Source organism: Streptomyces sp. CA-135486, from assembly GCF_050936555.1.
Lineage (GTDB): Bacteria > Actinomycetota > Actinomycetes > Streptomycetales > Streptomycetaceae > Streptomyces.
The window spans coordinates 3,303,753-3,361,423 of record NZ_JBNJMM010000001.1 but is presented as its reverse complement, the minus strand read 5'-3'; the positions used below and the strand labels follow the sequence as shown (position 1 = coordinate 3,361,423).

Below are 57,671 nucleotides of genomic sequence, written 5' to 3'. Positions count from 1 at the left end.
GAATCGCTGAGCCAGTACCGCCGCGCGGCGGAGGACCTCGCGACCGCGGGGACGGACGGCGAGACCTTCCGCCGCCGGACGCAGGGACTGCGGCTGGGGGTGGTGGTGGACGGCGAGTCGATGTGGCTGTACGACGCGGAGCACGAGCGCTGGGTGTACTGCGACGGGTCACGGCTGAGCACCTACGCGGCGGGGTCGGCCCCGGATGCTGCTCCACGCCCGGACGCTGCTCCGGGCGCCGCGGCGGCGGACGCTGCTCCAGGCCCGGGCGCGGCGGAGCCGACGCAGATCGTCGACCCTGCCCGGGCCGCCACACCCGAACCGGACCGACCGGCCGGTGACGGATGATGGACCGTGGTTCGCGCGATTCGGCCCTTCCTGTCGGGAGGCCGTCCGACGTGCTCGGCAAGCAGATCGCGAGCTATCTCGTCGAGAGCGAGATCGGCCGCGGCGGCATGGCCGTCGTCTACCGCGCCAGAGACCTACGGCTCGACCGCACCGTCGCCCTCAAACTCCTCGCCCCCGAGCTCGCCCGCAACGACACCTTCCGGCAGCGCTTTGCCCACGAGTCGCGCGTCGCCGCGGCCATCGACCACCCGCACATCGTGCCCGTCTTCGAGGCCGGTGAGACCGAAGGCATCCTGTACATCGCCATGCGCTACGTCTCCGGGCAGGATCTGCGCGCCCTGCTCGACCACAAGGGCCCGCTGTCGGTGCACGCGGCGGCCCGGATCGCGGGGCAGGTCGCGTCCGCGCTGGACGCCGCCCATGACCACGACCTCGTGCACCGGGACGTCAAACCCGGCAACATCCTCGTCGCGGCGGGCACGGACAGCGACCACCCCGAGCACGTGTATCTCACCGACTTCGGGCTGACCAAGAAGTCGCTGTCGCTGACCGGGTTCACCACGGTCGGCCAGTTCGTCGGGACCCTCGACTATGTGGCCCCGGAGCAGATCTCGGGCCGTCCGGTGGACGGCAGGTGTGATGTCTACAGCCTCGCCTGCGTCGTCTACGAGTGCATGGCCGGGGCCCCGCCCTTCCAACGCGACGACGACATGGCGCTGTTGTGGGCGCACCAGTACGATCCTCCCCCGCCGCTGACCGGTCACCGCCCCGAGCTGCCGTCCGCGGTCGACGACGTACTGGCGAAAGCGCTCGCCAAGTCGCCCGACGACCGGTTCGACAGCTGCCTGGAGTTCGTGACCGCGCTGCGGGTCGCGGGTACGGCCCAGGAGGCGGGCGGTCGTCCGGCGACGCGGCTGGACGTGCACGCGGCCAAGGCGCCCTGGGATCCCGGGCCGCCGCCCCAGCCGCCCCACTGGGCGAAGCCGGTCTTCCGAGGCCTCGGCCAAGGAGAGTGAGCGGGGGTCAGACCTCGCCCCGGCGGCGCACCCGCCGGGCGAGCAGGCGGCCGAGCAGACCGGCGACCACACCCCACAGCACCGCCAGGCCGAGCGCCGTCCACATGTGCGGCCAGAGCGTCACCTGTCCGGCGAGGCTGCCGCCGAGGTCCCCGATGCCCAGCAGGGACAGGCTGTAGTGGGCGGAGACCCGGGCGACGAGACAGATCGTCAGGACGGTGAGGGTGAGCGCCACCGCCATGTGCATGGCGTGCTGCCAGGGCCGCGTCCGGGCGGGCGAGCGCGCGGCCATCACGAACGCGGCGCCGAGCAGCAGCACAGCCGCGACGGCCACGAGCCACCAGGCCCGCCCGTCGCGCTCGGCGAGCGTGCTCACATTGAGGGTGGAGTTCTCGGGGGTACGCAGCACCGAGTCCAGCAGCTCCGGCATGGGCAGCCCGAAGGGGCCGTTCACCCGGCCCTCCCAGGAGGCGCCGAGACCGAGCGTGAAGGCGAGCCAGACGAGGTTCGGCAGTCCGAGCAGGATCACGGCGAAGGTCTCGGCCGCATGCCCGCGGGTCGCCGCGACGACCAGTCCGATGACGAGGCCCACGACGACGTACGCGAGAAGCAGCGCGACCATGGCGAACGCGGCCGGGCGGACCGGCTCCTGGAAGCGCACCAGGCGGGCCGGGAGCGGAGCCTTGCGCGATACGAGCAGGGCAAGGATCAGCAGGCCCGCCAGCCACACCAGGCCGAGGACGAGGGTGAGCGGCAGATCGGCACGGAACCCGACCTTGGGGGACGAGTCCAGCAGATCGCCGATGTCGGAGATCGTTCCCTCGCCCAGCGGGATGGTGAAGGTGTGGCGGGCCAGGACCGACAGGCCGATGAGAGCCAGAGCCCACAGGACGGCCAACCGGGCGGCCCAGCCGAGGAGTTCGCGGGTTCCGGCGACGGCCCGGTGCCGCAGCGGACGGACAAAGCCGGTGGCGATGACGAGGGCTCCGGCCAGGGTGACGGAGAGGGGCAGCACATCGAGGTCCGCGTTCGTCTGGGCGATGAACCCCGCGTCTCCGGAGAGTTCGACCGAGCCGCCCACCGCGACGACGACGACGGCCGCGACGACGTTCGGGAACGCGCCGTCGGGGAGGTCGGCCGCGCCTGCCGCCCACAGGCCGAGCGCGGCCGTGACGGCGAGGGCGACGAGCCCGGCGAGTACGGCGACGAGGGCGTTGCCCCAGCCGGGTGCGGTGCGCGTCGCGACGTCCCGGTCGCTGATCTGCTGCTGGCTCACGCTGCCACGCTAAGCAGGGGTCGGGAGCTCCGCCCGCTGGGAGGTCCGACCGCGTCGGCTTGCGGGCCGTACGGGTGTGGAGCACACAATAGGCACTGTATGCGTGAAAGCGGGCTTTTCTGACTTTTGGCCGGCCTTCACTCCCATACCTGTGCCGAGTTTCCCGCGCTGCATGACTCCTACGCTGGAAAGAAGTGCCGCCCGTGAGTGCCGAACCGCCGCCGAACGGCCGCCCCACAGGACCCCCCTCAGGCCCCCTCTCCGGCCCGTCGCAGCCGGGGGCTACGCCGCCGCCCCCCACGTCGCCCGGAACTCCGACGGGTCCACCGTCCGTACCACCCGGCGGCGCGGGACCGGGCGGCCCGGGGAAGGGTCCTGGCCAGGAGCCGGGCGGCCCCTGGTGGCGTTCCGTCCCCAGAATCGCGGCGATCGCCATCACGGTGGCCGCCGCGGTGGTGCTGATCGTCGTCTTCACCCGTCCGGGGGGCGGCGGCACGGCTGCGGCCGGCGAGATCGTCAGAGATCCCGTCAATTCGGCCGGCGAGCATCCCTTCACCCCTCCGTCGACGGACAAGGCCCCCTCCGAGGATCCGCCCGCCCCGCCGGCGAGGAACATGAAGGGTTCGGACGCCGGCGTGTACGGAGGGACGCAGCAGACGGCGAGCTGCAACGTGGAGAAACAGGTCGGCTACCTGGCCGCGGACCCGGCCAAGAACAGCGCCTTCGCCTCGGTCCTGGGCATCGGCCCCGCCCAGGTACCCGGGTACCTACGGGGGCTGACCCCGCTTCGGCTGAACTATGACACGCGGGTCACCAACCACGGCTACGAGAACGGCCGCCCCACGACCTACCAGTCGGTGCTCCAGGCCGGTACGGCCGTGCTCGTCGACAATCACGGCGTCCCGCGCGTGCGCTGCGCCTGCGGCAATCCGCTGACACCGCCGGTCGAGGTGCAGGGCGACGCCCGGCTGACGGGCCCCACGTGGTCCGGATTCAAGCCGACGAAGATCGTGTATGTGCAGCCGTCCATCACGGTGATCAACGTCTTCATCGTCTACGACCCGCACCGCGACGACTGGTTCGAGCGCAAGCACGGTGACCACGACGGCCGCCACGACAAGAAGATCCCGCCGCCGCCCGTGACCCGGCCGCCCTCGTCCCCGTCGCCGGACACGTCCTCGCCGCCGACCTCGCCGGGTGAGACGTCGCAGTCGCCCTGCCCGCCGCAGGAGGAGGGCCCCTGCCCGCCGAGTTCGCCGCCGTCCCCCGAGACCGAGACTCCGTCGTCGGAGTCCACGACATCGGGCCCCCCGCCCCGCAACCTCGTCCCTGATTCGTCCTCAGCCTCGACCTCGACATCAGGGTCGACCTCGTCCCCGGCCCCGCCCCCGCCCCAAGCCCCGGAGTCCTCGGTCTCCTCGTCGTAGCGGAGACACCGGTGCCCGGGGTGCGCGCTCCTAGCCGAGTTCGAGCGTGGTGACGCCGTAGGTGCGCTCCGTCCGGGTCGGCGGGACCGGGCCGGTGTACATACGCACGGTGTGAAAGCGCGGTTCGAGGCCGCGGGACGTCGCGAGTCGGCAGGCGGCCCGCTGGGGTTCGGGGACGTCGATGGAGACTTCGTCCCATGGAGCCAGATGGGCGGTGAGGGTGTCGAAGAGCGCTTCGGCGTCCTCGGGAGTGTCGGCGAACAGCGGGCCGATGCGCTGACCGTCGCGGGCGGGCCGGATCACGCCGTAGCCCGTGATGCGTCCGTCGCGCAGCCGGGCGTACGCCATGTGCCCCGCGGCCGACAGCCAACGGGTGACGAACGCCCGCCGGTCGGCGGGGAAGCCCTCCCGGTCGTACGCCGCGATCGCCTCGAGGTGTTCCGCGGTGACGGGCACGACCGAATCCGCGGCAGCGCCCGCCCGCTCGGGGCGTCCGCCGTAGCGGATGGTGTCGTGCGCGGACTTGAACCCGGCGCGCCCGTAGGTGACTTGCTGCGCGGGCACCGCGTCCAGGCCGATCGTGCGCTTGCCCGCGTGCGGGAACGCGGCGCTCCAGGTCGCCAGGCCGAGGCCCTGTCGGCGGTGCTCGGGGTGGACCAGGTAGTAGCCGAGGAAGGCGTACTGATCCGAGTAGTTGACGATGGAGACGGCCGAGACCGTCCGGGTGCCCAGGCGGCCGATGAAGAAGCCCGCGGGGTCGGTGGGGTGGAAGCAGGCCACGTCGCCGCGGCCGGGATTCCACCCTTCCTCGGCGGCCCACTCCGCCACCTGGTGCCATTCCTCCAACGAGGCTCCGGTGACAGTGAGTTCGCCGGGGCCGTGTGGCTGAGGGGCTTCGCCGAGGGGGTTCATGCGTACCGTGTCCCTTCGAGTGGTTTGACGGTTGCTGTCGATCAGATCAGGTCCATGGCGGCGACCTCGTCGGGGCTGCCGTAACTGACCGGCCCCTGGAAGCGCCGGCGGGCGGTGGCGAACCACCACACCGTGGCGATGAGCAGTACCACTCCCAGTGCGATCGGCGCGTAGTTGAACGTGGAGCCGGTGATCGGGGAGACCTGGGGCAGCATGAACAGCACGCTGCTGAGCACGATCCAGGTAACTGCGATCCCGGCGACCAGCTTGCCGTACCGCCCGAGGTTCCAGGGGCCGGGCTCGAAGTCGTTCAGCCGCAGCCGCAGGAAGATGGGTACTCCGTAGGCGAGATAGAGCCCCACGACATTGACGCTCACAATCGCGGTGAAGGAGGTGTGGGACCACCACGCCGGGATCACCAGCACCAGCGAGCAGGCCGCCGCGAGCCATACCGCCTTGACCGGCGTACGCGTGCGCAGCGAGACGGAATGCCACCAACGGGAGCCGGGCATCGCGCCGTCGCGTGAGAACGCGAAGATCTGCCGGGTATTGCTGGTCATGTTGGCCAGACCGCAGAAGAGCATGGCGCCGATCACGATCAGCAGCAGCAGCTTTGCGGTGCCCATGCCAAGCGCATCGATGAGAATCTGCACCGGCGGCGCGGCGGAACTCGCTGTAGCGGCATAATCGCGGATCGCATACACCAGAGCGAGCATGAGGATCAGACCCGTGCCCGCGGAGTACCCGATCGCCCGCATGATGCCCTTGGGCGTGTTGACCGTTGCCTTCACGGTCTCCTCGGACATGTGGAAGCTGCCGTCGAAGCCGGTGAAGGTCCAGCTGGTGACGAGCAGACCCAGCATTGCGGCGTACATGCCGCTGGTGAACCCGGTGTTGTTCACGAAATGGGTCGCGAACGACACCGGCTGATGGTGCGTCGGGACCGCGATCAGTGCGACGACGATGGTCACCATGCCGATCAGCAGCCACCACACGGAGATCCGGTTGAGCGTTGCGACCAGCTGGACCGTGTATGTGTTGGCCAGCCCTTGGACCAGCAGGATCACGGCCGTGATGAGGACGGTGCGCTGAGCCGTCACCTCGTAGTCGGGCCACTGCATGGTGAGGTACGCCTGGATGAAGGTGGCGGCCGCGTAGCCGGTGGCGGCCGTGCCGCCGACCTGGCCGACGAAGTTGAGCCAGCCCGTGTACCAGGACCAGGCGCCCCGGTGCCGCTTGGCCAGCTTGCCCGCGGAGAAGTACAGGGCGCCACTGGTCGGATAGGCGGAGGCGATCTCGCCCATCGCGGCGCCGACGAACAGCACCATGACCGACACGCCGATCCAGCCGAAGATGAGAATCAGCGGGCCGCCGGCGCCCATTCCGAAACCGAAGGCGGAGAAGATTCCGGAGATGATGTTGATGATGGTGAAGGAAATGGCGAAGTTGTCGAATGCGCGGAATCTACGGGTGAGTTTCCGCGGGTAGCCCATGGCATGCAGAGTGGCGTCGTCGTCGAGCGTGACCGGCTCGTCTTGGTGACGGTTTTTCAATCGGGTGAATGACGTGCGCTCGGACACAATCACGTCCTTTCCATTCGGGGGTGGGGAGTTGGGGACGAGAGGACCAATGGAACGCCGGACGGGAAAATTGGGGCAGCTGTTTCAGCAGGACAAGGTCAGGCAGCGTGGGGAATCGGCAGCCCGCATGTGCGTCTCGCTCTGGTCAGTTGCTCCTCGGGAGAACCGAACACGCTCCAGGGCATCCGGGAGGCATACGGCCCCATCGCGGTGAAGACCTCCCGTGCCTCGAATTCGCGCTTGGCCATGTACAACGCGTGAGCCAGATACGACAGGTCGAGCACCGGCGTGAAGCGATAGTCGGCCACCCGGGGAAACCAGTTGTTGTAGCTGCCGGTCGCCGTCGCCAGCCACTGGGGCTGCTCCCAGGTGCGATCCGCCAGCAGGGCCGAGGCGTCGTAGTCCTCGACAAGTGCCACCAGGGGCAGCAGTCGCAGCGGCGATGTGGCCGGCGCCCGGTGGCTCAGAAACGAGGCGACGTCCCATCGCGCGCTGGCCGTACCGCCGTGGCGGGTGAAGAAAAAGGACAGGAACCGGTGGTGTGCCTCGCGGTGCCAGGGGTCGAGCCGGAGGATGTGGGCGAACAGATGCCAGGGACCGGTCGGCGCGGTCAGCAGTCCGGGCGGTGCCGGGTCACGCGGCCGCCGCAGGCGGGACAGCGCCAGTTGGGCCACCCACGGGGTGGGGTCCTTGGGCAGCATCTGGGCCGCGCGCTCGGCAGCCGTCTGCGCTATGCCTACGAGCGTGCCCGCCCGGCGGTCATGGGCGTCAGCCATACGCAGCGCCCGGAGCATCGCCACGCGCGCCCACAGCAGCGCCGCCTCCGCACTGGGCTCCTCGGCGAGCCAGCGCTCGGCCAGATCCGAGTCGGCCGCTTCCGACGCCAGCACCAGTGACCGATGGGCCCGTACTTCGAAATCCTCGCGCGCTTCTTTCAGGACCTCGTGAGCACTCCGGTACCGCCCCGCCTTCACATCGATGCATGCTCTCGCCAACTGGCGGTCGTCGGCTGCCGGATGCCAGACGTAGTGCCCCTCGAACGAGCCAGCGGCCACGATCCCCTCCCCGTTCCGGCAGTTGACACCACCTAGGCGCGCATTCCGGCCAGGCCGAATTCAGCCGGATCCCGTTCATAGATCCACAGGTAGCGACCACACCCTACTCACCATCAAGTCGTATAGAAAACAGTCGCCCGGAACATCCGCCTCCACCTCTTTTACGTTTCAACGGCATTGCAGGCATTCCTACTTGGCATATGCGTTTCTCCGTGCGATCTCCACGCCCATTCCCGGGCAACTCGGCTCGGGCTACGGCGGGCTCGCTCCGACCCCCTCACACTGGACTCGACCCTGAACCACCACGAACAGCAGTCTCCGAGCCCCATTCCGGCCCCGTGCACCGCAGTTGTCTGCGGGCACCGGCCGAGTCGTGCCACCTGTTCTCACTTGCAGGTTTAGGGTTGCCTAACTTAGGGTTTCTACGGTGTCGACCACCGGGCCAGCTTCCACCGCACCCCCCTTGACCAGCGCGCCACTCGCCACGAGCGCGGTGCGGCCCTTCCGGCTGTTCGTGACCTCGGCTGCCGCGCGCGGTCATCGCCCCCGCGGCCGGCGCAGCCTGCCCGGTGCTGCCGACACTGGTCATCGGTCCGGTCGCAGGCCACCGGCGTGACGCTCCCCGAGCAGTGAGCCCAGAGATCGCCGGGCTGAACTCCCGAGGTGGGCCGCCGTCTCAGCGGTCCACCCCCGCTGCGCTCCCCCGTCTGGCCGCGCCACCCGATCCGGAAGGGTCTCCCACCTATGCGGATGTACCTGATCGCCCTCAACCCCACCGACTCGGTCACCGACGGGTTCATCCCCGCCGCCGCCCGCCTCGGACTCGACGTCACGGTGCTGACGGACCAGCCCGAAGCGCACCGGCGGGTCTGTCCGGACGCCGAGATCCTTCAGTGCGACGTACACGACTTCCGCGCCGTGATCGCCCGGGTCTCGGCCCACCGCCGGGCCGATGCCATCTTCACCAACAGCGACCATCTGCAGACCCAGACGGCCCTGGCCGCAGAGTATTTCGGGCTGCCGGGCAAGGACTGGCGGGCCGCGCTGCGCGCCAAGAACAAGGCCGAGATGCGCCGCCGACTCGCGGCGGCAGGCGCCGACACCGTCCGCTGCGCGGAACTCGCCGCCGGTCAGGACCCCTCGGCGCTCGCGGTGGCCGGCCTGTCCTATCCCTGTGTCGTCAAACCGCGGGAGGGCGTGGCCAGCGAGGACGTGATACTCGCCGCGAACGCCGAGGAGCTGGTGGCGCGCGCCAAGGAGATACAGCAGCGCAGGCCGCAGGCCGCGCTGGTTGCCGAGGAGTTCCTCGAAGGCGAACTGTGCACCCTGGAGACCCTGGGCGACGGACGGGTACGGCATGTCCTGGGCGGCTTTCGTACCACCGTGTCCGCGCCCCCGGCCTTCATCGAGGAACGGCTCGACTTCGTCGCCGCCCACCCCGAGCCCGTGGTCGAGCAGGTGCTGGCCCAACTGGACGTGCTCGGCGTCGGGTTCGGCGCCTGCCACACCGAGTTCATGGTGCAGGGGGGCCGGGCGCGTCTCGTCGAGGTGAACTATCGCGTCATCGGCGACCAGTGCGATCTGCTGCTGGCGCAGGTCCTGGACATCCCGCTGTTCGAGCACATTCTGCGTACGCATCTGGGCGAGGCGCTGCCCGCCGGCCTCGGCGCGCGCAGGGACGGGGCGGGCCGGGTGGAGTACGCCCTCGCCGACCGGGCAGGGACGCTCACCGCCGCGCCTTCGTCCATCGACCGGACACAGGACGGCGTACGGCTGTCGTACCGGCCGCTGCGCGCGCTCGGCACGGAGCACCCGCTGTACGCCACCAACCGCGACTATCTCGGCGTGCTGCGGGTCACCGGCACCGACCGGAGCGCGGTCGACCGGGTCGCGGACGGGTTCTTCGCATCCGAGCGCTGGGAGATCTCCTCATGACCGCCGTGACGGGGGCGGCGGGCACAAGACAGGCGACCGACGAGGACACCCAGGAGGCTCAGTTGCTGGTGCGGGTGCTCGGCGCGCTGCTGCGGGAGGACGTCGTCGGTCTGCGTACCCGCAGCACGCTGCTCGATCGGCCGGACGGCCCCTGGCTGCGGTTGCCCGCCGACGAAACGGCCGGAGCCCTGCTGCTGCCGCTGGCCCGGGACGGCTTCCAGAGCGAGTTCACCGCGCGGGCGCCGCTTCTCGTGCGCGAGTGTGACGGTGGTCGGCTGACCACGATCGACGAAGTCCTCACCGCGCTGCGCGTGCTCGCCGATCCGCTCGACCAGGAAGGCTTCGACGCCTTTGCCGTGGAGTGCCGTCAGACGCTGACGACGATGCGTCTGCACGCCCGTACGCGGGACGAGACCGAGGCCAGGCTGACTGCCCGTCATGGTGCCGTCGCCGACTGGACCGGACTCGACGGCGGGCTGGCGTACGACGCGCTCGCGGCCCGGCTGGATCACCCGGTCTATCCGACAGCGCGCAGCCGCTCCGGGCTGAATGAGAGCCAACTGCGTTCCTATGCACCCGAGTTCAGCCAGGAGTTCGCCCTGCGCTGGCTGGCCCTGCCGCGCGAGGCGGTCACGGTGGCGAGCGGCGGAGCGGCCCTGCCCGCCTGCTGGCCCACGCCCGCCGCGCTCGGCCTGCCCCACCTCCACGAGAGTCATCTCGCCCTGCCCGTACATCCGTTGAGCGTCGGCGACCCGCTGCGTGACGCCCTGCGTGAGCGCGGCCTCACGGACGGCGCGGTTCTGTCCGGCCGGGCGCTGCTCGATGTCGTACCGACCCTGTCGATGCGTACGGTGGCGACGACCGCCGATCCCGCGCTGCATCTGAAGCTGCCGCTGACCACCTCCACACTGGGCCTGCGCAACCGGCGCTCGATCAAACCTCCCACGCTCGTCGACGGCGCGGCGGGGCAGCGGCTGCTGGAGACCGTGATCGCCCGTGAACCGCGCTTCGCGCAGACGGTTCTGCAGGCCGACGAGACCGGCTACGCCCACGCCGGGCACGAGCTGCTCGCCGTGCTGTGCCGCCGCTACCCCGCCGGTCTTGACGGCAGCACCGTCGTACCCATGGCCGCTCTGCTGAGCCGGGCGCCCGACGGCCGGCTGGTGATCGACCACCTTGCCGACCGCTTCTACGGGGGCGACCCGCCGGCCCTGCTCGACGCCTGCTTCCGCCTTCTCTTCGACTGGCAGAGCACGCTCTTCGGCTACGGCATCGCGCTGGAGTCCCATCAGCAGAACATCTCGCTGGTGCTGAACGGGGCCGGAGGGGGTGGCCCGCGGCTGCGGCTGCTGTTCAAGGACAACGACGGGCCGCGCGTCAACATCGCGCGGCTGCGGGACACCCTCGGCGACGACGCCCCGGACCCGGCGGACTTCGCCGATCCGCGGATCTTCGGCGAGAGCGACCGGCCGGTGCTTGATCTGTTCGCCACCATCACGGTTCATCTGTGCGCGGGTGCGTACGCCTTCGGTCTTGCGGGGCACGGCCGCGCGCCGCTGTCCCGGCTGACCGGCCTGATCCGCGACCGGCTCGGCGAGGCCGTCGAACGGCTCGGCACCGGAACGGGCGAGCCCGGGGCCGCCCTGCGCGCGCATGTGCTGGACGCTCCGCACCTCCCGGTCAAGGCCATGGTCAGCGCAGGAACTCTGCTGTCCAAGGAGCGTTCGGGCGCGGCCGACATCAACAAGCACTACACGACAGGACCCAACTACCTGCTGCCGACGGCTGGTGGCCGATGACGGGCACCGCGACCGCGCCGGCCTCCGTGTTCGCGGGCCCCGGCCGCCCCGCCGCCGCAACCCCCGCGCCGCGGCGCCTTCGTACTCCCCGTGTCCACCGCACTCGCTGGAGCTCTCGATGCCCCTGCTGACCAACACCCCCGGCACCGCCGCGGAGTTCGCCGGACTGCCCACCGCCGACCGGGCCGTCGCGTACACCCTCCTCAACTGCCTGCTCCGCGAGGTGTCGGGCCCGGAGCGCCAGACGGCGGTGGCCCAGGGCCGTCTGCTGCTCAGGCTGCCGCGCCGCGGGGTGCTGCTGCGCGTCGCCCTGCGCCGTACGTCTCTGCTCGGCACGCACCGTTTCACCGGCCCGGTGACCGAGCAGTCCGGCAGCGGCTGGGTGGAGGTCGACTGGTACCGGCTGGCCGAGTACGTCCACGACGAACTGTCACTGCGGACCGGAGTGGACAACGAAGAGTTCCTGGAACAGATCGCCTCCAGTCACCGGGCGGTCTCATTGGCGCTCGCCGCCCGTGCGGCGCGGGGCCCGGCCGACGCGGTGGACGACTGGCTCGCGGCCTATGTGGCATCCGAGCAGTCCCTGCTCCTCGGACACCGGTTCCACCCGACCCCCAAGGCCCGCGGCGGGGACTCCGCCTCCTGGCACTCGTACGCCCCCGAGGCCGGGGCATCCTTCCCGCTGCTACTGCTCGCCGTGCGCGACGAGCTGATCGCCGAAGAGACGGCCTCACCCGGCGCGGCCGCACCCCTGGACGCGCTGCACACCGAGGTCCCGGACGGCTACCGGCTGCTGCCCGTGCACCCTTGGCAGTACGAGCTGCTGCGCGACCGTCCGGCACTGAAGGAAGCACTCGGCCGCGGCGACATCCTCGTCCTGGGCCACAGCAGGACGTCGTACGCGGCAACCGCCTCGGTCCGCACGCTCTATGCCGACGGCGCCTTCCTGAAGTTCAGCCTGAACGTCCGGATCACCAACTGCCTGCGCAAGAACGCCAGCTACGAACTGTCCGGCGCCGTCGCCCTCACGCGGCTGCTCGAGCCGGTCTTTGCCGACCTGGCCGCGCGCTTCCCCGGCAGCGCGGTGCTGCGCGAGCCCGCCTACCGCAGCCTCGCCCTCCCGGGTCCCGACGGCCGGCCCGACACCGAACTGCTCGAAGGCTTCGGCGTCATCGTCCGCGAGGGTCTTTCCCCGCGGCTGCTGCCCGGTACCACCCCGCTGCTGGCCGCCGCCGTCGCCGACGAGTACCCGCACAGCGCGGCCCACGTCTCCCATCAGGCGGCCGCCGCAAGCCCGCAGGCCGCGCTTCGGTGGTGGGCCGTCTACCTCGACCTGCTTGTGCCGCCGGTGCTCGCCGCCTACTTCGACCACGGCGTCGTACTGGAACCCCATCTCCAGAACGTCCTGGTCTGCGTCGACGGCGACGGCATGCCGGCCCAGTTGCTCTTCCGCGACCTGGAAGGCACCAAGCTCGTCCCCGAGCACCACACCGGGCTGCTGGCCTCGCTGCCCGAGAGTGTCGCCGGGCCGATGACATACGACGCGCAGCGCGGCTGGGACCGGGTCGTGTACTGCCTGCTGGTCAATCACGTGGCCGAGCTGCTCGCCGCGCTCGCCGATCTGCACCCGGGCACCGAGGCAGAGCTGTGGGCACAGGTCCGCCGCACCCTGCAGACCCACGCGGACCGGCACGGCTGCCCACCTCGGCTGGCCGCCCTGCTGGCCGGTGTGCCGCTGCCCGCCAAGGCCAATCTCCTGACCCGCTGGGAGCGCAAGGCCGACCGGGACGCAGGCTATGTCCGGCTGCCGTCGCCCCTCGCCGAAGCCGTCCTGTCCGGCGCGGCCGTCGCCGACCCCACCTGGAGCACATCGATGACCGATCCCGCCCGGAGCACCCGATGACAGCCCCCACCCCCGCGGTCCGCGACCATGTCCTGGCACTGACCGAAGAGGAACTGCCCGCGTATGTCTACGACTTGAAGGCGCTGCGCGACCATGTGGCCGTGGTGCGGGGCGCGCTGCCCGAGCCCGTGGAGCTCTACTACGCGGCCAAGGCGAACCCCGAGCCGGACATCCTGCGGGCGCTGCGCCCCTTCGTCGACGGCTACGAGATCTCCTCGGGCGGCGAACTGGCCCATGTGCACGGGGCCGTGCCCGGCGCGCCACTGGCCTTCGGCGGTCCGGGCAAGACGCCCGCGGAGCTCGCCTCGGCGCTGAACCTGCGGGTGGAACGCTTCCATGTGGAGAGCGTGTACGAACTCCACATGCTGGCGAGCCTCGCGGCCCGGCTCGCCCCGGGGCGGCGTATCGCGGTGCTCCCGCGCTTCAACCTCCCCGTCGACGACGGCTCTCTGGACGGCAGTTCGCTCGCGATGGGCGGTCGGCCGACCCCCTTCGGCATGGATCCCGGCCAGGCCGACGAGGTGGTCCGACTGCTCACCGACGGGACGTATCCACAGCTCGAACTCCGCGGTGTGCACGCCCACTTGGCCAGCGGCCTGGAGGCCGAGCAGCAGCTCGCCGTCGCGGGCTTCCTCCTTCGGTGGGCCACGGCACTCGCCGAGCGCCATGGCTTCTCTCTGTCCGAGCTGACCATCGGCGGCGGCATGGCCGTCGACTACACCGCCCCCGAGAGCCGCTTCGACTGGGCCGCGTACGGCAAAGGTCTGGAGCACCTCTCCGCGGCCAACCCGGGTGTCACGCTGCGCATCGAGCCGGGCCGGGCGCTCACCGCGTACTGCGGCTGGTACGCCACCGAGGTGCTGGATGTGAAGCCGAGCCACGGCGAGGAGTTCGCGGTCGTCCGCGGTGGCACGCATCATCTGCGCACCCCCGCGACGAAGGGCCACGACCAGCCGTGCACGGTGCTTCGGTCAAACGCCCCCTGGCCGCACGACTGGCCGCGGTCGGCAGCGCGGGGGGACCGGGTGACGCTGACCGGTCAGCTGTGCACCCCGAAGGACGTCCTCGCACGTCATGTACCGGCGCCGGGGCTGCGGGCCGGTGACCGGGTGGTGTTCGGCGTCGCCGGGGCCTACGCCTGGAACATCTCGCACCACGACTTCCTGATGCACCCGCGCCCGGGATTCCACTTCCTGCCGGGAACCCGGCCGGAAACCGGGACGACAACGTACCGAGCCTGAGGAGGATCGCGGAAGGACAGAGAGTGGCGCGCACCCCCTTGACAACGATGTCAGCGCGTGGTCCAGTCCCCGTTTATCGGGGTATGCGCAAGGAGGCGGCACGGCGATGGCAATCGGCTCAACATCCCAGGCGATCCGGACCGGTTGGCGCTCCCGGGGCGCGGATGTCGTCGCGCTGGTGGCCTCCCTGCTGGCCCCGGCAGCAGTCCCGGCCGGGGCCGGCAGGGATGCCACCGCGACCCCCGCCCCGCAGGTGTACCCGAAGCCCCGCTCGCTGAAGAACCGCCCCGAAGAGGTGCGCATCCCCTCAGCCGTGACCCTGGTGAGCGGTGTCTCGACCGACGGCTGCGCGCTCGACGCCGTACGGCACGTCCTGCGCGACGCGGGTGTACACACCGTCCGTCAGGTCGACGCCTGCGCCGCCGCGCCCGACGGCCGGCTCATCGTCCATGTGGGCGGGCACAGGGAGAACGCCGCGACCGCGAAGGCGCTCCACTGGCTCGGCGTCCAGGGCGCCGAGACCATGGCGGCGGAAGGCTATGTCCTCGCGGTCGGCAGGGGCCGGGACCGCCGCGACCGGATCGTACTGAGCGGCGTGGACGCCGCCGGGACGTACTACGCCGCGCAGACGCTGCGTCAGCTGGTGCGGGGCCCACGGCTGCGCGGAGTGGTGATCCGCGACTGGCCCGCGCTGCGCCGGCGCGGCGTTGTCGAGGGCTTCTCCGGGCCGCCTTGGTCGCATCGGCAGCGCCTCGCCGATCTCGAGTGGTACGGCCGGCACAAGCTGAACTCCTACCTCTACGCGCCCAAGGACGACCCGTACCTGCGGGCAGAGTGGCGCACGCCCCATCCGGCGGACAAGCTCGTTCGGATCGGTGAGCTGGTGCGGCGGGCCCGGGCGAACCACGTCGACTTGGGCTGCGTCCTCTCCCCCGGCCTCTCGGTCTGCTACTCGAAGCCGTCCGACGCGGCGGCGCTGACCGCCAGGTTCGAGTCGCTGTGGGAGCTGGGCGTACGCGGCTTCGTGGTGGCCTTCGACGACATCGACCACCAGCGGTGGAACTGCGAGGAGGACCGGGCCGCTTTCGGCACCGGCGCGGCGGCCGCCGCCGCGGCCCAGGCGCGTCTGATGAACGCCGTGCAGGAGGCGTTCACCGACGCGCATCCGGAGGCCGAGCCGCTGCAACTGGTCCCGACCGAATACCGGGGCACCGCCGCCACCGACTACACACGCCGCATCGCCCAAGATCTCCACCCCGGGGTCGTGGTCCAGTGGACCGGCACCGACGTGATCGCGCCCAGGATCACCCGGGCCGATGTCGCGGCAGCCCGCGAGGCCTTCGGTCATCCGGTCCTGCTCCGGGACAACTACCCGGTCAACGCCCATGTGCAGGGACGGCTGCTGCTCGGCCCCTTCACCGGCTGCGAGGGCGGCCTCGGCGAGTCGGCGCTCGGCCTGACGGTCAACCCGATGCCGCAGGCCCAGGCGTCCAAGATCTCGCTGTTCGGCGTCGCCGACTACGCGTGGAACGACACCGCGTACGACCCGGAACGGTCCTGGTCGGCGGGGCTCGACGAGCTGGCGGGCGGCGACGCGCGCACGGCCGACGCGCTGCGCGCGTTCGCCCGGGTCCAGCGCTCCTCAAGGAACGATCCGCGCCCCGCTCCTGAACTCGCCGCGCAGATCGATCAGTTCCGGCGCAGCGGCAGGGCTGCGCCGCTCCACCGCGCCCTGCGTGCGACGCGGGACGCACCGGGACTGCTCCGGCAGCGGCTGGCGGACCCGGCGTTCCTCACCGAGACGGCGCCCTGGCTGGACGCCACCGAAGCCTGGGGACGGGCCGCCCTCACCGCGCTCGACATGCTGAGCGCCCAGCGGCTGGGCAACGGCGCCGATGCCCGGGCGGCATATGAGGCGCTGCCCGCTCTCGTCGCGCGCGCGAGGTCCTTCACCTGGACGGGCATCGATCCGCGGCGCAAGGTGCCGGCCGAGCTCGACCCGGTGCTGGAGGAGTTCGTCCGGCAGGCCGTGGAGGAGAGCACGCGAGGGCACGGCCTCACACCGGTGTCACCACGCTGACCGTGCGCCACACGGACGGCAGCAGTGCGGACGTGCCGGTCACCATCGGCGACTGGGCCGGTTCGGCGCCGTTTGGCAGCTCGGTCGTCCTCGACATGCCGCACCGCAGCAAGGGCGGGCAAGATGTCGACGACCCCTCGGTTCGGCCGTTCGGCGATACAGCCGCACTCGACAGCACGAAGCAGGTGCGCTCGGTCGCGCTGCCGGACGACGCCCGCGTCGAGTTGTACGCGATCACTCTGCCATGACCTGAATATCCGCCGAAGTTGCGTTGCACAGGATGCAATAAGAGTTGCGTCTATTGCGGATGCGGCAGACACACGGCACTGTGTCTGCCACATCCGAAGCAACAGACCCACGCGCGAGGTGCACCGCATGAGCAGCAGGGCAGGGCGGACGGAGCCGCCATCGACTCCCGGCACCAGCCGCCGCCGGTTCCTCGGCGCGGTCGCGGCCGCCGCGGTCGGCGCGACGGCGGCGGGCTCCGCGGCCCCCGCGAACGCGAGCCCGGACCCCAGCCCGAGTGCTCGCGCATGCTCCCGTGGCTCGCGCCCGCTGTTCCTGGGCACGTACACCTCGGTCCCGGGCGGCGGCGCGGGGATCGGTCTCGCCACCTACGACGAGGCGACGGGGCGGATCACCGCCACCGGTACGGTCTCCGGTGTCGGTGACCCTTCCTTCCTGGCCCTCCACCCCTCGGGCCGCACGCTGTACTGCGTGAACGAACGGCAGCAGGGCGGGGTGAGTGCCGTCCGGCTCTCGCCCGACGGTAAGCACCAGGTGCTCGGCACCCGCAGCACCGGCGGCGCGGGCCCCTGCCATCTGTCCGTGCACCCCGGCGGGCGCTGGCTGCTCAGCGCCAACTACAACTCCGGCAGCGTGGCCGTGCACCCCATCGAGCCCTCGGGCGCGCTGGGCGTCCGCACGGCCCTCGTCACCCACTCCACGCCGCCGCCGGGCCCCGGCCAACAAGGGCCGCACGCCCACCAGATCATCACCAGCCCGGACGGCGGCCATGTGCTCGCCGTCGACCTGGGCACCGACACCGTCTACACCTACCGGCTCGACACCTCGCGAGGGACCCTCGCCCGGGTCTCGTACGCGACCGTCCGGCCGGGTGCGGGGCCCCGGCATCTCACGTTCCACCCCTCGGGCAGGTTCGCCTATCTGGCCAACGAGGTGGACAACACCGTCGTCGTCTGCGCATACGAGCCCGCCACCGGCAGGCTGACCCCCGGCACACCTCAGCCCACGGGCACGGGCCCGGGCACCAGTTATCCGGCCCAGCTGGTAGTCACCGGCGACGGCCGGTACGCCTTCCTCGCCAATCGCGGCCACAACAGCCTGAGCCGCTACGCGATCGAGGCCGGCGGGTCCCGGCTGACGCTGCTGGGCACAGTGCCCGTCGGCGGCGACTTCCCCCGGCACATCGCCCTCTCGCCCGACGAGAACCTGCTCTTCGCGGCGAACCAGCGCTCCAGCTCGGTCACGGTCTTCCACGTCGATCACGCACGTGGTGAACTCCGGGCCGCGGGTGATCCATTCAGCTCACCCGTCGCGGTCTGCGCACTTCCGCTCCAGGCCCTGTCCGGGCTGCCCCCGGGTTGAGGGCAGCCGGACCCGGTCAGGCCTGGGCGCGCGCCAGGCGCACGGTGATCAGCTCGAAGGGGCGCAGCGACAACTTCACCGCGCCGTCCGCCACTTCAAGCTCCGGTGCATCGGTCAGGGGACGCTCCAGCAGGTCGGTCGCCGTTGCCCCGGCCGCCTCGAAACCAGGGGTGATACGGGCCCGCGCCCGGCCGCCGCGGGACTCGTAGAGCCGTACGACGACATCACCGCTCGCGTCGTCCGCCAGCTTCACGGCGCTGAGGACGACCGCGTCGTTGTCGACCGCCGCCAGCGGCGCCACCTCGCCGTCGCCGGGGACGAGCCGCTCCGGGAGGTTGATGCGGAAGCCCTCGCGGACCGCGTCGCCGATCGCCGCGCCCGGCACCAGGGCATGCCGGAACCGGTGCACGCCCTGGTCGGTCTCGGGGTCGGGGAAGCGCGGGGCCCGGAGCAGCGAGACGCGCAGCGTGGTGGTCGTGCCGGAATCGGACGCGCGGACGGTCCGGGTGACGTCATGTCCGTACGTCGAGTCAGTGACAAGCGCGATGCCCCAGCCCGGCTCCTCGATGTGCACGAAGCGGTGGTTGCAGGCCTCGAACTTGGCCGCCTCCCAGCTGGTGTTGGTGTGCGTTGCCCGGTGGAAGTGGCCGAACTGGGTCTCCGACGCATACCGCCCTGCGTGAATGTCCAGCGGGAAGGCCGCCTTGAGGAACTTCTCGGTCTCGTGCCAGTCGACCTCGGTGTCGATGTCGAGACGCTTGGCGCCCGCGGCCAGGGTCAGCAGCTGGGTGACCTTCGAGTCGCCGAAACAGCGGACGACGCGCACGGAGGCCGAGCCGCCGACCGCGGTGACCTCGTCGGCATCGGTCAGATCGGTGACGGTGTTCCGGTAGAACTCGTCGACGTCCCACGCGTCCCACATGTTCGGGAAGTCGGGGTGGATCTGGAGCAGGTTCGCCGCCCGGCCGGGGGCGACCGTCTCCCGTTCCGCGCCGATGTCGTACAAGGAGACCACCAGGCCGCGTCCGTCGATCTCGACCTGGAGCAGGCCGTTGTCGAGCACGAAACCGCCGCCCTCGCGCGCGGACAACTGGGCCTGCCCGCCGTGGGTGGCGCTCCCGGCACCGCCGGCCGCGACGCCGTGCCGCTCATGCGGCGCGGCGTTGAAGACGAGTGTCCCCGGGCCGTCACCGGCGAGCGCGCGCTGTGCATCGTCAATGATGCCGGTCAGCTCGACGGCGAGCGCCGCGTACGTCTCCTCCGCCTCGCGGTGCACCCAGGCGATCGAGGAGCCGGGCAGGATGTCGTGGAACTGGTGCAGCAGGACGGTCTTCCAGATCCGGTCCAACTGCTCGTACGGATAGGGGAATCCGGTCCGCACGGCGGCGGTCGCCGCCCACAGCTCGGCCTCGTGCAGCAGGTGCTCGCTCCTGCGGTTGCCCTGCTTGGTCCTGGCCTGGCTGGTGAGTGTCGCGCGGTGCAGCTCGAGATAGAGCTCGCCGACCCACACCGGCGGGTTCACGTACTCCGCCTCGGCCTTGGCGAAGAAGTCGGCGGGCGTCTCCCACTGGACGGTCGCGGAGCCTTCGAGACTGCGCATCCGGGCGGCCTTGCCCACCATCTCACGGGTGGTGCCGCCGCCTCCGTCGCCCCAGCCGGTGGGCGCCAGGGAGTGCTTGGCGACGCCCTTGTCCTTGAAGTTCTTCGCCGCGTGGGCGATCTCGCTGCCCTTCATCGAGCAGTTGTAGGTGTCGACGGGCGGGAAGTGGGTGAAGATCCGGGTGCCGTCGATGCCCTCCCACTGGAAGGTGTGGTGCGGGAACGTGTTGGTCCGGCTCCAGGAGATCTTCTGGGTGAGCAGCCACTTGGCGCCCGCGGCCTTGATGATCTGCGGCAGCCCGGCGGCGAAGCCGAAGGTGTCGGGCAGCCATGCCTCGTCGTTCTCGACGCCGAACTCGTCGATGAAGAAGCGCTTTCCGTGCACGAACTGCCGGGCCATCGCCTCCGAGCCCGGCATATTGGTGTCGGACTCCACCCACATGCCGCCGGCCGGCACGAACCGCCCGTCCGCCACCGCGTTTTTGACCCTGGCGTAGACCTCGGGCCGGTGCTCCTTGATCCAGGCGAACTGCTGTGCCTGCGACATGGTGTAGATGAAGTCCGGCTCGTCCTCCAGCAGGGCGGTCATGTTCGCCGTCGTACGGGCGACCTTGCGGACCGTCTCACGCAGCGGCCACAGCCAGGCGGAGTCGATATGGGCGTGGCCGACCGCGCTGATCTTGTGCGCCGTGTGCCGAGCGGGTGCGGCGAGGACTTCTTCGAGGCATGAACGGGCCGCGGCCGCGGTGCCGTTCACGTCCTGGAGGTCGATCGCGTCGAGCGCGCGCCCCACGGCACGCAGGATGTCCCAGCGCCGTGCGCCGTCCACAGGCAGCTCGTGCATCAGCTCGCCGAGCACCTCCAGGTCGAGCACCAGTTGCCACACCCTCTCGTCGAAGACGGCGAGATCCGTCCTGGTCAGCCTGTACTGCGGCGCACTCCCCGCGGTGTCCTTGTCGCCGAGCTGCGTCGGCACGAAGGGGTGGTAGTCGAGGATGACCGGGTTGGACGCGGCCTCGATGTGCAGCCGCACCTCTTCACCGCCCGCGACGGGTGCGCCGATGCGCACCCACTGGTTGCGCGGGTTGAGGCCCTTCACGGGTGTGCCGTCGGGGCGGTAGACGAGGCCCTCGCACTGGAAGCCGGGCATGTTCTCGTCGAAGCCGAGGTCGAGGAGGGCCTCCACGGTCTTTCCGGCCCACTCGGCGGGCACGGTGCCGGTGACGGAGAACCAGCTGGTTCCCCACGGAGCGCCCCACATGTCGCCGACCGCGATCGGCCCGGGCGCGGCGGCGAGACCTTCGGCGACCGGGACCGGCTCGCCCGGCGCGTTCCAGACGGCCACCTCCAGCGGTACGGATTCGGGGTACACGGCGGGACGGATGCGCTCGTCGAGGACGCGCCTCAGGCGGGCTTCGACGAGGGTGCGGTCGTCATGCATGCGGGGCTGCTCCGTGGGTTTCGGTGGTGGTTACCAGGCGTGAACGGCGGTCGCGGGGGTGGATGCGGTGTAGAGCTCCCCTATTGCGCGCAGTTCGAACCGCGCCGACTGCTCACCCTGTTCGGGGGTGAGACCGGGTACGAAGAAGGCGCGCTGGCAGGTTGCGCCGAGGAAGCGCCGTGTCCCGTTCGGCAGAAGCCGGTGCAGTGCGTAGTGCCGTACGGCTCCGGGGGCGCCCTGCCAGGTGAAGCGCAGGTCGCCGCCCGCGCCGGCGGTGATCCGCAGCTCGGCCGGGGCGGCGGGGCTCTGGGCGGCCTTGTCGCGCACGGCCAGGGCGCCGAGCCGCCACTTCACGGGCCCGCTGCTCGCTGTGAGACGGACACCGAGGGCGCGCACGGTCCCGGACAGGCCGGTCAGCGGCACGGTCGAGGTGGTCCAGGCACTGCCCGGCCCCAGGGTGCCCACCGGGAGGTAGGCGTACGGCGGAGGCACGCCCGGCCCCGAGGGCTCGGCCACGGCGACGGCCAGTTCCACGGTGACCCGGCCGGAGTCGGCGCGGTGGGTGAGCTCGACGACCGTGTCGGCGGTGAGCGGCAGCCGGGTCGCATACAGATCGACCGTGGTGGGCGCGCTGAGCGAGCCGTCGACGAGAAGGCTGCTGCCGCCGTGCCAGGCATCGGCGAAGTCGTAGGCGACCGAGGGACGCCCGCCGCTGCTGCGGACGACCCACTGGCGGGACGGGAGACGGTCCTGGACGCCGAGATGGTTCCACTGGACGTCCGACGTCACCTTGCCGCCCTCGTACCAGCGCAGTCCATGCCCGGTGTTGAAGACGGTCGCGAACGGCACGGTGTCCACGGTCGAGCGGTCGGCGACGGCGAGTGCCGGGGCCCGCCAGGCGTCGCCGGGGGTGGGCCGCGACGGGTCGAGGGACTGACCGCTCCAGAACCGGTCGTCGGCGGCGTGGAACTGGGCCGGGGTGCGGCCCGCGGGCAGGTGGTTGCGCGTCCATTCGGGCCGGTAGAAGCCGAGCGAAACGATGTCCGCGGTGTTGTCGGGAATGATGGCGTCCCAGTCCACCGACCTGTTCCAGCCGTTCGCCTCGACATCGACGCCTGCCCACAACGCGTAGCGGCTGCGGCCGAGTTGCTGAGCGACCTGCCCGGACGAGGCCAGGCTGGACCGCGACCAGCGGAAGTCGATGAACATGGAGTCGGCGGCCTGGAAGAACGCCTTGTTCCGGTCGTTCAGCGCGCCCTGCCAGCTCACCGAGCCGTTCACGGTCATCGAGTCGTACCAGCAGATGCGCAGCCCCTTCGGCGTGCCCAGAGACCTCAGCTCCTTCACGAAGCCGAGCATGTCGGCCGCGAGTGCGCTGTTGCCGCCCCCGGTCTCCGCGTTGATGAACCAGCCGTCGAAGCCGTATGCCGAAGCCAGCGCGACAAGCCGTTCGGCGAGCGGGAATCTGCCGAGCGAGTCCTTCTGGACCAGATCGCGGGTCCAGCGCAGATCGCCACCGTAGGCGACGGGCGGCAGGAAGACATTGCCGAGGACGGGCACCCCGTGGCGGTGTGCGGCGTCCACAATCGGCGCGTTGGGCGCGAGGATCAGGCCCTCCCCGGCCGAACCGCCCCAGAAGACCAGCTCGTCGATGTACGACCAGTGGGTCAGGGCGTAGTAGTCGGCGGTGGCAGCGCCCTGGGAGGGGTTGCCGGCGGTGGGCCCGAAGGAGACGAGGGACTGGATGCGGGCCTGACCGCTGCGGGCGGTGGTGTTGACCGGCGTCGGCGTGAACCGCTTGGCGAGCGGCACGGCCGACCTGTTGAACGCCAGGTCCGCGTCGTCCTCGGCGCGCCAGGCCTTGAGGCTGCGCCAGGTGATGCCCGTTCCCGGCGTGCCGGAGGGGAACGAGTCGGGGTACCAGTAGGAGGCGTACGGTGCGCCCGCGGCGGCCGTTGCCGCGGCGGACGCGGTGCCCTGCAGGAGGGCCGGGGTGACGGCTGCCGCGGCGGCTGCGGTGAGGAAGCCGCGTCGGCTGAGGTGGGGGGTCATGTGCGCTCCGTTTCTTGACTGGGGCCGTACGGGGTCTGGGGCGGAGCCCCAGTTCGGGAAGGGGGGTGGGGAGGTCATGCGCCGGCCCGGTCCGGGGTGACCACTTCGGTGATGCCTCGTGCAGCAAGGTGCTCCTTGTCCTCGGCACGGCTCGCGAGCACCGCCGTGGGCCGGACACCCTCCGCCGTAAGCCGCGCGAAGGCCTCGAAGAACGCGCCACCGGGGGCGCACGTGGATCGCCGGGCCGCCGTCTCGTCGTTACCGGTGTCGACGACAAGCGCGGTGGTGCGTGGCGCGGGACGGTGTTCCTTCCCTCGCCACTCCCCGACGATGCTCGCGATCGTGAGACCGGCCGGTTTGGGCTGCCGGTCGTTGGTCAACAGGCCGAGGCTGTACTCGAGTTCGGGGAAGTCGGCCAGCGAGCGCGACACGTCGTGGGAGCACCACCAGGTGACACCCCACAGGTCCGGGCAGTCCAGCGCGTTCGCCACGGTCGCCTCGGTGAACTCGGCCGCGTGCTCGGCGGGGACGAGCGGCGCGGGTGCACCTACCTCCTGCAGCCACACCGGCCGGTGTGGGTCGAGCGCCCACGCCTTGGAGAGCTCGATCAGATACGCGGCGTGGTGTTCGGTCGCCACTCCCCCGCGCCCGTGCCGCTGGGCTGTGCCGTTGAAGACCCAGGAGTGCACGGCCGTCGCCGCACCGATGCGGGCCGCGTGCGCGGGGGTGAAGGGCTGGTCGTCCTGGTACCAGGCCGCGTCGTACTCGGCGTGCAGATGCATCCTGCCGGGCGCGCCCTCCTCACACGCGTCGAGCAGCCGCCGCAGCCAACCACCCGCCTGATCAGGAGTGATGCGGTCGGGGTCGGGGTGCGGTCCGCTCGCGAACTGGTTGACCTCGTTGCCGATGGTCATACCGATGAAGTTCGGCCGGTCGGCGAGCGCTGCCGCGAGCGTACGCAGATACTCGGCCTGCCCCGCCACGACGTCCGGATCGGTGAAGATATTGCGCCGGTGCCAGGTCTGTGTCCATGCCGGGAGGAAGTCGAAGCTCGACAAGTGCCCCTGCAGTCCGTCCACATTGACGTCGAGGCCGCGCTCGGCGGCCGCGTCGGCGAGCCGCACGAGCTGTTCGACGGCGCGCGGGCGGATGAGGGTGCGGTTGGGCTGGAAGAGCGGCCAGAGCGGAAAGACGCGGATGTGGTCGAGGCCGAGGCCCGCGATCGAGTCCAGGTCGGCGCGTACGGCATCGATGTCGAAGTCCAGCCAGTGGTGGAACCAGCCCTGACTGGGCGTGTAGTTGGCGCCGAAACGCGGCGGGCAAGAGCTCATACGCAAAGGGGTGTCCTGGTTCTTGGGGCGGTGGCGGCCGGGATCAGCCCTTGACGGCGCCCTCGCCGACGCCGCGGAAGAAGAAGCGCTGCAGGCAGGCGAAGAGCACGATGAGCGGCAGTACGGCGATGATCGTGCCGGCCGCGACGAGGCGTTCGTCGTTGGCGAAGGTGCCGTGCAGATAGTTCAGGCCGATGGTCAGGGTGAAGTTCTCCGGGTCGCTCAGCACGATCAAAGGCCACAGGAAGTCGTCCCAGGCGCCCATGAAGGCAAAGATCGCGACCACGGCCAGGGTGCCCTTGACCGAGGGCAGGGCGATCCGCAGGAACCGCTGCCAGGAATTGGCCCCGTCGACGAACGCCGCCTCCTCCACCTCGTAGGGAAGATTGAGGAACGCGTTGCGCATCAGGAGCACGTTCATCGCGCCGATGCAGCCGGGCAGCAGTACGGCGACCAGGGTGTTGTTGAGGCCGAGGTCCCGCATGGTGGTGAACTGGGCGATGATGATGCCCTCGACGGGGACGAGCATCGCGAGGATGAACGCCAGCGTTGCGGCCCGGCGGCCCCGGTAGCGCAGCCGGGCGAGTGCGTAGCCGGCCAGCGAGGCCCCGACGCAGTTGGTCAGCACATTGGCGGAGGCCACCTTGAGGGAGTTCAGCGCGTAGTCCCAGACCGGGATGGTGTGGGCGACGCGCTGGTAGTTGTCGAGGGTCGGCTCGCCCGGCAGGAATGCCGGCGGGGAGCTGAAGATGTCCTCGTGCGGCCCCTTGAGCGAGGTGGAGAGCTGCCACAGGAAGGGCCCGACGGTCAGTGCGAGGACGGCGAGCAGAGCCGCGTAACGGAGTAGGAGCTGCAAGGCGGGGATGCGCCTGCCCTCGGCGTCCCTGATCGTGAGGGTGTTCACGCGTCCTCCTTGCGGTCGGCGCGCAGCACCAGCAGCATCAGCGCGACGGTGACGACGAAGACGACGACGGAGATGGCGGAGGCGTAGCCGACGCGGCCGGTCAGTCCCGTGCCGACGCGCTGGACGAGCATCACGAGCGTGGTGTCCTCGCCCGCCGGTCCGCCGCTGGGTCCCGCCATCAGATACACCTCGGAGAACACCTTGAAGGCGGCGACCGAGGAGAGCGCGCCGACGAGGACCATGGTGGAGCGGACGGCGGGAACGGTGACGGTGAAGAAGCGGCGTACGGGGCCCGCGCCGTCGACCGCCGCGGCCTCGTGCAGCTCACGTGGCACATTCGTCAGCGCGGCCAGATAAATGATCATGTAGTAGCCGAGGCCCTTCCAGACCGTGACCGCCATCGCGCTGCCGAGCAGCAGCCACTGGTCGCTGAGGAAGCCGACCTTGCCGACACCCACTGCCTCCAGAAGGGAGTTGATCAGCCCTCGGTCGTCGAGCATCCACACCCAGATGAGGCCGACCACGACGATGGAGGCGACGACGGGGGTGTAGAAGGCCGAGCGGAAGAAGGTGATGCCGGGGATGTGACGCTGTACGAGCATCGCCAGCAGCAGCGGCAGAAGCACCAGGGCGGGGACGACGCCGAGGACGTACAGGGTGCTGTTGCGCAGCCCGGTCCAGAACATCTCGTCGTGGATCAGTTCCTCGAAGTTGGCCAGGCCCACGTACTGGCCGGGGACCAGGGTCCGCCGGTCGGTGAAGGCGTTGACCAGGGTGCTGAGGAACGGATACAGGCTGAACACGCCGACGATCAGGAGACCGGGCGCCGCGAACAGCCAGGGGCTGGTGGGCAGATGGCGCCTGATCCCGCGGGCGGGCCGGCCGTCGCCGGAGCCGGGGCTCCGGGCGGCCGGGCCCGCCGTGGTGAGATCCGACGAGATCGCATGGGAGGCGGTGGGGGTCTTCATCGCGGACTCGGCTCAGCTCTGCTGCAGCAGCCGGTCACAGGCCTTGACAGCGTTGTCAAGCGCTTCCTTGGGGCTCTCCTTGCCCTGCAGCGCCTTGGCCACCTCGTTGCGCAGCTCGGTCTTCATCTGCTCGCTGAACAGCACCGGTGTGTAATTGACCGCGGTCTTCAGCGACTTGGCGGCGGCGATGCGCACCCGGGTCTCGTCGGTGCCGTCCTCCTTGGTGAAGTACGGGTCGTCGAGAGAGCCCGCGGTGCTGGGGAAGATGGCGACCTTCCTGGCGAACTCCATCTGGCGCGTCGCGTCGGTCACGAAGTGGGCGAAGGCGACCGCGGCGGGCTTCTGCTTGGCCTTGGTGTTCACCATCACGCCCATGACATACATATTGGCGTGGCCGGTGCTGCTGATCTGGTCCGTGATGCCGATGTTCTTGTAGAGACTCGGCGCCTGCTTCTTGAAGTTGCCGAGGTCAAGGGCGCTGCCCGGGTTCATGGCGACGGCCTCGGTGAGGAACTTCTTGCCGGAGGACTCGGGGGTGGCGGTGAGCGCCTGCGGGTCGAGCGCCTTGGCGTCGTACAACTCCTTGTAGTGGGTGAGGAGTTCGACACCCTTGGCGTCGTTGAAGGCGAAGCCGGTGCCCTCCTTGTTCATCAGCTCGACGCCGTAGCGGCCGAAGTCCTCGATGGTGGGGACGTTCGCGAGGGTCGCGATCTCGCCCTTGGACTCCTTGGCCATCTTCAGGCCGGAGGCGAAGACCTCGTCATACGTCTTCGGGGGCCGCTCGCCGTCCAGGCCCGCCTCCTTGAAGAGCCGCTTGTTGTAGAACAGCGGGCCGGTGTTGAGGTACCAGGGGAAGGCATACGTGCCCTGCATGCCCGGTATTTGATGGCTCGCCCAGGCGCCCGGAAGATACTCCTTCTTGTACTTCTGAGCCGCCTTGTCGAGGTCGAGGGCGAGACCGGCCTTGGCGAGGGGGGCCACCAGGTCCGGAGAGACATTGACGACGTCGGGCAGGGTGCCGCCCGCGGCGTCGGCGCTGATCTTGTCGGCGTAGCCCTCGGCGGGCCGGTCGACCCACTTCACATCGGTGCCGGGGTACTGCTTCTCGAAGGCCGCGATCAGTGAGTTGAAGTAGTCCTTGAAGTTGGCCTGCAGGTTCCAGGTCTGAAAGGTGATCTTTCCTTCGACCTTGCCGGAGGCGGCGGAGGCGCCTGAGTCGGATCCGCCGCCGCACGCGCTGAGCGGCAGGACGGTGGCGATGGCGGCGGCAGCGGCGACTGCCCTGCGAGGGATGCGCACGGTGAACGGCTCCTTTGCTCGGACCAGACGTGCAGACCTTGCAAGTGAACCCGCGAGCAAGTCAATACATTCGCTGCAACTAATGCTATTGAGCGGGCATTAGTACAGGTAGAAGGCTTACTGGCGACCACTTGCCGTGATCGGCTAATGCGCTTTAGGGTGCGGTGCTCAAGCGCATTAGTACGCATGCCGAAAGGAGAACGGGTGAGTGCCAACAGCCCGTCCGGCAAGGACACATCGCCGGCCAGGCGCGCCCCGGCGCGCCGCCCGACGATGAAGGACATCGCCCGGCGCGCCGGTGTGTCGGAGAGCGCCGTGTCCTTCGCGCTCAACGACCGCCCCGGTGTCTCGGCGATCACCCGCGACCGGATCCGCCGCGTCGCCGAACAGCTGGGCTGGCGGCCGAGCACGGCTGCCCGCGCACTGTCCGGCGAGGGCTCGGCGACCGTCGGTCTGGTGCTGGCACGACCGGCCGCGACGCTGGGTGTGGACTCGTTCTTCCTGCAGCTGATCTCCGGCATCCAGGAGGTGCTGGCCGAGCGTCAACTGGGCCTGCTCTTCCAGGTGGTGGAGGATGTGACGGCCGAGTGCGCGGTCTACCGCCGCTGGTGGGCAGAACACCGGGTCGACGGAGTCCTGGTGGTCGACCCCCGCACACACGACCCGCGCCCCGAGCTCCTGGACGAACTCGGCCTCCCCGGCGTCGTCATCGGCGGACTGCCCGACGCCCACCCCAACCTCTCCGAGGTGCGCGCCGACGACACCGGGGCGATGGCCTCCATCGTCGGCCGGCTGCACGAACTGGGCCACCGGCGCATCGTGCACATCGCGGGCCTGTCCTCGCTGGCCCACACCGACCGGCGCATCCGCTCCCTGCGCGCCGAGGCCGGCCGGCGCGGTCTGACCGAGGTCCACTCGCTCCCCACGGATTACTCCGACACGGAGGGCGCGGCGGTCACCCGCCGGGTGCTCCGCGGGGATGCGGCGCCCACCGCGCTGATCTACGACAACGATGTGATGGCCGCGGCGGGAGCGACGGTCACAGCGGGCCTCGGCCTCAGCGTTCCCGGCGACGTCTCCATCGTCTCCTTCGAGGACTCGGTCCTGTGCCGCATGGTCCATCCCTGGCTGACGGCGCTCTCCCGCGACACGGTGGCGTTCGGCCGGATCGCCGCCCAGGAGCTGACGGCTCTCCTGGACGGCGGAGCCGCCAGGTCCGTACAGGTGCCGCTGCCCCAGTTGATCGAGCGGGAGAGCACGGCATCGGCCCGGGACTTCTCGGCCCTGTAGTCCTGGCTCGGACACCAGAGAGCGGGACGTGCCTCCACAGCCGCCGTCGGGGCGGTTCCTGGGGGCCGAGCCGCACGAAAGTGTTGCCGCTCGATCCTTGTGCTGAGTTCACCAACTCACCATGCTGCTAGGCCAGATCACCGGCCCGACGACGCGTTGTGGACGCGGCGTCCTCCACGAGTACCCAAATGCCGCCTGCCAGCACCAATGAGGTTCTCGGCACGTACGGGCCACCGTTGTCCGCGCCAAGGGAGAACCAGATGGAGCTGCAGACCGTACCCATCATGCTCGTGTTCGGGATCTTCATGATCGCGATGGTCACCATAGGGGTCTGTGTCTACCAGGAGACCCAGACCTTCACCGACTTCGCCCTCGGGGGCCGTCGCCTCAACCCCGTGGTGGCCGCCCTGTCCGCAGAAGCCAGCGACATGTCGGGCTGGCTGTTCCTGGGCCTGCCCGGTGCCGTGTACGCGGCAGGAATCGGCGCCACGTGGATCGCCGTCGGCCTCATCATCGGCACGTACCTCAACTGGCGGTTCGTCGCACCGCGTCTGCGCACCTACACCGAGTTGGCCAACAACTCGGTGACCCTGTCCGCGTATCTGGAAGAGCGGTTCGAGGACCGCAGCAGAATGCTTCGCATCATCACCGCGACTGTCACCGTCGTGTTCTTCACCGTCTACGTAGCGAGCGGCCTCGTCGCGGGCGGTCTGCTGTTCGACCAGATCTTCGACGTCGGCTTCCAGTTCGGGCTCACCGTGTTTGCTGTGGTGATCGTCATCTACTCCGTCCTCGGCGGCTTTCGCGCCATGTGCATGTCGCACTCGGTGCAGGCCACGATCATGCTCCTCGCGGCGTGCGCCCTCCCCGTGATCGGTATCTGGCAGCTCGGGGGCTTCGGTGCGCTGCACGACACGCTCGCCGACAGGGCCCCGGCACTGCTCGACATGGGGGCGGAGGCCGGCCTCGCCGACCGCCAGTGGACCGACGGCAAGCCCCTCGGTGTGATCGCGGTGATCTCCATGCTCGCGTGGGGGCTCGGGTACTTCGGACAGCCACACATCCTGGCCCGCTTCATGGGCATCCGCAGCACACGCGACATCCCCGTGGCCCGGCGTATCGGCGTGAGCTGGGTGGTCGTCAGCCTGACGGGCGCCAGCCTCGGGGGGCTCCTCGGGATCGCCCTGATCCACCCGCCCCTCACCGAACCGGAGACGGTCTTCATCGTGCTGTCCACGCAATTGGCCAACCCATGGTTCACAGGTGTTCTGCTCGTGGCGGTGTTGGCCGCGATCAAATCCACCGCAGACAGCCAGTTGCTGGTGACAGCAACTTCCCTCACCGAGGACTTCTTCCATGCGTTCCTCAACCGGCGGGCCTCGGACACGGCATTGCTCCTGGCAGTACGCGCGACAGTGATAGGTGTCGCGCTGGTCGCCTACCTGATCGCACTCAGCGGCGGCGCGGTGCTGGACATCGTTGCCTATGCCTGGGCGGGCTTCGGTGCCGCCATCGGCCCGGTGCTCCTGCTGTCGCTCTACTGGCCGCGTATGACGAAGGCCGGGGCGATGGCCGGCATCGTGACGGGTGCGCTCACTGTGGTCCTGTGGAAGCACATCGACCCGCTCCTCGGCCCGCTCCAGACCGGCGTATACGCGATGGTGCCAGGGGTGCTCGCCGCCACGGCCGCCGCGCTGTTATTCGGCACCTTCGTCGGCCGCCCCCCAATCCGCTCCTGGGCCGGCGCGATGGAGAAGAGGACACCCCTGCGAGGGCGGGTTCACCATGGACTGATGAATGATTGACACGCTGGCCGGACATGACGGATGCGCGGCCTTCACCCGGCCCGCTCCCCGGGTGGTGCGACGGCCACAATGCCGCGCGCGATTCCCAGGTCGACCAAGTCCTGGGGCCGCACATGGAGTTGTTCGGCCGTTGTACGGGTCTGATCGGGGGCGCGTTTGAGGATCATGGCGGCCAGTTCCGGCGCGATCACCGAGAAGTAACTGTCCGGCGTGGCCCAGGTGTTGTCGGGTGCGGCGAGTGCGAGAGCCCCGCCCGAGCCGCCCTCGCCGATCAGCAGGGTGGTGACCGGCACCCGGGCGGCGGCCACGGCGGCGAACACGTCCCCGATGGCGGCGCCCGCGCCCGCGCGTTCCGCGGCGGCGTCGTTCGCGGCCCCCGGGGTGTCGATCAGGGTCAGCACCGGGATGGCCAGCCGGTCGGCGAGGCGGATCAGCCGGGCCGCGGTGCGGTACCCGGACGGAAGCGTCGCCGTGCCGCACTGGGCGGCGAAGGCGATCGTGCGGCCCTCGCGAAGGCCGAAGCCGCAGAGCATGCCGGGGTCGACGCCTCCGCACCGGTCGCCACTGATGACGTCGTACGTCTCGAAGTACGCGTCCAGGTAGGCGGCGGCGCGGGGCCGCACGGCGGAACGGGCCTGCTGCACCGCCTCCCAGCCGGTGGCCGGAACCACCGCGTCACCCAGGGCGCGGGGCGGCTCGGCGGGGACATCGGACGGCGCCGTGAGCAGGGTCAGCCAGCGCCCGAGCCGGCCGGGCAGCTCCTCCTGCCGTACCACCGCGTCGACATGACCCGCGGCCAGCTGTGCCTCGGCCGTGTACGCGGACGGATCGGCGTCCGGCGGGCGTACCCGTGAGCCCGCGAAGCCGATCTGGGCGCCGGGCAGTGCAAGCACGATGTCCGCGCCCGCGCCCAGGGTGGCCCAGCCACCACCCGTCGCCGGGTCGCAGGCCACCGCGACATGAGGCAGCCCCGCCGCGCGGGTCAGCGCCGACTGCCGTGCCACACGCTGGAGTTGGACCAGTGCGGGCATCCCCTCCTGCATCCGGCTGCCGCCCGTCGCGATCAGCGAGACGACGGGCAGCCGGCGCCCCCGCGCATGCGTGTAGGCCGCCTCCAGCCGGTCACCGGTCCGCTCCCCCAGCGATCCGCCGAGGAAGCCGAACTCGAAGGAGACGAGCACCGCTTCGGTGCCACCGATGAAGCCGGTGCCGCAGACGACCGACTCCTGCTCGCCGGTGCGCGCCGCGGCGCGGGCGCGCTGCTCGTCGTACCCCTGCCAGGCGATGGGCCCGTCGGGCGCCGATGTGCCCTCGGGGGCGGGCAGTTCGGTGAAGGCGGAGGTCACCCGGGCGAGAGCGGCGCGGGCCGTGAGTCGCTCAGTCACGGAGCGCCCGCTTCATGATCTTGCCCATGTCGTTGCGTGGCAGCGCCTCGAGGAAGCGCACCTCGCGAGGGCGCTTGTGCGGGGCGAGCTGGGCGGCGACATGCGCGGACAGTTCCTCCGGGGCGGGTGGCTCGGACGGATCCGCGGGCACGATCCACGCGACGATCCGCTCCCCCAGATCCGCGTCCGGCTCCCCGGTCACCGCCGCCTCCCGTACCGCCGGATGATCCAGCAGCGCGTTCTCGATCTCACCCGCGCCGATCTTGTAGCCGCCGCTCTTGATCAGGTCGGTGGCCTTGCGGCCGACGATCCGTACATAGCCGTCCGGATCACGGCTCGCCATGTCCCCCGTGCGGAACCAGCCGCCGTCGAAGGCCGACGCGGTCGCGTCGGGCCGGTTCAGATACTCCGTGAAGAGGTTCGGCCCGCGGACCTGGATCTCGCCGATTCCGTCGCTCTCGTCGACCAGCCGCAGCTCAACTCCCTTGAGGGGCGGGCCGACCGTGCCGGGCCGCGGCTCTCCGCCGGCGCGTACAGAAGTGCTCATCAGCGTCTCCGTCATGCCGTACCGCTCGATGACCCCGCGGCCGGTCGCCGCCGCGATCCGCTCATGGTCGTGCACGGGCAGCGCGGCCGAACCGGAGACCAGCAGCCGGGCCCCGGCCAGGGCCTTCGCGAGCCGCGGATCGCCGGGCAGGGCCTCGGCGATGCGGTGGTACATCGTCGGCACACCGAAGAGCATCGTGGCCCCGGACTCCAGCTCGCGCGCGACGCCCTCGGTGCTGAACCGCCCCAGATGCCGCACCTCGCCGCCCCGGCGCAGCGGGCCGAGGATGCCCAGGATCAGCCCGTGGACATGGAACAGCGGGAGGGCGTGGACGAGGACGTCGTCGGCCGTCCACTGCCAGGCGTCCTCCAGGGCGTCCAGGGTCGAGGTGATCGCACGGCGCGGCAGCACGGCGCCCTTGGGCGGGCCGGTGGTGCCGGAGGTGTAGACGATCAGGGCGGGCGCCTCGGGGGGCGGCTCGGGCGCACCCGGCGCTCCCGATGACGGCTCCGGCACCAGCGGCGCTCCTGGTCCGGTGAGCGCGATGTCAGCACGCGGCAAGTCGCTCAGCGCCGGGGGCAGTTCGGCGCCCGGCTCCGCCAGCACCAGCGACGGCGCGCTGTCCGCGAGGATGTGCGCCAGCTCCCGCTCACCGGTCTTCGGATTCAGCGGTACGGCGGGTACGCCCGCCAGCAGCGCCGCCACCACGCCCACCGCGGTCTCCAGCGTGGGGGTCGCCCAGACGGCGACCCGCCGCGTATCGGCCAGCCCGGCGGCCGACGCGCCCGCCGCCGCGGCCAGTTCGGCGTGGGTCAACGACCGGTCACCGAAGCGCAGGGCCGGCAGTGGCGACCCCGCGGCCAGAGCAGGAAAGAGAGGGGACACGCGTCGTACTCCTTGCTGTAGTCGAGTCTGACCGGTCGTCCGAACCCCGGCGCTCACCAGTCGCGGGCCTCCCGCAGCAGCCGGTCGCGAACCAGCGTGAGGTGCGGGTTGTCGGTGGTCCCGGGGCGCTGGACAAGATAGCCGGTGTTGATCGGCGGATCCTGCGGAGTGAGCAGCGCCACCAGCGTGCCGGCCGCGAGTTCGCCTCGGCAAAGGTAGCGCGGCAGGACGCTCATCCCGGCCCCCGCGGCGACGGCCGAGAGCACCCCGCGCAGATCGGGGACGGTGAGTGCGGCATGCGCGGTCAGCCGGGTGCCGAAGACATGACGCCAGTAGCGACGGGCGATGGGCAGGTCTTCCGCGTATGTCACGAGGGGCACGCCGACCAGCGCTGCGGGCCCCTCGTGCGCGATTCTGCCCTCGCCGATGCGCTCCGCCCACAGGGGTGAGGCGACCAGCACGAACTCCTCGTCCATCAGGGGTACGGAGGTCAGGGTGCGGCCTCGCGGGCGGTGGGTGGAGATCACCAGGTCGTGGTGGCCCGAGCGGAGTCCGTCGAGCAGTTCGTCAGTGAGACCCGTTGTGGTGCGCAGCCGTACCCCCTGCTCGATCAGTGGCGCGAGAGCGGGCAGAACCCTGGCGCAGAGCAGTTCGGCGGGGCCGGCGAGGTGCACGGGATCGGCCGGGACGCTCTCGTCGAGGTGTCCGCGGTCGGCGACGGCGGCGAGGGCGTCCAGCGGTGCCGCGACCCGGGCGGCAAGCCCGTCGGCGACCGGGGTCGGGGTGACGCCACGGGGCAGCCGGCCGAACAGTTCGCGTCCCAACTGCCGTTCCAGGGAGCGGATCTGGGTGGTGACGGTCGGCTGGGACAGGCCGAGCAGACGGGCGGCCGCGGTGAACGAGCCCGCCCGGTGGACGGCGAGGAAGGTCCGCAGCAGGGTCAGATCGAGCGGACCGTTCGCGGTCGCCTCCTGTGTTCCCGCCTCCGGCGTTGCCGTTTCCGGCATTCCCATCGATCCATTGGATTTCCTATGGGTCATGGTGGTGAGCCTATTGGATTCGAATGGAACTGAGACCTAGATTCGGTAACAACAACGAGACGTCACGCACAGCGGAGATATGAGATGGCGAAGATCCTGTTCGTACTGACCGGAGCCGACCACTGGACGCTCGCGGACGGCACCCGGCACCCCAGCGGCTTCTGGGCGGACGAGGCCGTGGCTCCCTACCGGGCCTTCACCGCGGCGGGCCACGAGATCGTCGTCGCCACTCCTGGCGGCGTCGTCCCCACCGTGGACAACGCGAGCCTGGCCCCCGAGGTCAACGGCGGCCCGGACGGCGCCGCCGCCGTGACCGCGGCCCTGGCGGAGATCGCCGCCCTGAAGGAGCCGCTCAAGCTGGAGGACGTCGATCTCGCCGACTACTCGGCGGTCTTCTACCCCGGTGGGCACGGTCCGATGGAGGACCTGGCGGTCGACACCCGCTCCGGCGCCCTGCTGACCGCGGCCCTGGACTCCGGCAAGCCGCTCGGCGTGGTCTGCCACGGCCCGGCCGCGCTGCTCGCCGCGCGGCGCGAGGACGGCACATCGCCGTTCGCGGGCTACCGGCTGACCGGCTTCACCAACGCCGAGGAGACCCAGGCGGGCCTCGCGGACAGGGCGAAGTGGCTGCTCCAGGACCGGCTGGTGGAGATCGGCACGGACTTCCAGGAGGGCGAGCCGTGGGCTGTGCACGTGGTCACCGACCGCAACCTTCACACCGGCCAGAACCCGTCCTCGGCCGCCCCGCTGGCCGTCGAGATCCTCAAGGCGCTGGGCTGACACCGGTCCCGCTCCCTATCCACGCGCGCCGGCGTCCATGCACTTGGCGTCCACACGCGAAGGTGGGGTGCGAACACCGCACCCCACCACGCCTCAGTGATCGAAGCCTTGATCGAAGCCTTCCCTTCCGTACCGGCGCGTCAGCGCATCGGGTCCAGGTTCATGTCCCCACGGGCCCCGCGGGCGGCCATGCCGGTGCTGCGGCGGACATCCATGGCGGCCATCGCCAGGCCGAGCAGCAGGGCCACGGCGCCCACGATGACGTTGCTGACGATCGTTCGGGTGATGTCGACGTTGCCTGCCACGACCCATGGAGAGACGATCGTCCATGCTCCGATGGCAATGGCGCACCAGGCCATGGCGTGGGTCCGCTCATAGGCCGAGCCGAACCCGCCCATGCACAGGCAGTAGGCGGCGCCGGTGATGAGGTTGCACACGGCCAGCGTGCTGAGGCCGTTGAACCCGACGATCCACGGCGAGGCGGCGAGGTACAGGCCCGTCAGCAGGGCCAGCGCCTCAATCGCCTGGGCACGGGGGGTGGTGGTCATTCGTTCGAACCGGGAGCGCATCTCGGCCAGATCGGGATGTTGCTCGATGCTGGGGTGGGTGGTCATTACGGGCCGCCTCCTATTCAGAAGCCTTTATGTGCCCTTTATCTCCGATATACGCTTGCCTGGGCATTCCCGTCAACAGCAGGCGCACAAGCACCTTTCGCCGTTGCTCCCCCGGCAGGCCGGCGCCCCGCTCAGGGGAGCGTCTGCTCGGTCCAGATGGTCTTGCCGGCGGGCGTATGGCGTGTGCCCCACCGCTGGGTGAACTGCGCAACGAGGAAGAGCCCGCGACCGCCCTCGTCGTCGCTGCCGGCATACCGCAGATGCGGTGAGGTGTGTCCGGTGTCGGAGACTTCGCAGATCAGCGTCCGATCGCGGATGAGCCGCAGCTGAATCGGTCCCGAGGCGTACCGCAGGGCATTGGTGACCAGCTCGCTCACCACCAGCTCGGTGGTGAAGACGAGGTCTTCGTCCAGGCCCCAGGCGACGGCCTGCTCGCAGACCAGGTCCCGCGCACGGCCGACCTCCTCCGGATCGGGGGCCAGCTCCCACACGGCCACCTGGTGGCTTCCCAGGGTTTGCGTGCGTACGAGAAGCAGCGCGGCATCGTCGTCCACGGGCCCCGGCAGCAGCTTCGCCACGGCCCGGTCGCACAACTCCTCCAGTGGGCGGCGGTGCTCGGTGAGCACGGCGCGCAATTCGCCCAGTTGGGAGTCGAGGTCCCGGCCCCGCCCCCGGACCAGGCCGTCCGTGAACAGCGCGATGAGGCTGCCCTCCGGCAGTTCCAGCTCCGCGCCCTCGAAGGGCAGCCCGCCCAGACCCAGCGGCGGGCCCGCGGGAAGCTCGGGGAAGGTGACCGAGCCGGTCGCGGGGTCGACGACGGCAGGGAGGAGATGCCCGGCGCGCGCCATCCGGCACAGCCCGGTCACCGGGTCGTACACCGCGTACAGACAGGTCACCCCAAGCGCCTCGTCGTGGGGTGGCGCATCGCGCTCAAGGGGGGCGGTCGCCCCCTCGTCGGCGGGTTGCCCGATCAGGTCGTCCAGGCGCGCGAGCAGCTCCTCGGGCGGCAGATCCAGCTGAGCCAGCACTCGGACGCTGGTCCGCAGCCGGCCCATGGTGGCTGCGGCGCGCAGGCCGTGCCCGACCACGTCCCCCACGACAAGACCCACCCGCGTGCCCGACAGGGGGATCACGTCGAACCAGTCGCCGCCGACCCCCGCCATGACGTCCGCGGGCAGATAGCGGTACGCCGGCTCGAGTCCGCTCAGCCTCGGCAGATTCTGCGGCAGCAGACTGCGCTGGAGCATCAGTGCGGCCGTGTGCTCCCGCGTGAAGCGGCGGGCGTTGTCGATGCATACCGCGGTCCTGGCGACGAGTTCGTCGGCCACCGCCAGCTCGCCGATGTCGAACGGGTCGTGGTTCCGGTCCCGCGCGAACGTGACGATGCCCAGCGTGGCCCCCTCGGCCCGCAGCGGGACGACGAGCCGCGAGCCCGGAAGCTCCTCACCCCGCTCGTCCGTCGGGTGTTCCAGGACCGGCTTGCCCAGGGTCAGGCCGCGTGCCTGGGGCGAGTCCGCCGGGTAGTCGATCCGCTCCCGCTCCGCGGGCGGTGTTTCCCCCGGCTGTGTCTCCCCGGTGCCGTGCCCTCCCCCCACCCGGATCAGGCTTCCCGTCCACACATTGGCCAAGGGCGGCTGATCCCCTTCCAGGACGTCCTCAAGAAGGTCGACCGTGACCGCGTCGGCGAACTGCGGGACGGCGACCGCGGAGAGCTCGCGCGCCGTGCGGGCCATCTCCAGGGTCGTGCCGACGTGTCCGCCCGCGCGTACGAGCAGATCCAGCCGCTGCTGCGCGAGATAGCGGTCGGTGATGTCCACCGTCTCCTCGCACACTCCCAGCGAGACGCCCTTGGCGTCCTGCAGCCGGTAGTACGAGCAGGACCAGACATGGTCGCGGTCGGGGTCCACGGGCGGGCGGCCGCGGTAGTGGAGTTCGATGACGGGCTTACCGGTGGCGAGCACCTGTCGCATCATCTCCTCCAGCGTCGGCGGATACCGCGTGGACAGGACCTTGCCGTGGCTCACCATCTCGTCCGGGCCCAGGCCCAGATACTCCGAGTTACCCATCTCCTGATAGAGGGCGGCGTTCGTCCAGACCACGCGCAGGTCCGTGTCGTAGATGGCAAGACCGACGGGTGACTCGGTGGCCAGCCCACGGAGCATGGACTGCTGCGCCTCCCACTGCTCGGTCTCCTCCGCATCGGCGATCGCCAGCAGCCGGGCGGGGCCGGCCCGGTCGTGGGACACGGAGAGCACCGCGGAGACCACCCGGACGGTGTGGCCGTCCCGGTGCCGCATATCGAGCGTGCGGGTGCCGTCACGCTCCACGACCGCGTGCTGCCCTCCCGCAGTGCCGACCAGCAGGCTGTCGATCGGGCGCCCGAGCACTTCCTCGGGCGGGTATCCCAGCAGCCCCTGCGCCTTCGGACCCCAGCCGACGATCGTGTCGTCGGCGTCCAGCACCGCCGCGGCCGCTCGCGTGACATCCAGCGGGCCGCGCAGGCCGTTGTCCCCGAGGGCGTTCAGCGCGCTCGTGGCAGCTGCCTCGCGCTTCATGAGGCCTCCGCCCATCGGGCGGCCAGGAGCAGCGCGATGTCATCGGGCCGGTCCGGGGCCTGCGTGGCCTTTCGGATGAGGTGGTCCGCCGTCTCGGCGAGCGAGGCCGAGCCGATCTCGGCTTCGAGCGTGCTGCGCAGCCGGTCGATGCCGAGGTCGATGTCCACTCCCGCCTCCTCCACCAGTCCGTCGGTGTACAGGGCGAGCACCGCGCCCGGCTCCAGGAACAGTTCGGTGACGGGGTACGCGGCCTTGACGTCGACGCCGAGCACGACGCCGCCGCGGAGGTCGAGTACGTCGGTCCCGCCGTCGGGGTGCCGCAGCAGGGGCTGCGGGTGCCCGGCCCGCACGGCCTGTGTGGAGCCGGTCTCCGGGTCGAGGAGGACGTAGCAGCAGCTGGCGAACTGGCCGGGATCGAGGTCGATGAGCAGTCCGTTGGTGCCGCTCATCACCTCCTGCGGATCGTGCCCGCTGAGCGCGAAGGCGCGTACGGCGCTGCGCAGTTGCCCCATCGTGGCCGCGGCGGAGACACCGTGTCCCTGCACGTCGCCGATGACCAGGGCCAGCCCCTGGTCGGTCTCGACGACGTCGTACCAGTCGCCGCCCACCTCCATGCCCTGGGTGCCGGGGAGGTAGCGCCCCACCGTGTCGACGTTTTGCAGCACGGGCAGCCGGTGCGGCAGCAGGGCGTCCTGCAGCCCGCGGGCGAGGGCGGCCTCGGTGTCGTAACGCTGAGCCCGCTCAAGAGCCTGCGCGATGAGTCCGGCCAGGGCGGTCAGCACCGTGCGCTCCTCGGCGCTGAAGTCGCGCGGCTGGTCGAAGCCCAGGATGCAGGTGCCGACCGGGCGTCCGGAGGCGATCAGCGGCAGGAAGGCCCTGGCGCCGACATTGGCGTCCATGGGGATGCCCGGATAGGCCTCGGCCAGGCGCTCCATGGACTCGAAGAAGATGGGGCGGCCGGAGGTGAGCGTCTCGACACCGGGCAGCCGGGCGTCGAGCCCCACGCCGTCGAAGGGGGAGAGGAAGCCTTGCGGAAAGCCGGTCTCCCAGGCCAGATAGAGGTGTCTCTCGCTCATCAGGTAGATCGCCAGTTGACGGCCGCCGAAGGCGGGCAACAGTTCCTCGGTGACCACGGCGGACACCTGGCGGGCGGTGACGGCTTCGGTCAGCGCGATGGCCAGGGCGACCGGGCGGTACGGTGCCGGCGCCTGGTCGGCCGTGGAGCCGAGTCCGGTGCCGGGCAGGACCATGGACCCGGGCCTGTACGGGGGTTGTTCCGCGGCTGTGAGCGTGGCGGTCAGTCCGCCGTGCCCCGGGTAGAGGGACACGGACACCCAGTCATCGGCCCCGCCACGGGCCAGGAAGTGAACGGGGTCGCTGGAGAGCAGGGCGGCCCGGTAGTGATCCTCGTAGGCGTCGTTGTCGAACCAGGGCACGACCTCCCACAGAACGCGCCCTACCAGCTCGGCCTGCGGGCGGCCCAGGAGGGTCTCCGCGCTGTGGTTGAGGTAGGTGATCCGCCCGAGCCGGTCGAGCGAGAAGACGCCGCGCGGGAGCCGGTCGGTCGCCTCACCGACGATCGGCCCGGTGCCGAGGTCCACCAGAGAGCCGGTCAGCCGGGTGCCCGGGCCGCCGCCGGGCCGGTCCGCACGCCAGGAGAACTCCAGCAGATGCGGCCGGCTGTCAGGGCCTTGGAGCCGTATCCTGTGCGAGGTCGGCGTGCCCGACTCGGCCACCTGGCGGGCGACGATCCACAGGCCGTACACGTCCTCCGGCGCAAGCCGCTCGGCCAGTGCCTCGAAGGCGTCGGCGCCGGTCGCCGAATCGACGCCGAGAATCCCGTACAGCTCGTCGTCGGCGCTGACGACGCCGCGGTCGAGGTTCCATTCGACGTTGCCGACGCGCACCGGCGTCGTGGTGACGGTGGGCAACTGGACGGGCACCGGTTCGCCGTCCCATTCGACGGTCCTGCCGTCGTCGGACAGTCGGGCGAGGGCGGCGCCGAGCCACTTCGCGGCATTGTGCAGCCGCAGCCGGTCGGCATGGCTCACCGGGGTGCCGGGCGTCGCCGCACGGAGCACCGCCAGTACCCCGAACCTCTCGCGGCCGCTGACGACCGGCGCGTACAGCGAGCCGAACGGGAACGGCAGCCCCGCCATGAGCTGCGGGAACCGCCGCATGGCCTCCTCGGCGTCCGCGAGATGGATGGCCTGTCCCGAACGGTGGGCCTCGGCCACCGGGAACGGCCGGTTCACATGCATACGCCACCAGGGCCGGAACAGCCGGCCGGGCAGCCCCGCCAGCACGGCCAGCCGCAGCAGTCCCGGCGTACTGGAGCGCAGATAGACGCCGCCGGCGTATCCGCCGACCCCTTCGATCGCCCTTACGGTGGTCTGCGCGAGCATCAGGGGCAATTCGTCCGGAACTCGGTCGATGCCCCTTGGCCTCTCGGGTGTCGGTCTCTCGGACATCGCCCCGCTCTCGCTCAGCGGCAATTGCCCGGCCGCGCGGTACCAGGTCACACAGCCAGCATGCTCCCCGGCGGCAGTGCAGCGCATCTCAGTCGGCCCGCTCGGCGGGCCGTGCCGAAGCCGCGTGGTACGCGGGCCCGGCACGTCCCGGGACAGCACACCTAGGACGCCTCGACAGCCGCCTTGATCCGCCGCGCGAACGCGTCGGCGTCCTTGCGTGCCGCGCTCAGCGCGAGACCCACCAGCAGCTTGCCGATGCCATGGCCCTCCAGGCGGTTGAAGACACGCAGCCGGGTCCTGCCCTCGAGGGTGGCTTCAAGGTCGTAGCCGCCCTCGGTCGCCGTCACGAGATTCTTCGACAGCTCGGTCCAGCGAATCCTGTTGGACGGCACGAACTCACTGATCCGGAACTCCCTGTGGGTCGTCATCCCGGCGTCCTTGACCGTGCTCTTGTAGACGGTTCCGACCGCGGTCGGGCCGTCCGTCGTCTTCGCCATCTGCTGCACCCGGGGGCTGAACTTGGGGTCGTTCTCGCCGTTGGCGAGGAAGGCGAAGACCTCCTCGACGGGGCGGTCGATCTCGACCGTTCCCTCGAACTGACCGGCCATGCTTCCTCCACTGATCGTTCGTGCCCGGCTGCGGTGTGCGGGCATCTTCCCAGAGGCGCCCGGAGCCGTCCGGCAGACTCGCGCGGCCCGCCCGCGCACGTTCGACGCCGTTCACCCGCCCATGGCCGCCGGTGGGTGAGGCGTGCCGGACGGCCGTGTCCGCCCGTGGCCCCGGCCGTTGCTCAGGGCATGACCAAGACTCATCGCCTTCTCGCCGCCGTGGCTCTCGCCACCGGCGCCTCCGCACTCGCCGCGCCGGCCGCGAGCGCCGCCGACGCCCCGGGCCGGCTCATGCAGCCGGTGTCCGTCACGGGCGTGGTCGACGACCTCGCCGCGAGCCCCCTTCCCGCCGAGAACCGTGCCGAGGTGCCGTCGGTCTCCCGCGGGCTGGGCGGCCTCGACGGGCTCGGCAAGGTGAACGAGCTGCACCAGCTCACCGACCTGGGCGCGCCGGTGACCGGGCTGCTGCCCGCTGTGCAGTAGCGACGGCGGGAGCAGCGGCGGGCGAGCCCGCGACCCGGCCGGTGCGCCGGGGGGCGGGTTCGCGCGCGCGGACGCTCCGAACAGACCTCTGGGAGACCACCGTGGCCCACCGCCCCGCCCTGTCCCGGCGCCTGACCGTCGTGGCCGCCGTCCTCGGCCTGCTTCTCGCGCTCCACACGAGTGCGTCGCCCGCGGACGCCGGACAGACCGACGGGGCCGGACATCGGGCCCGCCGCCCGGCAGTGACCACAGTCCCCGCCGCGCCGGGCAGCACGACCGCGCTGACCGGCTATGCCGTCCAGTCGACGGCCAAGGTCTCGGACCCACCGGCCGCGGTCTCGAGCCCCGGCTACCCGGCCACTGGCTGGTATCCGACCGGACCACGCTCCACGGTGCTCGCCGCCCTCCTCGCCCATGGCAAGTACGCGGACCCGTTCTACTCCACCAACCAGAAGAAGATCCCGGCCGCGGACTTCACGGTCCCGTGGTGGTACCGCTCGGACTTCACCGTCACCGATACCTCTGGGCCCGTCCTGCCCGATGGGGGGCAAGGAGGGCGCACCTACCTCGACTTCAGCGGAGTGATCTCCGCCGCCGACGTGTACGTCAACGGCAGCCAGGTCGCGGACAAGAGCGCGGTCGCCGGTGCGTACACGCACCATGAACTGGACGTCACCGCCCTGGTCAGGGCGGGCACCAACACCGTCGCGTTCCGCGTCCAGCCCAACGAGCCCAACAAGAACCTCACCATGGGCTGGATCGACTGGATCCAGCCCCCGCCCGACGAGAACATGGGCATCGCGCGCGATGTACTGGTGCGCCGCGGCGGCCCGGTGGCGCTGCGCGACACGCACGTGGTCACCAACCTCGCGGTGCCCTCGCTCTCCTCCGCCGATGTGACCGTCAAGGCGCAGGCCCGCAACGAATCGGCGAACCCGGTCACGGCGACCGTCTCCGGCACCGTCGGTGACGCCACCTTCAGCCAGGACGTCTCGCTGGCCGCGCACCAGACGAAGACGGTCACGTTCGCCCCGGCCGGCTACCCGCAACTGCGCCTGCGCGCACCGCGCGTGTGGTGGCCCGCCTCGATGGGCGAGCAGCCGCTGTACGACCTCGATGTGAGTGCCACCGTCTCGGGAGCCGTCTCGGACAGCGCACACAAGACGTTCGGCATCCGGGACGTGAAGGCGCCGCTGAACAACGACGGCGCCCGCCAGTACAGCGTCAACGGCCGCCCGCTGCTCATCAAGGGCGGCGGCTGGTCCCCCGACGAGTTCCTGCGCTGGGACCGTACGTACGTCGAGGATCGGCTGAAGTACGCCCTCGACCTGGGGCTCAACACCATCCGACTGGAAGGACACATCGAGCCGGACGAGTTCTTCGACCTCGCCGACCGCTACGGCGTGCTGACCCTGCCCGGCTGGGAATGCTGCGACAAATGGGAGGGCAACAACAACGGCAGCGAGGCCGGGGACAAGTGGGGCGCCGCCGACTATCCGGTGGCGAAGGCCTCGATGGCCGCGGAGGCGGCCCGGCTGCGCGACCACCCCAGCGTCATCTCCTTCCTGATCGGCAGCGACTTCGCCCCCGACGCGACGATCGAGAAGAACTACCTCGACGCCCTCAAGGCGGCCGACTGGTCCACCCCGGTCGTCGCGGCGGCATCCGACAAGTCATCGCCGATCTCGGGCAGTTCGGGCATGAAGATGACCGGCCCCTACGACTGGGTCCCACCGAACTACTGGTACGCCAAGCGCGAGGGCGGGGCCACCGGCTTCAACTCCGAGACCAGCGCGGGCCCCGACATCCCCACGCTCGACACCCTGCGCCGCATGATGTCCCCGGCGGAGCTGGACACCCTGTGGAAGAACCCGTCCGCCAAGCAGTACCACCGCTCCCCTTCGAGCACCTTCAGCACACTCAAGATCTACGGCAGTGCCCTGGCGGGACGGTACGGCGCGGCCACCGGCCTCGACGACTACGTACGCAAGGCGCAGCTCGCCCAGTACGAGAATGTGCGGGCGCAGTTCGAGTCGTACGGACGCAACGCCACCGATGCCGCGAAGCCCTCCACCGGGGTCGTGTACTGGATGTTCAACAGCGGCTGGACCTCCCTGCACTGGCAGCTGCTCGACCGCTGTCTGGACCAGGGTGGCGCCTACTTCGGGGCCAAGAGGGCCAATGAGCCGCTGCACGTCCAGTACTCCTACGACAACCGGTCGGTGGTCGTCGTGAACAACCGCCACGCCGCCGCCTCGGGCCTCACCGCACGCGTGACGCTCTTCACCACGGACGGCGCCGAGAAGTACGACAGGACCGCGTCCGCGCTGACCGTGGCGGGCGACGGCGCGAAGACCACCGCGCTGACCCTGCCCTCGTCCGTCGCCGGTCTGTCCACGACGTATCTGGCCAAGCTGGTGCTCACGGACGGCGGGGGCAAGGAGGTGAGCCGTAACGTCTACTGGCTCTCCACCAAGACCGATGTCCTCGACTGGAACAACACCGACTGGTACTACACGCCCACCACCGCCTACGCCGACCTCAAGGGACTGTCCTCGATGGCACGGGCGACCGTGTCCACGACGGCGAGCACCGCGGCGGGCGGCGACGGGACGTCCACGACCACGGTCACGGTACGCAACACGGGAGGCGGCAAGACGCCGGCGCTGCTCACCGACGTCCATCTGGTGAATGCCGACGGCGTGCCCGTGCTGCCCGTGCAATGGTCCGACAACCAGGTGAGCCTCTGGCCCGGCGAGTCGGCAACGCTCACGGCCACCTACCGCACCGCCGATCTGCACGGTTCCACACCTCGGCTGCGGATCTCCGGCTGGAACACTCCGACGAAGACGGTGCCGGCCTCCGCGCTCAGCAGCCGAGGCCGCTGAGCCCGGGTGGTCGTCGGGCCGGCGGCCCAGCGGCTGGTGGGCGCGGTCGGACTCCTTGCACGGTCGGACTTCCTTGATCGGGGCGTCATCCGGCAGTGCATGGCGGCCTGGTCGACGCCGCGGACCGGGGCTGACCGAGCCGCTCGTCCTGCTCGCCGAAGGCACGGTTCCCCCGGCGGCGATCTCCAACTCCCCGAACCGGCGCGTCAGGCCCGACGGGCAGCGGCTCTTCTTCTTGAGCCGTACGACCACGGTCCGTGAGCTATGTTGAGCACGAATGGCAGGAGAAGGAGTGACACCGGTGCCACCAAGGCAGCAGCAGGCACGCGCACAGGCGTCTGCGATCACGCCGGGGAGGCAGTCCCCCGAGGCTGAGGCTGCGCCCACGGACAGAGTTCTCGCACTGTTCGGCGGCCACCGGCTGTCCCCCGCCCAGCGGCGCATCGCGCAGTACATCGTCGACCACCTCACCGAAGCCGCGTTCATGTCGATCACCGACCTCGCGGAACGCGTGGGCGTGAGCCAGCCGTCCGTCACCCGCTTCGCGTCCTCCCTGGGCTTCAGCGGCTTCCCCGCGCTCCGGGAGGCTCTGCAGCCGATCGCGCTCAGCGCGGTCGCCGGTTCACCGGACACCCGGGAAGAGATCCGCCGCAATGAACTGCAGGCGGCCGTCGACGCCGAGATCGACAACCTGGAGAGTCTGCGCCGGCTCCTCGCCGACGCCAACCAGGTGCTCGACGTCGGCCGCGAACTGGCCCGGTCGGTGCCGCTGACGATCCTGGGTCTGCGGATCTCGGTCTCGCTCGCGGAGTACTTCGCCTACGCGGCCCGGCGGATCCATCCCGATGTGCGCACGGTGACCCGCGGAGGCAGCGTCGCGTACGACGCGCTGCTCCAGGCGCGGGAGGCGGGCGGGACGTGGGTGCTGGCGTTCGCGATGCCCAGGCACGCCAAGGAGACCCTGGCGGCGATGCGCGCCGCGCGCAGCACCGGGCTGCGCGTCGCGCTCATTTCCGACCTGTCGCTGGGGCCGCTCGTGGACGAGGCCGACGTGGCGCTGACCGCCCACACGGGCTCGCGGCTCGTGTTCGACTCGTACGCGGCTCCGGGGGTGCTTTCCGCGGCCCTCCTGCAGGCCATGGCCGACGCTGATCCCCAGCGCACGCAGATGCGGCTCGAGGGCTACGAGCAGGTCGCGGAGCAGCACACCTTCTTCCTGGAGGACTGACCGACCCCCGTCCCCGCGAGGGAGGGGGCGGCTTATGCTGCCAACTATTGGCATGAAATTTTTCATACCCTTGCGTACTCGACGGTATATATATTTACTGCACTGGTGGTCGGTACGGGACGCCCCGACGTCGCGAGCCAGACCCACACCCTCATCACCAAGGAAAGCGGCAGTCCGCACGATGCACACCACGCCTTGCCCCGCCGCACGCGGCGCTCTCCGCAGGAAGCAGCCGGGCCGGTACAGCTCGCGGGCCTTGCCCGGAACCGCATGACACTGCGCATCAGGGTCGCCGGCAGCGGCGAGCCCCCGCAGTCCACATAGCCGAACACCCAGGGACGTCGCACCTCCTCGCGCCGACCCCATGGTGTTCCAAGCGGGCACTCCGTCCCCTATCGGATTGCCCATGGCGGCCCCGGTCAACCCCTGGGCCGGGGCCGCCACAAATCTCCGCGATCAGAGCCGATCCGCACACCTCCGGAAGCGATGACGATGTCCCAGACGTTCTCACCGATCAGCTCGGACTGGCCTTACCAGGTCAAGACCCCCGGCAGCCCCGACTGGGAACGCACGGCGGCCCGATGGCTGCGCGACCTCCTGCCGGCCCGCTATGCCGGCTACTCCACGCTCACCCGGCACCACATACTTCTCGCGCGCCACGCCCAGCTGCAGCTTCAGCACGAGATCCGCGCGGTGCGGACCGCGCTGCAGACCAGCCGGTCGGAGCTGCCCACCCTCGGGGTCTCCGAGGTGATCATCGAGAGCACCATCAGGATGTACGCGACGGAGCTCGAGCAGCTCAATCGCCTGGCCCGTGGCGTACGGCTCATCACCGAGGCGTTCCAGGCGGGCAGCGCGCCGGTGCCGCGCAGGCGGGTGCACGCGTAGGGCCTGCGACCGGCCCAGGAGTCCCTCGGGACCGTGCCGCAACCCCGAGTCGACGTGCCGGAAAGACGTGCCGGGCCAAGACTGGAGGGTGTGAGCCCGGACGTGAGGCGTGTGGCCGTCGTGGGCGACTGCCCGCTCTTTCGGCGCGGTGTTGCCCAGGTGATCGGAACCGCCCCCGACCTCGAGCTCATCGCCGGCGCACGGTCCGTCGATGAAGTCGAGGACCGGCTGATGAGCGGCGATGTCGTCGTACTCGACCTTCAACCGGCGACCACATACGTCGCGGCCGTCGTCTCCCGGCTCGCCGGGCAGGGGATGGCCGTGCTCGTCATGTGTTCCTACCCGCTGACCGATATCGAGCCGCCGATGCAGGCAGGCGCGCGCGGGTGCCTGAGCAGGCAGGCCGGCGAGGAAGAACTGCTGGCGGCAGTCAGGCTCGTTGGTTCCGGCGGCTCGTACGTCTCCGCGGTGTTCGCCCTGCACCCCTCTTCCGAACCGTCAAGCCATGTCACGGACCGGGAACGGCAGATCCTGGAGTTGGTCGCCCACGGCGAGACCGATCACGGCATCGCCGTCCGGCTCGGGATCAGCGAGCACACGGTGCATTCGCATCTGGACCGGCTCCGCGACAAGATCGGCTGCCGTCGGCGGGCCGACCTCACTCGCTTCGCCATCGATCACGACATCATTCCGCCGTCCTCGGCGCAGAGGTAGAACTACCCCGGATCCAGTAGGCGTTTCTGCCCTTTGCGCGCCCCGGCGCCGAGGCGACACTTGAGCGAGAAGCCTTTCGCCTCTGTGTTATGCGCCGGGAGGAGTGGCCCCATGAGTGCCATCTTCGGTGAGAACCTCACGTTCACTCAGGAGGACGGCGGCGATGTGGAACTCGTCGTCTTCGGTGACGACAAATACGCCCGGTACGAGACGATGGACGGCTATTCGGTCGTCTACGACAAGGAGCAGGACGGATACTGCTACGCCGGGCTGAACGGATCAGGAACCGAGCGGTACTTCACGTCGACGGGCGTACGCATCGCGGATGGGCCGCCGGAAGGTCTGCCGCGCCACCTGAGGGAGGGTCAGAAATACCGCAGGAAACAGGTGACGGACCGGTTCGCCACGATGATACCGCCGGAAGACCGGGCAGCCTTTTCCCCGGAGGCCATGCTGACCTTCGGCCCCAACCAGGGCCTGCTGCCCGGTGACAGGGTGAGTGAAGGCGACGTACAGGGGCTCACCATCCTCGTCACCTTTCCCGGCACGGACACGGACGTCACGCCCGGCGATGTCGACTCCATGCTGAACAGCCCGAATTTCAGCGCGAACGGGAACCGTTGCTCCGTCAAGGAATTCTTCCGAACGATGTCGACGGACCGTCTCCACTTCACGAACACCGTCGTCGGACCCTTCAGGATGAGCCGCCCCAGGCTGGCGTACGCCAACATCGAGGGCCTGCTGGTGCCGGAGGCGATCCAAGCGGCGTTCGACGCGGGAGTCGACTTCACCCGGTTCGATTCGCAGGGGCGCGGCGTCGTCGACTCGGTATGCATCATGTATGCGGGCAGGACCGAGTACAAAGGTGACTTGTGGCCGCACAACTTCGTACACCGGAAGAATTACGACGGCATGCGGACCGACCTCTACACCGTCACCAGCATGGGGCGCACATCCGCCGACCTGAGTATCGGCACCTACTGCCACGAGAGCGGGCATCTGCTGTGCCGCTGGCCGGATCTCTATGACTACGGAACAGCCGAGAGAGAAGGCGACGACTTCACCAGTGCGGGAATGGGCACGTACTGCGTGATGGGAGCCGGAAACCACCTGGGCGACGGCCGCTCGCCCTCTCCCGTGTGCACATATCTGCGCCGGCTCGTCGGCTGGTGCGGCCAGGACGTCGACATCGCGGCAGCAGGCGATTACGAGGCCATACACGGGGACTACGACACCGCCCTCATCTACGAGAACCCGCGGCGCAAGGACATCGAGTACTTCCTCGTCGAGAACCGGACCCGCGACGACTTCGACGCGAGCCTGACCGCGAGCGGACTCGCCGTCTACCACTGCGACATCAAAGGGTCGAACGAATTCCAGCAGGGCACGCAGACTCAGCACTACCAGTGCGCGCTCATGCAGGCGGACGGTCATCTGGATCTCGAAACCAATGCCAATCAGGGCGATGGCGGAGATCTGTACGGACCGGCCGAGGGCACCGCCGTGTCGCACAGCAGCCGCCCGGCGTCGGTGTGGTGGGACGGAACCGAGTCGGGCCTCACGATCTCGGACATCAGCGCCCCCGGGCCAGTGATCACGTTCCGCACCGGGGCCCGGGCGCCGGCCGGGGCCGTCGCCTCCGGCAAGTCCTCGCCCGCGGCGAAGATCCCCGCGGGGAGCGCGGGAGACCTGACCGACACCATCACGCTGCAGGGGGTGGGAACGGTCCGGGAGTTGGAGATCTCGTTCGACATCGAGCACCCCACCATCGGCAATCTGCGCGTGGTGCTGCTGTCGCCGACGGGGCGTCGGGCCGTGATCCACAACCGTACGGGCGGTGACACCAACGACCTTCGGCTCTCGCTCGATTCAAGGCCGCCGTCGCTGCTGGCGCCGCTGGTCGGCGAGGGCGTTGCGGGTGCCTGGAAGCTGAAGATCACCGACGCGGGGCGCCGCGGCGCCGGAACGCTGCGGCACTGGGATCTGCATGTGAGGACGGCCGATTGACCTGCTCGGACCGGTCCTGCTCGCAGCCGCTTCCGCGGGGTGCCCGGACCCGGCCCTGAGCGCACCATGAAGTCATGGACGCATCGATCGGTGACTTCAGCTCACCAGGGCGCCTCGCCGCGCCCGGCGAAGGCATCGGCCTGGACGAGCTGGCCCTTGCGGCCCGTAACCACGGGCTGCCGCTGGAGGCGCTGCGCTACGACCTCACGCCGGACGGACTGCACTACCTGCTGATCCACTACGACATCCCCGCCGCCTCCGCCGACGAGTGGGAGCTCACGGTCGGCGGCCGGGTGCGCACGCCGCTGACCCTGGACATGCGGCGGCTGCGGTCCCTGGCTGCCGTCACCCAGCGCGTCACGATGGAGTGCGCGGGCAACGGCCGGGCCCGTCTGGAGCCACGGCCGGTGAGCCAGCCGTGGCTGGTCGAGGCGGTCGGCACCGCCGAGTGGACCGGGGTGCCGCTGCGCACCGTGCTCGCCGAGGCCGAGCCGGACACAGACGCCGTCGAGGCCGTATTCACCGGAGCCGACCACGGTGTCGAACGCGGCGTCGAGCAGGACTACCGGCGCAGCCTCCCGCTGCCCCTGGCCACCGGCGACGATCCCGAGGTGCTTCTCGCGTACGCGATGAACGGCCGCCCTCTGCCACCGCAGCACGGACATCCGCTCCGGCTGATCGTCCCCGGGTGGTACGGCATGGCGCATGTGAAATGGCTGCGCGACATCACGCTGACCGACACCCCCTACACCGGATTCCAGCAGGCGACGGCGTACCGCTACCGGCAGTCGGCCGACGATCCCGGGGAGCCGGTCACCAAGATCGCCCCACGGGCCCTGATGGTCCCGCCCGGATTTCCCGACTTCATGTCCCGCAACCGTGTCGTACGTCCCGGCGAGGTACGCCTGGAGGGCCGGGCCTGGTCCGGCCGGGCGCCGGTGGCAAGGGTGGAGGTGAGCACCGACGGCGGCGGCTCCTGGAGCGAGGCCGGCCTCTCCCCCGAGGACGGGCACCGGTGGGCCTGGCGGCGCTGGCAGACGTCCTGGGCCGCGACGCCGGGCAGCCATGTGCTCGCCGTCCGCGCCACCGACGCGGACGGCCACACACAGCCCCTGACACAGCCGTGGAACCGCGGCGGGTTCGCCAACAACCTCGTCCAGCGGGTCCGGGTCCTGTGCCTGGAGGACGGCTGAGCCGTCCGCCGTGGCGACTGAGCCGTCCGCCGTGGCGACTGAGCCCTCCGACGTGCGAGCGCCGCGAGGGGCAGGAAGACTGGAGTCATGGCCACCAAGGCAAAGGCGTTCCTGGAGGGTGGTCCGGACGATCTGCCCGAGCGCATCGTCCCGATCACCCCTCCCGGATACGACCTCAAGATTCCGTACCTCGGCGGGTACGAGCACTTCAAGGCGACGCCTCGGCACAAGGAGACCGATGAGGGACGGCTGACTGTCTACGAGTGGTGGGAACGGACAGAGGTCCCCGGATAGCGTCCGTCCGGCATCACCCCGCGGCGTCGAGCCTTGCCCGCTGCTCCGCCGTCAGGTCCACGTCCACCGCGCCCAGGCTCTCGTCGAGCTGCGCCACCGAGGAGGCGCCGACCAGCGGGGCGGCGCTGCGGCCGGCTGATAGGTGCGGACCCGCCTGGTTCGTCCGTCACTTCGACTGATCGGGCCGGCCGCCACCGAGCTCGCCCGGAGTGACGTGCTCTCCCGGCCTCGAAAGCTCATCGACCGCGTCGACGCCCACCACCGCGCCGGTGCGCTTCTTGCCTCCGCGCCGCAGCCGGCGCTCGAGCCAGCTCGCGAAGGTGGTGAGCGCGAAGTTCAGCAGGACGAAGACCACGGCGACGATGGTGAAGCTGGCGATGGTGTTCGCTCCGTAGTTCGCGCTCATCGGGCGGACCGACGCCAGCAGTTCGGAGAAGCCGAGCAGCGCGCCGCCGAGCGCGGTGTCCTTCACGATGACCACCATCTGGCTGACGATCGCGGGAAGCATCGCGGTGATCGACTGCGGCAGCAGCACAGACCGCATCGTCTGCCCCTTGCGCATGCCGATCGCCTTGGCCGCGTCGGTCTGCCCCGTGGGGAGGGAGAGAATGCCCGCCCGTACGATCTCGGCGAGCACCGAGGCGTTGTAGAGGACGAGACCGGTGACCACCGCGTAGAGCGGCCGGCTGTCGGGACTGATGTCGGTGTACTGGGCGTACGCCGCGTTCGCGAAGAGCATCAGGATCAGCACCGGGATGGCGCGGAAGAACTCCACGACCGTGCCGGCCGCGCCCCGTACCCACCAGTGGTCGGAGAGCCGGGCGATACCGAAGAACGCCCCGAGCGGCAGCGCGATGACCATGGCCAGGGCGGCGGCCTTGAGCGTGTTCCTGAGTCCCGGCACCAGGTATGTCGACCAGGCGCGGGAGTCTGTGAAGAACGGCTTCCACTTGATCCATTCGAGCTGGTTCTTGTCCATGAGGCTCAGGACCACCCACCAGACCACCGCCGCGAGCGCGACCAGGAACACCACCGTGAACAGCACATTGCGCCGCTTGGCGCGCGGCCCCGGGGCGTCGTAGAGGACGGAGGTCATCGCTTCACCGCCGCCTTCTTGCTCACCCAGCCGAGGAACAGTCCGGTCGGGAGCGTCAGGCAGATGAATCCGAACGCGAAGATGGCGGAGATGAGAATGAGCTGAGCCTCGTTCTCGATCATTACCCGCATCAGCGCCGCGGCCTCGGCCACACCGATAGCGGCGGCCACGGTGGTGTTCTTGATCAGTGCGATCAGCACGTTCGCCAGCGGACCCACCACGGAGCGGAATGCCTGCGGAAGAACGACCAGTCTCAGGACCTGGGAGAAGCTCAGGCCGATGGCACGTGCTGCCTCCGACTGACCGATGGGCACGGTGTTGATGCCGGACCGCAGCGCCTCACACACGAAAGCGGATGTGTAGGCGATCAGGCCGAGCACGGCGAGCCTGAAGTTGATGGTCTTGAAGTTGTCCGAGCCGAGACTGACGCCGAGCGTCTGGAAGAGGCCCAGCGAGGTGAAGACGATGATCACCGTCAGCGGGATGTTCCGCACCACGTTGACGTAGGAGGTGCCGAAGCCGCGCATCAGGGGCACAGGGCTGACCCGCATGGCCGCCAGGAGCGTTCCCCAGATCAGGGCGCCGACGGCGGAGTAGAAGGAGAGCTGCACCGTCACCCAGAAGGCCCCCAGGATGTTGTAACCCTCAAGAAAGTCGAACACGATCTCCCGGCCTTCCGCGTGTGTGAAGCCTTCCCCGTGAGTGAAGGGCGAGGCGCGCCGCCGCGACGGGCGGCGCGCCGGTCAGGCACCCGCTTCAGCTGACGATGACGCCGATCTTCGGTGCGGGCTCGTTCTTGTAGCCGGCCGGGCCGAGGTTCTTGTTGACGTACTCCTGCCAGGAGCCGTCCTGGACCATCTTCTCCAGGGCGGTGTTGATCTTGGCCTTGAGATCGCTGCCCTTCTCGACACCGATGCCGTAGTTCTCGTTGCTCAGCTTGAAGCCGCCCAGCTTGAACTTGCCCTTGAACTCGGGCTGCGCGGCGTAGCCGGCGAGGATCGCGTCATCGGTGGTCAGGGCGTCGATGACCTTGTTCTCCAGGCCGGTCAGGCACTCGGAGTAGCCGCCGTACTCCTGCAGCTGGGCCTGCGGCGCGATCTTCGTCTTGACGTTCTGCGCGGAAGTGGACCCGGTGACCGAGCAGAGCTTCTTGTTGTTCAGGTCTTCGGGCTTCTTGATGGAGTTGTCGTCCGCCCGGATCAGGACGTCCTGGTGCGCCAGCAGGTAGGGGCCGGCGAAGTCGACCTTCTTCTGCCGCTCCGGTGTGATCGAGTAGGAGGCCACGATGTAGTCGACATCGCCGCGCTGGAGCAGCGTCTCGCGGTCGGCGCTCTTGGCTTCCTTCCACTCGATGTCGCTGGGCTTGTAGCCGAGCTGCTTGGCCACATACGTCGCCACATCGACATCGAGCCCCGTGTACTTGCCGTCCGGGGTCTTCAGGCCGATGCCTGGCTGATCGAACTTGATGCCAACAGTGATCGTTTTGTCACTGCTGCCCGACGTGCTCGTGCTGCTGTCGTCGGATCCACAGGCCGTGGCGGTCAGAGACAGCGCGAGCGCGGCGGCTGCTGCGGCAGAAACCATACGAAGCTTCATGGTGATCATCCCTAGTGCTCAAGGGTCCGGCTCAGTGGTGAAGGATCTTCGAAAGGAAGTCCTTGGCTCGATCGCTGCTCGGATTGCTGAAGAACTGATCGGGCGTCGTCTCTTCCACGATCCGGCCGTCCGCCATGAAGACCACACGGTTGGCGGCCGAACGGGCGAATCCCATCTCATGGGTGACAACGACCATCGTCATTCCGTCCCGCGCGAGCTGCTGCATGACCTCCAGCACCTCATTGATCATCTCCGGGTCGAGCGCGGATGTCGGCTCGTCGAAGAGGATGACCTTCGGGTCCATGGCCAGCGCTCTGGCGATCGCCACGCGTTGCTGCTGGCCGCCGGAGAGCTGCGCGGGGTACTTGTCCGCCTGGTTGGCGACACCCACCCGGTCGAGCAGCTGGCGAGCCCGCTCCTCGGCGGCCTTCTTGTCCTTCTTGCGGACCTTGACCTGGCCGAGTGTCACGTTCTGCAGCACGGTCTTGTGGGCGAAGAGATTGAAGGACTGGAAGACCATGCCCACGTCGGCCCGCAGTGCGGCGAGCTCACGGCCCTCGGCGGGCAGGGGCTTGCCGTCGATGTAGATCTCGCCCGAGTCGATGGTCTCCAGGCGGTTGATGGCGCGGCACAGTGTGGACTTCCCGCCGCCGGACGGCCCGATGACGACGACAACCTCGCGCTCGGCGATGGTCAGATCGATGTCCTGGAGGACATGGAGCGCGCCGAAGTGCTTGTTCACCTTGCGCAGCACGACCAGCCCATTGCCTGTGTCGGGGGTGGAAAATTCCTTGGTCACTGTTACTCCGCTCATCGGCTTCATACTCCGTCCTCCCCGAGGAAGCCGCACGCCGAAAAACGCCGTGAGGGCCCGCCGGACGTGAAGCGTGCTTCACGTCCGGCGGGCCCTCACGAGCGCTGTGCGCAGGCCCTCACGACGCCTATTTGACGGAGCCCGCCATCACCCCCTGGACGAAGTGCCGCTGGAAGGCGAAGAAGACGACCAGCGGCACCACCACGGACAGGAAGGCCCCCGGCGCCAGTACCCCGATGTTGGTGCCGAACTGCCGCATCTCGGACTGCAGGGCGACGGTGAGCGGCTGGGACTCGCTGTCGGCGAAGAGCAGCGCGACCAGCATGTCGTTCCACACCCAGAGGAACTGGAAGATGGCCAGGCTGGCCAGGGCGGGCCGGCCCAGGGGCAGCACCAGACGGGAGAAGATCCGCCACTCCCCGCCGCCGTCCATCCGGGCGGCCTCCAGCATTTCGCGCGGGATCTCGGCGAAGTAGTTGCGGAGCAGGAAGATCGCGAAGGGCAGCCCGTACGCGACATGGAAGAGGATCACACCCGGGATCGTGCCGAACAGTCCGACGGCCCCGAACAGCTTGGCCACGGGCAGCAGCCCGATCTGGACGGGCACCACCAGAAGTCCCACAACTACCAGGAAGATCGCGTTACGGCCGGGAAAGTCCAGCCATGCGAAGGCGTATCCGGCCAGCGCCGCGATTCCCACGACCAGTGCGGTGGCGGGCACCGAGATCAGTACGGTGTTCCAGAAGGCCTGCGTGATTCCGGAGTCTTCGAACAGGGCGGTGTAGTTGTCCAGGGACAGCTGCCCGGGTTCGGTGATCGCCGTCCACCAGCCCTGGGCCGCGTTGTCCTGCTCGGAGCGCATCGAGGACAGGAAGAGACCGGCCAGTGGGGCGATCCAGACCAGCGCGACCACGATCAGGACGGCCTGGACCAGTCCATTGCCGAGCCACTTGGTCAGCCGGTTGGCGGACCGCGGGCGCGGCGGCAGGGCAGGGCCGTGGGCGGAGGCCTTGGCTACCCGCGGAGACGGATTGCGCTCGATGGTGCTGTGGCCGCTCATGCTCCGCTCCTTCGGAAGCGCCGGACGTTGAAGATCATCGCGGGTACGACCAGCAGGAGGAGCAGCACGCTGAGGGCGCTGCCGAGTCCCTGGTTGTTGCCGCCGCCGAAGGACACCAGCCACATCCGGGTCGCCAGGACATTGGCCTCTTCCTGGACCGGTCCCGGCGCGATGATGTAGACGAGGTCGAAGACCTTCATCACATTGATCACCAGGGTCACGAAGACCACGGTGAGCACCGGTGCGAGCAGCGGCACCGTGATCTTCCGGAAGATCTGCCACTCGGTGGCGCCGTCCATCCGGGCCGCCTCCAGAGCGTCCCGCGGCAGGGAGGCGAGTCCCGCCCCGATCAGCACCATCGAGAAGCCGGTCCAGATCCACAGATAGGCACCGATGATCGCCGGTGTGACCAGGGCGGGGCCGAGCCAGGAAATGCCCTGGTAGGGGGCGGCGAAGTTGTCCGCCGGAAGCTGGACGGTGTACGAACCGGCTTCCAGACCACGGAAGTTGAACGAGCCGTCCGCAGCGGTGGTGGCCTTCGCGGCCACCTTTCCGTCACGTACCGCCTCGACCAGCATCCCCGGCAGACCCTTCTCCGCCGGATCGACCTTGCCCGGCTTCCCACCGCCGCCGGGGGTGAAGTCCAGATAGACCACGCCCCGTACCTCGTCCGCGGCGGGCGCCGCGGACGAGGCGGCCTGTGCGGGCTTGGCGCCGGAAGGAATCTTGTCCGGTGCCACTCCCACGAAGCCGAGACTGACGGACTTGCCGGGGCTGACCGCTTCGCTCGTACGGTAGGCACCGCTCGCGGCCTTGGTCAGGCCCTGGTCGTCCCGGGCCCTGGCGGTGGGATAGGCGGAACGGTCGTCGAAGGCGTCATGGATGCCGACGGCCACCGCATTGAGCACGCCCCGGTCCGGGTCCTCCTCGTACGCCAGCCGGAAGATGATGCCGGCAGCGAGGAACGACACGGCCATGGGCAGGAACAGCACGAGCTTGAACGCGGTCGCCCAGCGCACCTTCTCGGTGAGTACCGCGAGCACCAGGCCGAGACCGGTCAGCAGCACCGGAGCCACGACGACCCAGATGGTGCTGTTGCGGATCGCCTTGAGCGTCGCGGGATCGCTGAATATCTCGGCGTAGTTCTCGCCGCCGACGAATCGGTCGCCGCTCGCGTCGAAGAGGCTGCGGCCGGCGGAGAACAGCACCGGGTAGACGACCAGTGCGCCGAGCAGCAGCAGGGCGGGCAGCACGAACACCACCGCGATATTGCGCTGCCTGCGCTGGGCCCGCCGCCGCGGATTCGCGGCGGGGGCGGATGTGGTGACAGCCATGGTGTGCGGCCTCAGCTCTTGTACGCCTTGGCGGCCGCGGCTTCCAGCTTGGCCGCGGTGGCCTTCGGGTCCGAGGGGTCGCGCAGGAAGTCCTGGAGGAGCTTCCACTCCCCCGCGCCCTTGGTCCCGCCGAACGCGGCAGGTGCCTGGTCGGACATGTCGAAGCGGACCGTGTCACCCGCGTCGACCAGCGACTTGGCCGTGGCGCGGGTGGTGTCGTCGGCGTACGAGGCGAGGTCCACGTCCTTGTTGGGGGAGATGAAACCGCCGGCGCCGGCCCAGACCGAAGCCGCTTCGGGAGTGGCCAGGAACTCGAGCAGCC

At 70.0% G+C, this 57,671-nt stretch carries 45 protein-coding genes and 1 pseudogene (2 of these 46 cut by a window edge); 21 read left to right on the top strand and 25 right to left on the bottom strand.

Going from position 1 to position 57,671, the window contains the following annotated elements; all coding sequences use genetic code 11:
* Positions 1–348, top strand: partial view of a hypothetical protein gene (locus ACQEVG_RS15230; RefSeq protein ID WP_432982920.1) — the 3' portion only. It extends 279 nt beyond the left edge of the window; only the last 348 of its 627 coding nucleotides appear in the window; the start codon falls outside the window, past its left edge; the stop codon is at positions 346–348.
* Entirely contained in the window at positions 348–1,364 is a 1,017-nt protein-coding gene (locus ACQEVG_RS15225) for a serine/threonine-protein kinase (RefSeq protein WP_432982917.1), read from the top strand. Before ACQEVG_RS15230 ends, ACQEVG_RS15225 begins: the two co-directional genes overlap by 1 nt.
* A gap of 7 nt (positions 1,365–1,371) precedes the next feature.
* On the opposite strand, the gene ACQEVG_RS15220 is transcribed toward ACQEVG_RS15225, so the two are convergent.
* Positions 1,372–2,640 (bottom strand): streptophobe family protein, encoded by a 1,269-nt coding sequence (locus tag ACQEVG_RS15220; RefSeq protein ID WP_432982914.1) that lies wholly within the window; start codon positions 2,638–2,640, stop codon positions 1,372–1,374.
* A 203-nt stretch (positions 2,641–2,843) separates the two neighbouring features.
* On the opposite strand from ACQEVG_RS15220, the gene ACQEVG_RS15215 reads away from it, so the two are divergent.
* Complete coding sequence (locus ACQEVG_RS15215) at positions 2,844–4,067, top strand: DUF6777 domain-containing protein (protein WP_432982911.1); 1,224 nt, start codon at positions 2,844–2,846, stop codon at positions 4,065–4,067.
* A 30-nt stretch (positions 4,068–4,097) separates the two neighbouring features.
* On the opposite strand, the gene ACQEVG_RS15210 is transcribed toward ACQEVG_RS15215, so the two are convergent.
* The 3 genes from ACQEVG_RS15210 to ACQEVG_RS15200 form a co-directional block, all read right to left on the bottom strand.
* A complete protein-coding gene (locus ACQEVG_RS15210) occupies positions 4,098–4,979 on the bottom strand; it encodes a GNAT family N-acetyltransferase (RefSeq protein WP_432982908.1) in 882 nt (293 codons plus the stop codon).
* A gap of 41 nt (positions 4,980–5,020) precedes the next feature.
* Positions 5,021–6,472: an amino acid permease gene (locus ACQEVG_RS15205; protein ID WP_432985367.1), complete on the bottom strand. Its 1,452-nt coding sequence runs from the start codon at positions 6,470–6,472 to the stop codon at positions 5,021–5,023.
* 185 nt (positions 6,473–6,657) lie between these two features.
* Positions 6,658–7,614, bottom strand: coding sequence for a hypothetical protein (locus ACQEVG_RS15200; RefSeq protein WP_432982905.1), 957 nt, complete (start codon positions 7,612–7,614; stop codon positions 6,658–6,660).
* Between the two features lie 744 nt (positions 7,615–8,358).
* On the opposite strand from ACQEVG_RS15200, the gene ACQEVG_RS15195 reads away from it, so the two are divergent.
* The 7 genes from ACQEVG_RS15195 to ACQEVG_RS15165 all read left to right on the top strand — a co-directional run bounded on the left by ACQEVG_RS15195 (position 8,359) and on the right by ACQEVG_RS15165 (position 18,180).
* Positions 8,359–9,549: an ATP-grasp domain-containing protein gene (locus ACQEVG_RS15195; RefSeq protein WP_432982902.1), complete on the top strand. Its 1,191-nt coding sequence runs from the start codon at positions 8,359–8,361 to the stop codon at positions 9,547–9,549.
* Positions 9,546–11,348 (top strand): IucA/IucC family protein, encoded by a 1,803-nt coding sequence (locus tag ACQEVG_RS15190; RefSeq protein WP_432982899.1) that lies wholly within the window; start codon positions 9,546–9,548, stop codon positions 11,346–11,348. Before ACQEVG_RS15195 ends, ACQEVG_RS15190 begins: the two co-directional genes overlap by 4 nt.
* 118 nt (positions 11,349–11,466) lie before the next feature.
* On the top strand, positions 11,467–13,251 hold the full coding sequence (locus ACQEVG_RS15185) for an IucA/IucC family protein (protein WP_432982896.1): 1,785 nt from the start codon (positions 11,467–11,469) through the stop codon (positions 13,249–13,251).
* Positions 13,248–14,492, top strand: a complete 1,245-nt coding sequence (locus ACQEVG_RS15180; RefSeq protein ID WP_432982893.1) for a type III PLP-dependent enzyme — start codon at positions 13,248–13,250, stop codon at positions 14,490–14,492. The genes ACQEVG_RS15185 and ACQEVG_RS15180 overlap by 4 nt, the downstream gene beginning before the upstream one ends.
* 106 nt (positions 14,493–14,598) lie before the next feature.
* Complete coding sequence (locus tag ACQEVG_RS15175; RefSeq protein WP_432982890.1) at positions 14,599–16,572, top strand: beta-N-acetylhexosaminidase family protein; 1,974 nt, start codon at positions 14,599–14,601, stop codon at positions 16,570–16,572.
* Positions 16,573–16,574: 2 nt separating this feature from the next.
* Complete coding sequence (locus tag ACQEVG_RS15170; RefSeq protein ID WP_432982887.1) at positions 16,575–16,820, top strand: hypothetical protein; 246 nt, start codon at positions 16,575–16,577, stop codon at positions 16,818–16,820.
* A 127-nt stretch (positions 16,821–16,947) separates the two neighbouring features.
* Entirely contained in the window at positions 16,948–18,180 is a 1,233-nt protein-coding gene (locus ACQEVG_RS15165; RefSeq protein WP_432982884.1) for a lactonase family protein, read from the top strand.
* Positions 18,181–18,196: 16 nt separating this feature from the next.
* Here ACQEVG_RS15165 and ACQEVG_RS15160 read toward each other — a convergent pair whose 3' ends face one another.
* The 6 genes from ACQEVG_RS15160 to ACQEVG_RS15135 form a co-directional block, all read right to left on the bottom strand.
* Positions 18,197–21,220, bottom strand: coding sequence for an alpha-mannosidase (locus tag ACQEVG_RS15160; RefSeq protein ID WP_432982881.1), 3,024 nt, complete (start codon positions 21,218–21,220; stop codon positions 18,197–18,199).
* Between the two features lie 30 nt (positions 21,221–21,250).
* Entirely contained in the window at positions 21,251–23,272 is a 2,022-nt protein-coding gene (locus ACQEVG_RS15155; RefSeq protein WP_432982878.1) for an endo-beta-N-acetylglucosaminidase, read from the bottom strand.
* 74 nt (positions 23,273–23,346) lie between these two features.
* Complete coding sequence (locus tag ACQEVG_RS15150) at positions 23,347–24,603, bottom strand: glycoside hydrolase 5 family protein (RefSeq protein ID WP_432982875.1); 1,257 nt, start codon at positions 24,601–24,603, stop codon at positions 23,347–23,349.
* A gap of 43 nt (positions 24,604–24,646) precedes the next feature.
* Entirely contained in the window at positions 24,647–25,507 is an 861-nt protein-coding gene (locus ACQEVG_RS15145; protein ID WP_432982872.1) for a carbohydrate ABC transporter permease, read from the bottom strand.
* Positions 25,504–26,475, bottom strand: a complete 972-nt coding sequence (locus ACQEVG_RS15140; RefSeq protein ID WP_432982869.1) for a carbohydrate ABC transporter permease — start codon at positions 26,473–26,475, stop codon at positions 25,504–25,506. Before ACQEVG_RS15140 ends, ACQEVG_RS15145 begins: the two co-directional genes overlap by 4 nt.
* Before the next feature lie 12 nt (positions 26,476–26,487).
* The gene (locus ACQEVG_RS15135) at positions 26,488–27,774 is read right to left on the bottom strand and encodes an ABC transporter substrate-binding protein (RefSeq protein ID WP_432982866.1); all 1,287 of its coding nucleotides are present in this window, start codon (positions 27,772–27,774) and stop codon (positions 26,488–26,490) included.
* Positions 27,775–28,047: 273 nt separating this feature from the next.
* Between ACQEVG_RS15135 and ACQEVG_RS15130 the strand changes: the two genes are divergently transcribed.
* Positions 28,048–29,064 (top strand): LacI family DNA-binding transcriptional regulator, encoded by a 1,017-nt coding sequence (locus ACQEVG_RS15130; RefSeq protein ID WP_432985364.1) that lies wholly within the window; start codon positions 28,048–28,050, stop codon positions 29,062–29,064.
* A gap of 260 nt (positions 29,065–29,324) precedes the next feature.
* Positions 29,325–30,869, top strand: coding sequence for a sodium/proline symporter PutP (putP, locus tag ACQEVG_RS15125; protein ID WP_432982863.1), 1,545 nt, complete (start codon positions 29,325–29,327; stop codon positions 30,867–30,869).
* 32 nt (positions 30,870–30,901) lie between these two features.
* Here putP and ACQEVG_RS15120 read toward each other — a convergent pair whose 3' ends face one another.
* Genes ACQEVG_RS15120 through ACQEVG_RS15110 form a run of 3 tightly spaced genes read right to left on the bottom strand, consistent with a single transcriptional unit; the run spans position 30,902 to position 34,693 of the window.
* Positions 30,902–32,254, bottom strand: coding sequence for a carboxyl transferase domain-containing protein (locus ACQEVG_RS15120; RefSeq protein ID WP_432982860.1), 1,353 nt, complete (start codon positions 32,252–32,254; stop codon positions 30,902–30,904).
* Positions 32,247–33,686, bottom strand: coding sequence for an acyl-CoA synthetase (locus ACQEVG_RS15115; protein WP_432982857.1), 1,440 nt, complete (start codon positions 33,684–33,686; stop codon positions 32,247–32,249). Before ACQEVG_RS15115 ends, ACQEVG_RS15120 begins: the two co-directional genes overlap by 8 nt.
* 53 nt (positions 33,687–33,739) lie before the next feature.
* Positions 33,740–34,693, bottom strand: coding sequence for a LysR family transcriptional regulator (locus tag ACQEVG_RS15110; RefSeq protein WP_432982854.1), 954 nt, complete (start codon positions 34,691–34,693; stop codon positions 33,740–33,742).
* A 117-nt stretch (positions 34,694–34,810) separates the two neighbouring features.
* On the opposite strand from ACQEVG_RS15110, the gene ACQEVG_RS15105 reads away from it, so the two are divergent.
* Positions 34,811–35,506: a type 1 glutamine amidotransferase domain-containing protein gene (locus tag ACQEVG_RS15105; RefSeq protein ID WP_432982851.1), complete on the top strand. Its 696-nt coding sequence runs from the start codon at positions 34,811–34,813 to the stop codon at positions 35,504–35,506.
* Between the two features lie 140 nt (positions 35,507–35,646).
* On the opposite strand, the gene ACQEVG_RS15100 is transcribed toward ACQEVG_RS15105, so the two are convergent.
* From ACQEVG_RS15100 to ACQEVG_RS15085, 4 genes are all read right to left on the bottom strand, one after another.
* A complete protein-coding gene (locus tag ACQEVG_RS15100) occupies positions 35,647–36,120 on the bottom strand; it encodes an SPW repeat protein (protein WP_432982848.1) in 474 nt (157 codons plus the stop codon).
* Positions 36,121–36,251: 131 nt separating this feature from the next.
* Positions 36,252–38,675 (bottom strand): SpoIIE family protein phosphatase, encoded by a 2,424-nt coding sequence (locus ACQEVG_RS15095; RefSeq protein ID WP_432982845.1) that lies wholly within the window; start codon positions 38,673–38,675, stop codon positions 36,252–36,254.
* Positions 38,672–41,233 carry a SpoIIE family protein phosphatase gene (locus tag ACQEVG_RS15090; protein ID WP_432982842.1) on the bottom strand — a complete coding sequence of 854 codons (2,562 nt, stop codon included), beginning with the start codon at positions 41,231–41,233 and terminating at the stop codon, positions 38,672–38,674. Before ACQEVG_RS15090 ends, ACQEVG_RS15095 begins: the two co-directional genes overlap by 4 nt.
* A 74-nt stretch (positions 41,234–41,307) precedes the next feature.
* Positions 41,308–41,754: an SRPBCC family protein gene (locus tag ACQEVG_RS15085; protein ID WP_432982839.1), complete on the bottom strand. Its 447-nt coding sequence runs from the start codon at positions 41,752–41,754 to the stop codon at positions 41,308–41,310.
* Positions 41,755–41,943: 189 nt separating this feature from the next.
* Here ACQEVG_RS15085 and ACQEVG_RS15080 point away from each other — a divergent pair, with 189 nt between their 5' ends.
* From ACQEVG_RS15080 to ACQEVG_RS15045, 8 genes are all read left to right on the top strand, one after another.
* Positions 41,944–42,237, top strand: a complete 294-nt coding sequence (locus ACQEVG_RS15080) for a hypothetical protein (protein ID WP_432982836.1) — start codon at positions 41,944–41,946, stop codon at positions 42,235–42,237.
* A 101-nt stretch (positions 42,238–42,338) separates the two neighbouring features.
* Positions 42,339–45,125 (top strand): glycoside hydrolase family 2 protein, encoded by a 2,787-nt coding sequence (locus tag ACQEVG_RS15075; protein ID WP_432982833.1) that lies wholly within the window; start codon positions 42,339–42,341, stop codon positions 45,123–45,125.
* 301 nt (positions 45,126–45,426) lie between these two features.
* Positions 45,427–46,353, top strand: coding sequence for a MurR/RpiR family transcriptional regulator (locus tag ACQEVG_RS15070; RefSeq protein ID WP_432982830.1), 927 nt, complete (start codon positions 45,427–45,429; stop codon positions 46,351–46,353).
* A gap of 492 nt (positions 46,354–46,845) precedes the next feature.
* Entirely contained in the window at positions 46,846–47,241 is a 396-nt protein-coding gene (locus ACQEVG_RS15065) for a hypothetical protein (protein WP_432982827.1), read from the top strand.
* Between the two features lie 90 nt (positions 47,242–47,331).
* Positions 47,332–47,955 carry a LuxR C-terminal-related transcriptional regulator gene (locus ACQEVG_RS15060; protein ID WP_432982824.1) on the top strand — a complete coding sequence of 208 codons (624 nt, stop codon included), beginning with the start codon at positions 47,332–47,334 and terminating at the stop codon, positions 47,953–47,955.
* A gap of 111 nt (positions 47,956–48,066) precedes the next feature.
* The gene (locus tag ACQEVG_RS15055; protein WP_432982821.1) at positions 48,067–49,962 is read left to right on the top strand and encodes a M6 family metalloprotease domain-containing protein; all 1,896 of its coding nucleotides are present in this window, start codon (positions 48,067–48,069) and stop codon (positions 49,960–49,962) included.
* Positions 49,963–50,036: 74 nt separating this feature from the next.
* Positions 50,037–51,155: a sulfite oxidase gene (locus tag ACQEVG_RS15050; protein ID WP_432982818.1), complete on the top strand. Its 1,119-nt coding sequence runs from the start codon at positions 50,037–50,039 to the stop codon at positions 51,153–51,155.
* Positions 51,156–51,242: 87 nt separating this feature from the next.
* Positions 51,243–51,449 (top strand): DUF5988 family protein, encoded by a 207-nt coding sequence (locus tag ACQEVG_RS15045; protein ID WP_360884937.1) that lies wholly within the window; start codon positions 51,243–51,245, stop codon positions 51,447–51,449.
* A 13-nt stretch (positions 51,450–51,462) separates the two neighbouring features.
* On the opposite strand, the pseudogene ACQEVG_RS15040 reads toward ACQEVG_RS15045, so the two are convergent.
* The 8 genes and pseudogenes from ACQEVG_RS15040 to ACQEVG_RS15005 all read right to left on the bottom strand — a co-directional run.
* Positions 51,463–51,567: pseudogene (locus ACQEVG_RS15040) on the bottom strand (aldo/keto reductase); the annotation flags it as partial.
* Positions 51,568–51,615: 48 nt separating this feature from the next.
* Positions 51,616–52,545 carry an amino acid ABC transporter permease gene (locus tag ACQEVG_RS15035; protein ID WP_432982814.1) on the bottom strand — a complete coding sequence of 310 codons (930 nt, stop codon included), beginning with the start codon at positions 52,543–52,545 and terminating at the stop codon, positions 51,616–51,618.
* Positions 52,542–53,207, bottom strand: a complete 666-nt coding sequence (locus ACQEVG_RS15030) for an amino acid ABC transporter permease (protein WP_432982811.1) — start codon at positions 53,205–53,207, stop codon at positions 52,542–52,544. Before ACQEVG_RS15030 ends, ACQEVG_RS15035 begins: the two co-directional genes overlap by 4 nt.
* A 94-nt stretch (positions 53,208–53,301) precedes the next feature.
* A complete protein-coding gene (locus ACQEVG_RS15025) occupies positions 53,302–54,141 on the bottom strand; it encodes a glutamate ABC transporter substrate-binding protein (protein WP_432982808.1) in 840 nt (279 codons plus the stop codon).
* A gap of 31 nt (positions 54,142–54,172) precedes the next feature.
* Complete coding sequence (locus ACQEVG_RS15020) at positions 54,173–54,955, bottom strand: amino acid ABC transporter ATP-binding protein (protein WP_432982805.1); 783 nt, start codon at positions 54,953–54,955, stop codon at positions 54,173–54,175.
* A 127-nt stretch (positions 54,956–55,082) separates the two neighbouring features.
* Positions 55,083–56,015, bottom strand: a complete 933-nt coding sequence (locus tag ACQEVG_RS15015; RefSeq protein ID WP_432982802.1) for a carbohydrate ABC transporter permease — start codon at positions 56,013–56,015, stop codon at positions 55,083–55,085.
* Positions 56,012–57,349 carry a carbohydrate ABC transporter permease gene (locus tag ACQEVG_RS15010; protein WP_432982799.1) on the bottom strand — a complete coding sequence of 446 codons (1,338 nt, stop codon included), beginning with the start codon at positions 57,347–57,349 and terminating at the stop codon, positions 56,012–56,014. The genes ACQEVG_RS15015 and ACQEVG_RS15010 overlap by 4 nt, the downstream gene beginning before the upstream one ends.
* 11 nt (positions 57,350–57,360) lie before the next feature.
* Positions 57,361–57,671 carry the final stretch of an ABC transporter substrate-binding protein gene (locus ACQEVG_RS15005; RefSeq protein ID WP_432982796.1) on the bottom strand. 1,018 nt of this gene lie beyond the right edge of the window, so 311 of the gene's 1,329 nt are visible here — the last part of the coding sequence; its start codon lies beyond the right edge, outside the window — the gene reads right to left on this strand; it ends in the stop codon at positions 57,361–57,363.

What these genes read in the sequence shown, in the direction of transcription:
- ACQEVG_RS15140 (WP_432982869.1), bottom strand. Translation starts at nt 26,475, where the DNA reads ATGAAGACCCCCACCGCCTCCCATGCGATCTCGTCGGATCTCACCACG.
- ACQEVG_RS15175 (WP_432982890.1), top strand. Translation starts at nt 14,599, where the DNA reads ATGGCAATCGGCTCAACATCCCAGGCGATCCGGACCGGTTGGCGCTCC.
- ACQEVG_RS15010 (WP_432982799.1), bottom strand. Translation starts at nt 57,349, where the DNA reads ATGGCTGTCACCACATCCGCCCCCGCCGCGAATCCGCGGCGGCGGGCC.
- ACQEVG_RS15150 (WP_432982875.1), bottom strand. Translation starts at nt 24,603, where the DNA reads ATGAGCTCTTGCCCGCCGCGTTTCGGCGCCAACTACACGCCCAGTCAG.
- ACQEVG_RS15065 (WP_432982827.1), top strand. Translation starts at nt 46,846, where the DNA reads ATGTCCCAGACGTTCTCACCGATCAGCTCGGACTGGCCTTACCAGGTC.
- ACQEVG_RS15185 (WP_432982896.1), top strand. Translation starts at nt 11,467, where the DNA reads ATGCCCCTGCTGACCAACACCCCCGGCACCGCCGCGGAGTTCGCCGGA.
- ACQEVG_RS15225 (WP_432982917.1), top strand. Translation starts at nt 348, where the DNA reads ATGGACCGTGGTTCGCGCGATTCGGCCCTTCCTGTCGGGAGGCCGTCC.
- ACQEVG_RS15155 (WP_432982878.1), bottom strand. Translation starts at nt 23,272, where the DNA reads ATGACCCCCCACCTCAGCCGACGCGGCTTCCTCACCGCAGCCGCCGCG.
- ACQEVG_RS15025 (WP_432982808.1), bottom strand. Translation starts at nt 54,141, where the DNA reads ATGAAGCTTCGTATGGTTTCTGCCGCAGCAGCCGCCGCGCTCGCGCTG.
- ACQEVG_RS15090 (WP_432982842.1), bottom strand. Translation starts at nt 41,233, where the DNA reads ATGCGCTGCACTGCCGCCGGGGAGCATGCTGGCTGTGTGACCTGGTAC.
- ACQEVG_RS15110 (WP_432982854.1), bottom strand. Translation starts at nt 34,693, where the DNA reads ATGCCGGAAACGGCAACGCCGGAGGCGGGAACACAGGAGGCGACCGCG.
- ACQEVG_RS15210 (WP_432982908.1), bottom strand. Translation starts at nt 4,979, where the DNA reads ATGAACCCCCTCGGCGAAGCCCCTCAGCCACACGGCCCCGGCGAACTC.
- ACQEVG_RS15205 (WP_432985367.1), bottom strand. Translation starts at nt 6,472, where the DNA reads ATGGGCTACCCGCGGAAACTCACCCGTAGATTCCGCGCATTCGACAAC.
- ACQEVG_RS15180 (WP_432982893.1), top strand. Translation starts at nt 13,248, where the DNA reads ATGACAGCCCCCACCCCCGCGGTCCGCGACCATGTCCTGGCACTGACC.
- ACQEVG_RS15100 (WP_432982848.1), bottom strand. Translation starts at nt 36,120, where the DNA reads ATGACCACCCACCCCAGCATCGAGCAACATCCCGATCTGGCCGAGATG.
- ACQEVG_RS15020 (WP_432982805.1), bottom strand. Translation starts at nt 54,955, where the DNA reads ATGAGCGGAGTAACAGTGACCAAGGAATTTTCCACCCCCGACACAGGC.
- ACQEVG_RS15095 (WP_432982845.1), bottom strand. Translation starts at nt 38,675, where the DNA reads ATGAAGCGCGAGGCAGCTGCCACGAGCGCGCTGAACGCCCTCGGGGAC.
- ACQEVG_RS15160 (WP_432982881.1), bottom strand. Translation starts at nt 21,220, where the DNA reads ATGCATGACGACCGCACCCTCGTCGAAGCCCGCCTGAGGCGCGTCCTC.
- ACQEVG_RS15080 (WP_432982836.1), top strand. Translation starts at nt 41,944, where the DNA reads ATGACCAAGACTCATCGCCTTCTCGCCGCCGTGGCTCTCGCCACCGGC.
- ACQEVG_RS15195 (WP_432982902.1), top strand. Translation starts at nt 8,359, where the DNA reads ATGCGGATGTACCTGATCGCCCTCAACCCCACCGACTCGGTCACCGAC.
- ACQEVG_RS15105 (WP_432982851.1), top strand. Translation starts at nt 34,811, where the DNA reads ATGGCGAAGATCCTGTTCGTACTGACCGGAGCCGACCACTGGACGCTC.
- ACQEVG_RS15190 (WP_432982899.1), top strand. Translation starts at nt 9,546, where the DNA reads ATGACCGCCGTGACGGGGGCGGCGGGCACAAGACAGGCGACCGACGAG.
- ACQEVG_RS15130 (WP_432985364.1), top strand. Translation starts at nt 28,048, where the DNA reads ATGAAGGACATCGCCCGGCGCGCCGGTGTGTCGGAGAGCGCCGTGTCC.
- ACQEVG_RS15165 (WP_432982884.1), top strand. Translation starts at nt 16,948, where the DNA reads ATGAGCAGCAGGGCAGGGCGGACGGAGCCGCCATCGACTCCCGGCACC.
- ACQEVG_RS15015 (WP_432982802.1), bottom strand. Translation starts at nt 56,015, where the DNA reads ATGAGCGGCCACAGCACCATCGAGCGCAATCCGTCTCCGCGGGTAGCC.
- ACQEVG_RS15050 (WP_432982818.1), top strand. Translation starts at nt 50,037, where the DNA reads ATGGACGCATCGATCGGTGACTTCAGCTCACCAGGGCGCCTCGCCGCG.
- ACQEVG_RS15055 (WP_432982821.1), top strand. Translation starts at nt 48,067, where the DNA reads ATGAGTGCCATCTTCGGTGAGAACCTCACGTTCACTCAGGAGGACGGC.
- ACQEVG_RS15085 (WP_432982839.1), bottom strand. Translation starts at nt 41,754, where the DNA reads ATGGCCGGTCAGTTCGAGGGAACGGTCGAGATCGACCGCCCCGTCGAG.
- ACQEVG_RS15035 (WP_432982814.1), bottom strand. Translation starts at nt 52,545, where the DNA reads ATGACCTCCGTCCTCTACGACGCCCCGGGGCCGCGCGCCAAGCGGCGC.
- ACQEVG_RS15045 (WP_360884937.1), top strand. Translation starts at nt 51,243, where the DNA reads ATGGCCACCAAGGCAAAGGCGTTCCTGGAGGGTGGTCCGGACGATCTG.
- putP (WP_432982863.1), top strand. Translation starts at nt 29,325, where the DNA reads ATGGAGCTGCAGACCGTACCCATCATGCTCGTGTTCGGGATCTTCATG.